The organism is Mycobacterium sp. MOTT36Y, assembly GCF_000262165.1.
GTDB classification, from domain to species: Bacteria; Actinomycetota; Actinomycetes; order Mycobacteriales; family Mycobacteriaceae; genus Mycobacterium; species Mycobacterium intracellulare.
Window position 1 is genome coordinate 114,245 of record NC_017904.1, and the last position, 56,207, is coordinate 170,451.

Below are 56,207 nucleotides of genomic sequence, written 5' to 3' on the forward strand. Positions count from 1 at the left end.
GACCGGGATGGAGGACATCGCCGCCGCGGTGGGCATACCGGTTGCCAGCATCTACCAATACTTTCCGGGGAAGGCCGCCATCTTGGCGGTCTACTACCGGCGCGCCGCCGACCAACTCTCCGGCGACCTGTCCAGCATCCTGGCCACCAGCGACGATCCGGAGCAGGCACTCGCCCGGCTCATCGACGCCTATGTGACCCGGTCCTTCGCCAACCCCGAGCTCGCGTGCGTCTATTACACCGAGCGTCACAACCTGCCCGAGTCAGATGCGGTGCTGCTCTACAACATTCAGCGCTCGACCGTCGAATCCTGGGCCCGGTTGGCCGTCGCGGCAAGACCGGAACTCACCCTGGGACGCGCGCGGTACGCCGTGCACGCCGCGTTCGCGCTCGCGGTGGACATCGGGCGACTCGTGTACCCCGACACCAGTCAGTCCGCCACACTCACGGTTCGTCGCCTGATGGAAGTGACGGTGCTGGGGCGGCCGGCCGCGTCGCCCGACGCGGTCGGCGAGATCCGACAACGTCGCTGAAAGACAATTCACTCCGAAGAACCGCGCTGCACTTGCTGTGATGCGTGCGCAGCGACCGACGAGTCGGTGGTACTGAACGTGCTGTTGCAGCAGCATATCTCCGCGTAAAGTCGCCATGCCGATCACCGCCGGCCGTTCCCCTGCACTACCAAAACGTGCGAATAGGGATTAACATATTCAGCGTCCAGTCCGCGCGCCGGAATGTGGTGGTCCTCATCGCTTGGTGTGGGCCGGCGGCAATTCCGGCGGCGCCCGCGCGAAAGGGACGCTCATGCTCGCCAGACTCCGCAAGCTCCTCGAGTATCAGTTGAGCATCGCCGAACTGCTGGGACTGGGCATCCTGCTGGGTACGCCGTACCTGATCGTCGGCGTGATCTGGTCGAGCACCCACACGGCGCATCTGCACGACATGCACGGCGTCGATTTGGTGGTGTCGTTCCTCGGCTCGATCGTGTCCTGGCCGGTGCTGCTTTTCGCCAACGTGTGCATGACCTAGGGGCTCAGGGGGATGGTCACCCGCGGACCGCTCATTGTCTTCGCGGCGGTGGTGTTCTTGGCCGGCGGACTTTTCGCGCTCCGGTTCCCGGTTTTCATCGAGGCCTACGACCAGTTCGGTTGGCAAGTCAAATGCGGCAGCGGTTTTACCACCGATCTGACCCAGGCCTCCAATGCGGAGAAGAAGCCGCCCGGCCAAAAGGCAAGCGCCGGTGCGCCGCACGCGGCGGGCAACAACTACGTGCGCCAGTGCAATAACGCGCTGATGGCCCGGCGCGCGTGGGCGATCCCCGCGGCCGCCCTCGGGGGCCTGACCCTGACCTGGGTGGCGGCCGCGGCGCTCGCCCACGATCGTCGAGCCCGCATCGAGCACAGCGAAGGCTGATCGACAATAATCGGGATCCGAAAACGCTTGGTAATCAACAGTTGTCGGTGAGCCTATCGCGTGCTCTCGTCGGGGGTGTCATGCCGCGACTGGTGCAAACCCGGCGCGTTGGGGTCTTCGTGCTGGTGCTCGAGCTGTTCCTGCAGTTTGCGTTGTTCCTCGGTTGTCTTCCGCGCGTCCTGGGGCGCAGCGGGCGAGTCGGCGTTGACTTCCTGATCCACCGGGATCTCCTCCGAACGTCTGCGATGGCTCCTGTCAGGGTCGCCCGAATCGCACGCGTCGAAACACTCAATACCGTTTGACCACGGCGCGCGGGGCGGTTCGCCAGGTTCTGCCGCCCCCGTCCCGACCGCGCGGAGGCTCGAGAAGCAGGACGGCCAGTCCGTCGAGCAGCACCGGGCGCACCCAGTCGCCCAGTTCGATTACCTCGCCGGGTGTCGGCTGGCGGTGCAGGTCGTCGCGGGCGAGATCGATCGGTGTCAGGGTGCGGACGGTGTCGAGCGTGGCGTGATGGGGCAGCTTGCGGATGCCGGGCAGGGTGATGAACAGGCCGTCGTTGCCGGACAGGTGCAGTCCGATCGCCGCCAGCGCGCCGGTCATGCCCTCATGGGTGCCGCCGTGTCCCGACAGATGCACCCCGAGCGCCGGGCCGAGTTCGCGGGCTTCGCTGGGATGCAACACCTCTCGTTTGGCGCGGCGACCGAACTCGATGAGTGGCGCTGCGTCGTCGAGATCCCCCGGAATGACGACGGCGAGGCCGGGGTCGGCGTCGGGTGGGCAGACCCGTTCCAGGAATCGCCCGGCGAGTTCGATGATTTCGCCTCGTGCCCCGTGGGGGTCGCCGTCGGCGCTGCGCCAGGCCAGGCAGGCGCTCGAATTGTGGGACGTATAGGGGATCCGGTCGTCGACGAGCAGCTGGTGACGGGTGGCGCCGGCGGGGGCGCCGAGGCCCGCCGCCGCCAACTCGCGAAGCAGCGCGCGGGCGCGCCGACCGGTGCCGGGTGTGTAGGCGTTGTCGGTGTCGTCGATGCCGACGAGCAGGTCCACACCGGCGAGCGCGACAGCTTCGGTCATGGGTTGACCACCAGGGCGGTGACATCGCGAACCCATTGATCGCGGCTGAGCCGCGCGCCCGTCAGCTTGAGCGTGTTGCGTTTGGTGAAGCTGAGGATGGTCTGATCGTCGAGCGCGGCGGCGATCAGCGTCTGGGCCGGGTCACGCCCCTCGACCCGGACCCGGGTGGCGTCGGCCGCGCCCGCCGCGTTGAGAATCGAGCGCACGCTGGGCCCCTTCTGGGCCTGTGCTCCGTGCGATTGCGGCGTGGTGATCTCCACCTGGGGGAGCTGCTGCAGCTGCGCGATGGTGAACTGGTCGAGGACGCGGTGGTTGTCCTGGACGACGAGCCGGTTGTCGGTCCCGGAGGGGCCGCACGCCGCGATCCCAGCGCTGACGGCCAGGACCGCGACTGCCCGAAGCGACGGCGTATAGCTGCGCATTTTCGGATCCTATCCTGTGAATACGCCGCAAATGAGGGTCAGGGTAGCTGCTCGCAATTTATGCTTTCCGGATGACCGTGATGCAACGCCCCGCGGCCGGCTTCATGGCCGCCCGCGAGGCGGTGTTCCCCCTGCTTGCCGCCGCCACGATCGTCGCCTCCACCGATGTCCGGATCCCGCTGGGCCTGCCCGGGCACCGTGGATTGGTCTGGCTGACCCTCTTGGTGGCGGTGGCGCTGGTAACCGTCCGGCGCGAGACGGTACTCGTGGTCGGGGCGGCCTCCACGGTGGCGACGTTGCCGATGCACGGGTGGGGCGACCCGTTGTGGAGTAGTCGCTATGTGGCCGCGGCGGCGTTGCTGTACACCGCCGCCGCGCTGCCGGCGGTGCGGGTGCGGCGATGGTTGTTGGCGCCAGCCGCCGCCCCGATTCATCTTGTCGCACTGGCCAGTTCGGTGTTCGGCCTGCGCGCCGGCGGTCATGTGTCGACCTGGGTGTCGAGCGGGCTGCTCGAAAAGGCCGGCTGGCATCTGGTTTTCGGATTGTCAGCCGGTCTGCTCGCCTGGGTGGCGGCGATGTTCATGGGCAGAAACCGATGTGAGGAGTGGCCGCTATGACGCTACGAGTCCTTCCCGAGGGCCTGGCCGCGACGAGCGCGGCGGTGGAGGCCATCACCGCCCAGCTCGCGGCCGCACACGCGGCCGCCGCCCCGGTGGTCTCGGCGGTGGTTCCACCGGCGGCCGATCCGGTATCGCTCGGAGCCGCCGCGGTTTTCAGCGGCAGGGGCAGCCAGCATACGGCCGCGGCGGCCAAGGGCGTCGAGGTGTTGGGCCGGGCCGGGCTGGGTGTGAGCCTCGCGGGCGTCGGTTACGCCGCCCAGGACGCGGCGGACGCGGCGACGTACCTGGGGGCAGGCGGCTGACGATGACCGCTCCGGTATGGATGGCGCTGCCCCCCGAGGTGCATTCGACGTTGCTGAGCAGTGGTCCCGGGCCGGGCCCGCTGCTCGCCGCGGCGGGCACCTGGGCCGCCCTGAGCTCCCAATACCAGTCGGCGGCAACGGAATTGACGGCGGTACTGACCGGATCGGCCGGGGTGTGGGATGGCCCGACCGCGGAAACGTATGTCGCCGCGCACATGCCGTACCTGGCCTGGCTGGAGCTGGCCGGCACGCTGAGCGCCGAGGCGGCCGCCCAACATCAGGGGGTGGCCACCGCTTACACGGCCGCCCTGGCCGCGATGCCGACGCTGCCCGAGTTGGCCGCCAACCATGCCATGCACGCCGCCTTGGTGGCAACGAATTTCTTTGGGGTCAATACGATTCCGATTGCGCTCAACGAGGCCGACTACGCGCGGATGTGGACCCAGGCGGCCACCACGATGAGCACCTATCAGGTCACGACCGAAGCCGTGCAATTGACCAGCGGCGCCGGGTCGGGCGGTGGCAAGGGGACCGGCACTGGAACCGGGGCCGGCGCGGGGACCGGCACCGGGACCGGAACTGGGGCGGGCGGCGGGACCGGAACTGGGTCAGGCGGCGGCGGCGGGCAGGGGTCGTTCCAATTGCCCACACCCGAAGAGATCTGGGAGATGCTCTTCGGGCCCGACGGCGAAAAGATCCCCGGCCAGGGACAGCCGAACTGGAGCCCGTCGGAGTATCTGCAGAATCTGGGGAACTTCTTCAACGGAAACGCCCAGGCGCTGGCGTGGCTTCAGCAGAACGCGTCAGGTCTGCTCAACCCGTCCACATTCCCGGCGCTGATGAATTATTTCATCGCCTGGCAGACCTTCCGGATCATCAACTGGACGATCAGGACGCTGCGGTTCATCCTCCAGGAGCTGCCGCTGCTGTTGCAGGTCGGCTTGAGCCTGTCCATCACCAGCCTGGGAGGACTCGCCGGACTGGCGGGTCTGGCGGGGCTGGCCGGGGTGGCTGCGCCGGCCCCGGCGCCCGTCGCCGCCCCGCAACCCGCCGTGGTGGGGATGCAGCCGCCGCTGGTGTCGGTTGCGCCGGCGATGGCTCCGATGGCCCCGGCCTCACCGGCGGCGCCGGTCACGTCGGTGGCGTCGGCCCCGGCGACCACGGTCTCCACCGTCGCGCCGCCCGCGGCGCCCCCCACGCCCCCCGCTCCGGTGACCGGCGCCGAGGGCTTCGGCTACATGGTGGGCGGCCTCGGCCTCGGCATGGGTTCGAAAGCGCAGAGCCGCACCAGAACCGGGCTACCGGCGGCGCAGGCCGCCGCGGCGGCGGCGCGCGCGAGCGCGCCGGAACGGGAGCGGGCACGGTCGCGGCGCCGCCCGCGTTCGGTCATCGACCCCGGCTACAGGTACGAATTCATCGAGGCCGACGACGATTCCGGCGCGGTGAGCGCGTCCCAGCCCGACCGGGCCCTGGCGTCGGACTCCCCTGGTGCGATCGAGGGTTTCATCGGGACGCTGCCCAAGCCCGACGTGCGGGCGGGAGGCCTGATCAGGTTGGCCGGCGATCAGCCCGGTGACGGCGCCCGTCTGCCGATGTTGCCGGAGAGCTGGGACGGCCCGTAGGTCGCGCCGCTAGCCGAGATGCGCGGACAGTAACCAGGCCCCTACGGACTTGCGGCCGTTGCCCTCGTCACGGATGTCGGCACCGGCGAAGGCCTGGAAGCCTTCCAGAAAGCTCTCCGGCACGTTGGCGTGGATGCGGGCCGGGCGGATCTCGTCGATCACCCAGTACTTGGAGACCGCGTCGCGCAGTTCGTCTTCGGTGACCGCATTGACCGGGCCATCGGCCGGCATGGCGGCGCGGTCAAAGACCAGCACGAAGTACGACGCTCCGGGCGCGGCGGCCCGCACGATCGACTGCTGATAGCCGTCGCGCAGCTCGACGGGCATCGAGTGGAACAGGGTGCTGTCGACGATGGTTCCGAAGCGGCCGTCGTACCCGGTGAAGGCACTGATGTCCGCGACGTCGAAGCTGGCGCTGGTCAGGCCGCGCCGGGCGGCCTTCTCGCGCGCCAACTCGATGGCGGTGGGCGACTGGTCCAGGCCCACCGTGGTGAAACCGCGTTCGGCCAGGTACAGCGACACCGCCGCCTCACCGCAACCGGCGTCGAGCACGTCGCCGTGGAACTTGCCGGCCTCGATGAGGGCCGCAATCTCGGGCTGCGGCTCACCGATGCTCCATGGCGGCCGGTTGCCCTCGCCCATCTCGGGGGCCTCGCCCCGGTAAGCAGCTTCGAACATCTCTTGCGTTGGCTGAGTCATACCACCATTGATATCAACCACCCTGATATGTGTCAACAAAGTTGATATAGCGGGGATCGGCGCGCGCCGGCGATGCCCGTGGTGGCCGCTACCGAAGTGTCGCGGTCAGGTAGCCCGACGCGTCGCCGAACGAGGCCAGCTCATCGTTGGGCACGCCGAACCCCTGGGCGGCGAAGGCCTGCTCGGTGGTCCGTACGTCGGTCTGCCACCCGCGCGCGGCGAGGTATTCGGCCGCGGTGTTGCGCTCGCCGGTGTAGAAAAGCTCGGCCAGATTGATGCTGGACCCGATGCGCCGTGACCGCTCGGTCAGCTTCTGTGCCCAATCCGACGGAATCTTGCGCAGGTCCAAGTGTTCTGTGGCGATCCGGCTGCCGGTCGCCGACGCGGCGGCGATGTTGTCGAACAGGCGGTCTTGCGCCTCGGGCGGCAAGTAGACGAGCAGGCCCTCGGCGCTCCAGGCGGTCGGTTGCGCGGCGTCGAATCCGGCTTCCGCGAGCGCCGTCGGCCAATCGTCTCGCAGGTCGATCGGAACCGTCCGCCGCTCCGCGGCCGGCGTGGCACCCAGGCCGGCCAGCGTCCGCGTCTTGAACTCGATGACCTCGGGTTGGTCGATCTCGTAGACGATCGTGCCCGTGGGCCAGGCCAGCCGGTAGGCCCTGGTGTCCAGTCCGGACGCCAGGATGACGGCCTGCCGGATGCCCGAGCCCGTCGCCTGCAGGAAGAAGTCGTCGAAAAACCGGGTGCGCACCGTGATCTGTTCCTTGACGGCCTGGCGGTTCAGCAGCGGATCGTCGCTGCGGTCGAGCGGGCTGTCGAGGAGCTTGATGAAGGTCTCGGTGCCGACGGCGCGCACGAGCGGGTCGGCCCAGGGGTCGTTCAGCAGGGCGTCCGGGCCTTGGGAGGCGATCGCGCGCTGTGCGGCGACCGCTGTCGCGGTGGCTCCGACGCTGGACGCCAGATCCCACGTGTCGTTCTCGGTGCGGGCCACGCCAATCTCCTCTCGGCCACGAACGCCTGATTAGTTAGCTTATGTAAGTGACGACTCGACTGTACCCGCTCCGCCGGAGCAGGCGGTGGTGTTCACTGTCGTTATGGGCGACCACATCGAGCTGAGCCCCAGGGGCTGGGTCCGCGAGCAGACCGAACAAATCCTGAGTCGCGGCACCACCGACGGGGTCGAGGTCTTCGACCGGCCCATCGTCCTGCTGACCGTCACGGGGGCGAAGTCCGGCAAACAGCGTTACGTACCGCTGATGCGGGTCGAGAAGGACGGCCGCTACGTCATCGTCGCGTCCCACGGTGGCGCCCCCGAGCATCCCGCGTGGTACGCCAACGTCAAGGCGAACCCGACGGTGACGCTGCAAGACGGCGACAAGGTCGCCACGCTCACGGCTCGCGAACTCGAGGGGCCCGAGCGCGACGAGTGGTGGCAGCGGGCCGTTAAAGCCTTTCCTCCCTACGCGGAATACCAAACCAAGACGGCACGACAGATCCCGGTCTTCGTTCTGGAATGAGAGATTTGCGGCACCGCTGACGGGCCCGCGCAAACATTTGCATTCGATATGCGCCCGGCCCGTCCGGTTGACCGGTCTTGGTTGCCCACCTACTTTCGTACGCAGAGGCCAGGCACGCCCCCGCTGAACAATGATGTTCAGTGAATTTGAATCGCCTGGGCCGCACGGCTTTACGAAGTGTTCCGGTTGCCGTTGTCGGATGGATACCCCAAAAGTCCACCGTCATTGACGAATTCAGGAGAAGCTCTTGCAACACGCTGAATCGTCGGGTCGGCAAGGCGTGGAGCAGGGCGTATCGTCCCGGATTGACCGGTTCCGCGAGATCGCCCAATACGACCTGCCCGCATCGCTGGTGGTTTTCCTGGTGGCGCTCCCGTTGTCCCTCGGGATCGCAATCGCTTCGGATGCGCCCGTGCTCGCCGGCTTGATCGCGGCGATCGTCGGGGGCATCGTCGGAGGATGGATCGGCGGATCGCCCCTGCAGGTCAGTGGGCCCGCCGCCGGACTGACCGTCATCGTCGCCGATGTCGTCCATCAGTTCGGCTGGGGCATCACATGTTTCATCACCGTCGTCGCCGGAATCCTGCAAGTTGTGTTGGGATTCAGCCGAATTGCACGCGCCGCACTGGCGATCTCGCCGGTCGTCGTGCACGCCATGCTGGCCGGCATCGGGATCACGATTGCGCTACAGCAAGTGCACGTGCTGCTGGGTGGCGCCTCGGAAAGCTCGGCATGGAGCAACGTCACCGGGCTGCCCGCGCAGATCGTCGGCGCTCACCGGCCGGGGCTGGTGCTGGGGCTGCTGGTGATCGCCATCCTCGTCGCCTGGCGCTGGGTTCCGGCGCGGGTGGCCAGCATCCCGGGGCCACTGGTCGCCATCGTGGTGGTCACGGCGATCTCGGTGGTGTTCCCCTTCCACGTATCCCGGATCGTGCTGAACGGCTCGGTGCTCGACGCGCTGCAATTACCGACGCTGCCGCACGGGAATTGGGGCGCCGTGGTGATCGCCGTCATCACGGTCACCCTGATCACCAGCGTCCAGAGCCTGCTGACTGCGGTATCGATCGACCGCATGCACAACGGACCGCGAACCGACTTCAACCGCGAGCTGATCGGGCAGGGCGCCGCGAACATCGCGTCGGGGGCGATCGGTGGGCTGCCCATCGCCGGTGTCATCGTGCGCAGCGCGGCCAACGTGAACGCCGGTGCGAGAACGCGCGCCTCGACGATCATGCACGGGTTCTGGATCCTGCTCTTCGCCGTGCCCTTCGCCGGGCTGGTCGAAAAGATCCCGACCGCTGCGCTTGCCGGCCTACTCATCGTCATCGGGATCGAACTGCTCAAACCGGCGCACATCGAAACCGCCCTGCGCAACGGTGATCTCGCCGTCTACCTGGTGACCATCACCAGCGTCGTCTTTCTCAACCTGCTGCACGGCGTCATGATCGGACTCGCCTTGGCGGTCGTCGTGACCGGTTGGCGGGTGGTGCGCGCCCGGATCGAGGCCAAGCCCGTCGGTGATGGATGGCACGTCGTCGTCGAGGGGGCGTGCACGTTCCTGTCGTTGCCGAGGCTGACCGGTGTCCTGGCGTCCATCCCGGAACGCACGTCGGTGACGCTGCACCTGCTCACGACCTATCTCGACCATGCGGCGCATCAGGCGATCAGCGACTGGCAGCGGCGGCATACCGCCACGGGCGGGGAGGTTCATCTCCGCGAAACGCTCGAGACGGAATCCGTTGGGGACGAGGGCAAGCCGTCAAAACCCCACCGCCGCAACGCGCACCTGAGCCTGGTCGCACAGCTCTCCGCGGACGCTCGCGCCTGACGCGGGACGCTAGGTCAGGTCGGCGGCCACTCGTTCCAATGCGGCGAGGTGGTCGTCGACGTGCGCGAAGCCGGCCTTCATGGTGTTCACCGACAGATGGCTGGCCCCGGCGGCTTTCCACGCGGCGATGTCGGCGGCGAGCTTGTCGGGGTCGCCGGTCCAGCTGACCCGGCCTTCCATGCCGATGCTCCGCGGGTCCCGGCCCGCCGCCTCGGCCGCCCGATTGACCTGCGCGAGCGCGTGGTCCAGGTCGGGGCCCGGCGCGGTCATCGGAAACCACCCGTCGCCGAGGCGGCCGGCGCGTTCGTAGGCCCGATCGGAGGCCGCCCCGAACCACACCGGGATCGGCCGCTGGGTGGGCAGCGGGGCCAGGCCCGCGCCGGTCACGGTGTGGTACTTGCCCTTGAAGGTGACCGATCGCTGCGTCCACAGCATGCGCATGAGCTCGACCTGTTCCTCGGAACGTTTTCCGCGGTTGGTGAATGTCTCCCCGAGCGCTTCGTACTCCACGGCGTTCCAGCCCAATCCGACACCGAGCCGCAAGCGCCCGCCGGTGAGCAGGTCGACCTCGGCGGCCTGCTTGGCCACCAGCACCGACTGCCGCTGCGGCAAAATGATGACGCCCGTGACGAGTTCCAGGCTGGTGACCGCGGCCAGGTAGCCCATCATGACGAAGGGCTCGTTAAACGTCGAGTCGATGTCGTAGGGGCCCTCGAAGCCCCGGTGCACGGTCGTGTCGGCGCCGACGACATGGTCGTAGGCCAGGATGTGGGCGAACCCGAGCTCCTCGACGCGCTCGGCGTAGGCGCGTAGGACGGCGGGATCCGGTCCGAGCTCGGTCTGCGGGAAGACGACTCCGATGCGCATTCGCGGTTCAACCGTCCCGCATCGCGATTGCTTCCCACGCGGCCCGTCGCTCGATACCGCGCGGGCTTCACGCATGATGGGGACGTGACGGCCAAGGATCTGAGCGGCGTGCTGAGGGTCGGCGAGCTGGAGCCGACGCTGGCAGAAGAACTGGCGGCGCGCTACGAGATTGCGAAGCTTCCCGACGGCCCGGCGCGGGCCCGATTCCTGGCCGAGCACGGCGCCGACGTGCGCGTGCTGCTGACGTGGGGACCGCCGGGCGTCGACGCCGACACCATCGCCGCGCTGCCCAACCTCGAGGCCATCGTCAACGACGGGGCCGGGGTGGACCTGATCGACCTGGAGGCGGCGAAGCGCCGCGGCATCGGCGTGAGCAACACCCCGGACGTGCTGTCGGACACGGTCGCCGACACGGCGCTGGGCCTGATGCTGATGACCCTGCGCCGCTTCGGCGCCGCCGACCGCTACGTGCGGGCGGGCCGCTGGGCGCGCGAGGGCCGGTTCCCGTACGCCCGAGACGTCAGCGGCCTCCAGGTGGGCATCCTCGGCCTGGGCCGCATCGGTTCGGCGATCGCCACCCGGCTGCTCGGATTCGATTGCGCCATCGCGTATCACAACCGGCATCGCATCGACGGGTCGCCCTACCGCTACGCCGCGTCGGCTGTGGAGCTCGCCGAGTCGGTCGACGTGCTGGTCGTCGCCACCACGGGCGACAACGAGTCCCACAAGCTGGTCGACCGCTCCGTGCTGGCGGCCTTGGGTCCCGAGGGGTATCTGATCAACATCGCCCGGGGGAGCGTCGTCGATCAGGACGCGCTGGTGGAGCTGCTCGTCGGCGGCGAGCTGGCGGGGGCCGGCTTGGACGTCTACGCCGACGAGCCGCATGTGCCGGCCGAACTGTGCGACCTGGACAACGTGGTCCTTCTTCCGCACATCGGCAGCGCCACGGCCCGGACCCGCCGGGCGATGGCGCAGCTGGCGATCCGCAACCTCGACAGCTACCTCGACACCGGCGAACTCGTGACGCCGGTGCTGACGCCGCGCCGTCGGCGCTGACCGCCTCCCGGCGTCGTGACCAGGCGATAAACCTATCTGTGGCCGAAGCGATACCGCGAGAAGGTTATCGCCGCAACCGCATCTGGGTATCCGGCTCTCATGAGTCCGCTACTGCAGGAGACAGCCGCGCCGGTGCGCTTGACGCTCGCCGGCACAGCGCGCCCCGACACGGCGGCGAAGTGGCGCCATGTTTTGCAACACTGGCTGCGGCACGAGGTGCGCGCGTCGGAGGACATTCGTGAGGACGTCGTTCTGGGGGTGAACGAGGCGTTGGCCAATTGCGTCGAGCACGCCTACCGCTCCCGTCGCGAGGCCGGCGCAATGAAATTGCAGGCCAGCTACGATCCCGCCGCCGAGTCAATCCGGGTATGCGTCAGCGATCGCGGAAGTTGGCGCAAGCCCTCGTCGAGGCAGACCACCGATCCCCGCGCCTCGCGCGGCATCACGCTGATGCACCGCCTCGCCGATCACTGCACGATCCACGCCCGCCCCAACGGCACCAGCGTCTATTTAGACTACACGACCGACGCGGATAGCGCTGTCCAGCAATAACTTTCACGCAGGAACCGAGCTCAGCCGCCCGAGGGCGTCGAGGGCGTGAACGTGACCGGCATGCGCTCGAGGCCGCTGACGAAGTTGGCCGGCCGCAGCGGCAGCGGGTCCTGAGACGCCAACTCCATGTCGGGCAGGCGTTTGAGTAGTCGCTCGAGCATCATCGAGAGCTCCAGACGCGCCAGCTGGTTGCCCAGGCAGAAATGGGTTCCGAAGCCGAATGCCAGATGGTTGTTGGGGTAGCGGTCGATCCGGAAGCTCTCGGGATCCCCGAACACGGCCTCGTCGAAGTTCGCCGACTCGAAGAGCAGGATGATCTTCTCGCCCCGCGCGAGCTGGGTGCCGTGGAACTCGAGATCGGCGGTCATGGTGCGGGCCATGTTCTTGACCGGCGCGGTCCACCTCAGCATCTCTTCGATCGCGTTGGGCAGCAGCGCCACGTCGTCGACCAGTTGCCGGTGCTGTTGCGGGTGGCGCAGGATCTGCGCGGTGCCGCCGGACAGCGTGTGCCGGGTGGTCTCGTCGCCGCCGATGAGCAACAACAGCACCTCGGTCACGATCTCGTGGTCGGCGAGCTTCTCGCCGTCCACCTCCGCGTGCACCAGCACGCTGACCAAGTCATCGGTCGGCTCGGCCTTGCGCGCCGCGATCATGCTCGTCATGTATTCGGTGTAGGCGGCGAAGGCGTCGATGGAGACCTGGAAGTCCTCTTGCGCGGTCGTGCTGCTGAGCATGGTGACCATGTCGTCGGACCAGCGCAGAAACATCTGCCGCTCCTCGGGCAGCACCCCGAGCATGTCGCCGATGACCGCCATGGGCAGCGGGGCGGCGAGGTCCCAGACGAAGTCGCACTCGCCGCGTTCGCAGACGTTGTCGATCAGGGCGTCGCACAGCGCGCCGATCGAGGCCTCCCGGTCCTTGACGCGTTTCCGGGTGAAGCCCGCGTTGACGAGTTTGCGCCGCAACAGGTGGGCGGGGTCATCCATCGCGATCATCATGGGCGGCGCGTCCTGGTCCGGCCGGATACCGCCGGCGTTGGAGAACAGCTCGGGCGCCCGCTCGGCGTCGATCACGGCCTGATACGTCGCCGCGGCGGCCAACCCGTTGCGGTCCCGAAAGACCGGCTCGTTCTCGCGCATCCACCGATAGACCGGGCGCGAGTCGCCCGCGTAGAAGGCGCCATCGGTCAGATCGACGTCGGGCCGTGGCTGATGTCGCGTGTCAACAGTGCTTGGCATGGCTCACCCTTCCCCAAAGCGGGCATGCGCAGTCTTACCGTGGACCTTACAGTAGGCGTCGTGGTAGCAATCCCACCCTCACGCCGGCCCCGGTGCGGCGCGCTCACGTAGCGCCGTCAGGAACATCTCGTCCATCCGCGGACTCACCTCGGCCAGGGTCGCGGCGCTGACGTAGCGCGCGGAGCCGAAGACGCGCTCGAGCTCTTCGGCGGCGGTGGCGCTCCCGATCGACAGGCACAAACAGGCCACTCCGTCGCCACGGAGTTCCTCGAGCGCCTTGTTCGCGTCGGCCTCCGCGTAGCGACCGTCGTAGCCGTCGTCGTAGGGGCACCCGTCGGACAGGACAAGCAGCAGCCGGTTGGGTGTGCCGGCTTCGGTGTTGAGTATCTCGCCCGCGCCGCGGATCGCCGCACCCAGGCGCGTATACCCCGACGGCTCAAGCTGATTGAGCCGGGCGCGTTGCGGGGCGCCGAAGCGCTGTCCGAACGTTTTGATCGCCGGCAGGTGCACGGCGTGCCGCCCGTGGGATCGAAACGCGTAGATGGCCACGCGGTCGCCGAGTTCCTCCAGGGTCATCGCCACGGTTGCCGCCGCGCCCCGCTGGTGGTCGTGGACCCTGTTCCCCCGCAGGTCGGCGTCGGTGGCCGATCCGGACGCGTCGAGCAGGATGAGGACGCCGAGGTTCCGAACGACGTTGCGGCGCTGGGTGTAGACGGCCTCCGTGGGTGAACAACCGGAGCGCAGGTCGACGAAGAGATCGACGAGCGCCTCGATGTCGATCTCGTCACCGTCGGGGCGCGCGCGTAAGAGCTTGGGGCCGAGACCGACGCGTGCCAATCGCCGCCGCAGCTCGTCGTCGTGCGAGACGTGCGCGGCCGAGATGTGGGTGGGCTCGGTGAGCGGAAAATCGATGACGCGGCACCAGTCCGCCCGATAGCGGTTGTTGAAGACGTCCCATTCCGGATGCAGTGCACCGCCGATTCCCAGAGCAGCGCCGGGCCGGTCGCCGACGAAATTGATGCGCGTCGGAAGTGGACGGGCTGACGCGCCGACCGCTCGTGCCGGCCGGATCGAGCGCGCCTCAAACTCCCCGCCCGACGAGTCGTCGCCGCGCGACGGCGCCTCGCCCAACAGTTTTCGCAGAAAGTCCATCAGTGCCCGCGAACGCAGCAGCGGATTCTCGAACAGCTTGAGGACCTTGCTTTCCTCGGAGGCGGCGTCGTCCTCGTCGGCGGGCTCCCGCTCGGCGACGAGCTCGATCGCCGTCCGCAGGTCCGTATCCGTGGCGGGCGCGGCCCGGCTGTCGGACGACGCCAGTAGTTGTGCCGGACGGATGACACCGAACCACGCCGGAGGGTCCGCGATTCGGCTTGTGCCCCTGGCCATTTCGAGGGACCCGTCCGCGGTCGCGGTGCGGGGATCACCGTTGGGGCGAAGTGCCGCCGCCAGCGCAACGGTGGGGGCGAGTTCGGCGAGCACCCGGTGGCCTTCCAGCGCGAGGTAGCGGCGCGCGATCGCCGGCCGGCCTCGCAGCCGCTTCACCAGCCGCCGATCCAGGCTGCCCGCGCCGAGCAGGGCGGCCTGGACCAGCACCTGCCGGCGCTGCTGCCCGGCGGGGTCGGCGGCCGGGACGAAGATGACGGCGCCGTTCGTGTAGGCGTCCTGGCCGGGCGCCGCCCGGGCGACGTCGACGGCCCGGCCGGCCAGGTAGGTGGCGAGGAACCGATACCGTTGCGGGCCAACGGGTTCCATCACCTTGGCGGCAGCAGGGAATCGACGAGCTCGCCGAGTGCCGTGACGACCTCCCGGTCATCGGAGAGGATCCGCACGATCGCCGCCTGGACGGCGCTGCGCAGGCTGAGTCCTTCGGCGACCAGGCTGCCGGCCAGGATCAGTGTGCGGGTGGACGACACTTCGCGCAGCGGTGAGCCATCGAGCTTTCGGATCGCGTTGCCCACGGTGACCAGGGCGCGTGCCGTCGCATCGTCGATCCCCGCTTCGTGGGCAACGACTTCCGTCTCGGCCTCGACGGGCGGGAAGTCGAGTTCGATGGCCACGAATCGCTGCCGGGTCGACTCTTTGATGTTCTTCAGCACGCTCTGGTAGCCGGGATTGTAGGAAATGACCAGTTGAAATCCCGGTGCCGCGGGCACGGTCGTTCCCAGGCGGTCGACCAGAAGCTCGCGGCGATGATCGGCGAGCGGATGGATGACCACCGTGGTGTCCTGGCGCGCCTCGACGATCTCGTCCAGGTAGCAGATCGCGCCCTCGCGAACGGCCCGCGTCAACGGCCCATCCACCCAGACCGTTTCCCCCCCTTTGAGAAGGAAACGCCCGACCAAGTCGGCCGACGTCATGTCTTCGTGCGCCGCGACGGTGATCAGGTTGCGACCGAGCGCGTGGGCCATCGCCTCCACGAACCGGGTCTTGCCACATCCCGTCGGGCCCTTCAGCAGCACCGGCAGGCCGCGGCGCGCGGCGGCGCGGAACACCTGCACCTCATCGCCGGCGGGCCGATAGAACGGCGCCTCCGACGCCGGGCGCACGGTGGGCTGGGAATCCGTCAGCACCTAGCGCCCTCGCGCGCGCTCGAAGGGGACGACCTCCGGCAGCTGGCCGCCCGGCGGGAGGACGAGGTGGCCGTGCACGTCGACGTACCCCGAACGCTTGGTGGGTATGGGCAGGGCGGGATTCGGGCATGGCGTGTCCGTGCCGTCGCCGCAGATGCCGCCGTTGAAGTACGAACGCTTCTGGTGGTCTTGGGGCCACGGGTCGGAGTGCATTCCGATCCATTGCGCGGGCACGTTGTAGAAGAAAAAGAAGCACGAGCTGACGCCGGCGAAGATCGCCAGGAAGCGCGTGAACTGCTGTCTGGCGAATCCGCCTCGCACGTGGTCCAATCCGCGCTCGACGACGGTGCGGCCGCGATCGTCGGTGAAGAAGCGCAGACAGCACAGCGCGGCCTGCACACCACCCCACATCAGGCCTTCGTAGACCGGCCATTGGTAGTAGGTGTCGGCATTGAGCGACACGGACCTGATGGCGCCGGGGTAGGTGTAGAAGCCGATCGGTAGCAGGACCAGACCCTCCATGACGAAATCGAAGACAAACGCGAGCGCGTAGGTGACGAGGACCAACCGAAGATTGCTGATGTTCGGCCAGCGCGTCTTGATTTTGCGCATGATCCAACACCCGACGATCGTGATCAGCAGGACGCCGTAGGCGTAACCCGGAGCGTTGGTCAACAGCGGCTCGGACACCTGACGGCCCGGCTCCTCCGGGGAAACCCAACCCGGAATGTTCGACGACCAGGAGCCGCGGTTGAACAGCCAGGTGTTGTAGGTGCACCACGTGTTGAAGTAGTTCAGCAGCGGATCCTGGAAGAACATCAGGCCCATCGACAGCACGAGCATGCCGTCCAGCGTGATCCGCCGCTCGCGCCGCCACGGCCGGATGAAGAACCACCACACGACGACCGGCAGCGCGATCCATAGCACCACCGCGTTCGCCATCAGCGGCACCTTCATGTACATCGGCGGCTCGCTCGGTCCCGACGGCACCCGCTCGAAATACGGGCCGGTGATCCACCGGATCCACACGTAGAGCTGGAGCACCAGCAGCGCGCCACCGGCGGCGGCCCAAATCTTGATCGGTCGCACCGGCGACGCGGCCTGCGCGCCGAGTTCGCCCGCGCCGGGCAGTGGCTCGGTGACGGACGACGGCTGGTTCCTGTTCGCGAGATCGCTCATGACGCTGGTGTCCTCCGGGGTCGGCATTCCACGCTCCGAGCAATATACTCACGAGTATCTGAGAAACGGAATAGCTTCTCGCAAGCTCTGGCAGAATCTGGCGCATGGTTGAGCGTTGGACGCGAGAGCGCCGCCTCGAGCACACTCGCTCGCTATTGGTCGATGCCGCCGAGGAAGTCTTCGGCGAAAAAGGGTTCGTCGCCGCGACGCTCGACGACATCGCCCACGCCGCCGGGTACACGAAAGGCGCGATCTACAAACACTTCTCGACGAAGGAAGACCTGTTTCTGGCGGTCAGCGACCGCTACTGGCGCCGGTACTTCGTCAACTTCACCGAGGTGATGGCGCCGGCGACGCAGGTCGGTGCGCGCGAACTCGACGAGATCGCCAAGCGCTGGAGCCAGCTCAGCCGCGATCGCGGGGCGGAGCACGCCGCGCTGGGTCACGAGTTCATGCTGTACCTGCTGCGGAACCCCGAGGCGCGGGAACGCGTGGCCGCCAAGCGATCAGAGGCCGTCGAGGCGCTGGCCAAGTTCATCGTGGCGGGCATCGACCGGCTCGGCGGGACGTTGCTGATTCCCGCGTCGACGTTCGCCCAGGTCCTCGTCGCCACCAGCGACTCGGTGGTGTTGGGCAGTCAACTCGATGACGTGGACCTCTTCCGCCCGATCGTCGAGATGTACGTGTCGGTGATCAAGCTGCCCTGACCGCCGATCCGAAAAGGACTGTGGCGCACGGCGTCTCAGGCACCAGTGGCGATCTCCAGGTCCTTCAACGACTCCTCTAGATGACCGAGCATCCGCTGCAGGTGCGGGACGCTGCGCCGGCAGCCGACCAGGCCGAAGTCGAGGTTGTCGGCGTTGTTGGTCACGGTGATGTTGACCGCCTGGCCGTCGAGGGGGATGGACAGCGGATAGTTTCCGTCCAGGCGGGCCCCGCGCCAGTACAGCTGCTCCGAGCGACCCGTCGACACGTTCGAGATGACGATGTTGAACGGCGGCGAGGCCGCGGAAAGGTAGCCGGGGACCAACCCGAGGAACAGGCCCCCGATGTTGAAGGCGGACAGGGCCAACTGCTGAACCGGCGGCAGCTGCCAGAACACCTCTTTGGTGTCGCGAATGGATGCGCTGATGATCTCGAGCCGTCTCGCCGGATCGTCGAGATCGGTGGCGAGGTTGCACAGGAAGGTGCCGACCATGTTCCCGCCGCGGTCGTCGTCGTCCTTGCGCAGATTCACCGGAACCATCGCGGTCAGTGGGGCGTCCGGCAGCGCGTTCTGATCCAGCAGGTAGGCGCGCAGGGCGCCGGCCGACATGGCGAGAATGACGTCGTTGACCGTGACGCCGGCGGCCGCCTTGACCGCGTTGATGCGCTCCAACGCCCAGGACTGGGCCGCCACCCGCCGCGCACCGCCGATCCGGACGTTGAACATCGACCGCGGCGCCTGGAACGGGAGCGTGAGTTGTTGTTCGAGCAGCGCGGCCCGCGCGAGCTTCAGCGTGGACGGCGCCAACGCCAGCGCCGACCCCGCGGTGCGGCCCACCCGCCCGAACAGCGACGGACTTCTGCGTCCGCCGCGCTTGCGCGGCGCAATGCTCCACGGGACCCGCACCTCGTCGTCGTCGGGATCGGAGGTGAAGGCCCGCTGCATCAGGCGAAGCGCCGAGACGCCGTCCATCAGGGAGTGGTGGTACTTGGTGTACACGGCGTACCGCCCGTCCTGCAGGCCCTCGACCAGGTGCGCCTCCCACATCGGGCGGTGCCGGTCCAGCAGGCTGCCGTGCAGCCGGGAAACCAGCTCCAGGAGGTCTCGCACCCGTCCCGGTTCCGGAAGCGCGGAACGGCGAAGGTGGTAGTCGAGTTCGACTTCCTTGTCGAAGGACCACGCGACGTTGGTGACCCCGCCGAAGAACGCCGGACGCTTGCTGAAGGCCGGTTGCACGTCGGTGCATTCGAGCATCGCCTGATAGGACTCGCGGACGAAATGCGGGCCGGCATCCTCGGGCGGCTCGAAGAGCTGCAGCGCGCCCACGTGCATCGGATGTTCGCGTGATTCGCCGATGAGGAACAGCGCATCCGTCGGTGATATCGGTTCCATGCGTGTCGCCCCCAACTGTTGCCGTCGCGCCGCCCACCGCAGGGACGGCCTACCTCCTAATAGCCACAGCGGGTGGCGGCCCAAACGGCCATCCGCCCCGGGACGGTCGCTAGCGGACGTCGTCGGCGAGCGCGCGAGCCTCCCGCTCGGTTTCGACCGCGGGCCCGGAGCCCGGCAAAGGCTTGCCGGCGACTTCGGGGGTGAACAGCAGCGTGATCGCGCCCACCACGCCCCCGAAGATCAGCATGTAGGCCGGCACCATCACGTTGCCGGTGCCCGAAACGAGAGCCTGGGCGATCAGCGGCGTGATGCCGCCGACTAGCGAAATCGAGATGTTGTAGGAGATGGCCAGCGCGCCGTAGCGCACGTTGGTGGGGAACAGCGCCGGCAGCATGGCCGGCCCGGTGCTGTCGAAGCACAGCTCCATCAAACCGATCAGCAGCACCCCGATGAAGATCACCGGGTAGATGCCGCCGAAGCGGATGAGCAGGAACGCCGGTATGGAGGCGACGATCAGCAGGCCGCACCCCGTCCACATGATCGGTTTGACGCCGATGCGATCGGACAAGGCCGCGACGAGCACCACCGTGCCCATCAGGATCGCCAACGTGGTCACGATCATGACGAGTCCGGCGGTGCGGCCCACACGCACGAACAGCCGCAGGTACGTCGGCAGGTATCCGGTGAGCATGAAGTCGGCGACCTGGGAAGTCAGCACCAGCGCCGCGCAGATCAGCATGGGTCGCCACTGCTCGACGATGGTGCGGTGAATCTGTTGCCGGCCCTGGTCGCCCGCGTGCGCATCGTCGTGGGCGCTCTGGTACGCCGAGGACTCCTCGAGCCGCAGCCGCAGGAACAGCGCGACCAGCCCGAAAGGCAAGCCCAACAGCAGCGGAATCCGCCAGCCGTAGGTCAGCATGGCGTCCTCGGGCAGCCAGGTCTGCAGCCCGGTCACCAGCAAGCCCGCCAGGACGAACCCCACCAGATTGCCCATCGGCAGGAACCCGACCATCATGCCGCGTTTGTGATCGGGGGCCTGCTCGACGAGATAGGTCATGGCGCCGACGTATTCACCACCGGTCGACAGGCCCTGGAATATTCGCGCGAGGACGAGCAGGATCGGCGCCCAGATGCCGATGGTGCTGTAGGTGGGCAGCAGGCCGGTCACGGTCGTGCTCACCGTCATCATCAGGATGGTGACCACCAGGACGCGGTGGCGCCCGATCCGGTCGCCCAGCGGACCGAAGATGAACCCGCCGAGCGGACGCACGACGAACGCCGCCGCGAGCGTTCCGAAGGTCGCGATGAGGTGGACTCCGCTGACGTTCTTGCCGGGATAGAACACCTGGGCGATCGTGGTCGCGATGTACCCGTAGACCCCGAAGTCGTACCACTCCATGAAGTTCCCGATCGCGGTGCCCATGATGGTTCGGCGCATCGCGGGGTCGGCGACCCGGATTTCTCTACGTGCCCATTTCCTCCGGCGGCGTCGAATAACCATCGAATCAAGACTTACCCACAACTTTCTCAGGGACAACCGGCGGGGTGGGCTTCACGGCCCTGACGTGGGACGACCGGCGGCGATCGCCGCGATCCCGCTCGGCCACGATCGCGTGCGACAAACGCCAGCTAGAACGGGTCGCCGGCATTCACGTCGGCGGCACCGCCGCGCCGCCGGAGGTGACGCGGGGTTATCCCCGTCACGTTCGCCCGGTCACGGGCGCGCGTCACTGGCCTTTCAGGCTGCCGATGCGCAACGAGAAGTCCCCGGGGCCGGGGCGGGGGGCCTCCACCTGCTCGACATAGCGACGCGGATCGCGATCCGTGATGGGCAGCCCCTCGGTGGTCGGGTGCTCGGCCATGAACTCGCTGTATTGGCGCCCGAGCGCTTCGCGAAGGCCGATCGGGGCGTTGCGGCGGAAGTCCGAGAGCCCTTCGCGTTCCTCCTCGCCCATGTGATCGTCGTTGGCCTCGCGGGTGCGCCCGACCGCCGCCCACCATTGCTCGCTGCCGAGTTCGGCCGCGTCGGCGTCGCGCACCCCGTCGCGGATGTCGTTGTGGTCGCCGATGGCGTCGAGGGTTTCGCCCTCGGCGTCCTCGCCACCCCGTTTGAGCAGTTGGGGGTAGAAGATCTTTTCCTCGATGTAGGCGTGCACGTCGAGCTTGTCGGCGAGCGGTCGCCACACCCGTTCGAGCCCGGTGCGGTCGGCCGGCTGCTGTGCCTGGAGGTAATCCAGCCGGGCGAACTGTTCGCGGAACCAATCGTGGTCGGCGAGAATCAACATGGTGATGTCGGCCATCGGTGAGCCTCCGCCCCTGTGACGCCGGTCAGCCGGCTGGGTTAGCGCGTTCGACACCATTGAAGAACGCCAGCCTCGTCTTACCCGCTCGCGGGGTCGATGTAACGACCCCGGTAGGCACCGCATCGATGTGCTCGCCCGAGTTGCTCTGCGCCGCAGGGGATTAGCAAATTTGCGCCGACGTAAGTGTTCTGGCAGGCTGAGAGCCATTTCGGCGACACTAAGCTGGTCGGGAACTCGGCGGAGGGGCACGGTGTGCCGGCCGGATACACTGGGGCGTCCGTGCGGCGATCGATTCGATCGCGCCGTTGAACCCGATATGAATAAGTCAGAGGTTGTGCCTTGTCCGAAAATCCCGGCGATGCCGTCAGCTTGGAACCGCATTTCGAGGACGTACAAGCGCACTACGACCTGTCCGACGAGTTCTTCGCGCTCTTCCTGGATCCGACGCGGACCTACAGCTGCGCGTATTTCGAGCGCGAGGACATGACGCTGGAAGAGGCGCAGATCGCCAAGGTCGACCTCTCGCTGGGCAAGCTGGGATTGCAGCCGGGCATGACGTTGCTCGACGTCGGGTGCGGCTGGGGCACCACGATCGTCCGCGCGCTCGAGCGCTATGACGTCAACGTCGTCGGGCTCACGCTGAGCCGCAATCAGCAGGCGCACGTGCAGCGCCGCCTCGACGCGCATCCGTCCGCGCGGTCCAAGCGGGTGCTGCTGCAGGGCTGGGAGCAGTTCGACGACAAGGTCGACCGCATCGTGTCGATCGGCGCCTTCGAGCACTTCGGGCGTGACCGCTACGACGATTTCTTCAAGACCGCCTATGAGGCTCTTCCGGCGGACGGCGTGATGATGCTGCACACGATCATCAAGCCCAGCGACGAGGAGTTCGCCGAGCGCGGGCTGCCCATCACCATGACCAAGCTGCGCTTCATGAAATTCATCATGGACGAGATCTTCCCGGGCGGGGATCTACCCCAGGCCAAGGGCGTCGTGGAGCATGCCCAGCGTGCTGGTTTCGGGGTGAAGCTGGTGCAGCCGCTGCGCCTGCACTACGCGCGCACCCTCGACACATGGGCGGCCGCACTCGAGGCGCGCCGCGACGAGGCCATCGAGATTCAGTCCGAAGAGGTCTACGACAGGTACATGAAGTACCTGACCGGCTGCGCGGACCTGTTCCGTGAGGGCTACACCGACGTCGCGCAGTTCACCCTGACCAAGGGCTGACGCCCGTCCTGTGCCCCCATCCGGGGGGGGCGCCCGGTTTACCGGCATAGCACGGCGGGTAATTCCACGGCAACAACCTGATTCGGTGGGTGTCGATGTCCTTCGGCGCAAGCCGCAGGAAGGACGGATCGTGGCTGCCAAACACCGCATGCCGGAGTCGCTGGAGCAAACCCAGACGCCGACCGATCGAGGTCAGCGTATGTCCGGTGCGGCGAAGGTGTGCGAGATCGTCTGCGCTGCCCTGATATGCGCGGCGTGCCTGACGGTGTTGGTGCTCAACGGGGTCCGCGCCGGCAAACGAACCGTGACCGCCGAGGTCAGTCCGCCTTCCGTTTCGCAGCCGGTGAAGCAGGAGGGCACCGTGATCGCCGTGACGGTGGACTCGGTCACCATGCGCAGCCCCGACGGGTACACCCAGACCTATCGCTTCACCCCGGATACCACCGTCATCACCCATCGCGGTAGCCAACCCGCCGTCGCGGCACCGCAATTCACCGTCAACGACCGGGTGGTTGTGGTGGGCACCATCGAAGGTGGCTCGGCGCTGGCAACCGCGGTGGCCTACCGCGGCGCGGGACATGGGGAGGCGCCGCCGATGGATTACCTTGAGGGGCAACCGGTTCCGACCGACGCCGCCTGAGCCGCTCCCCGGGATGCCCGTCCGCCTAGGCTGATAGCGATCCAGCCACACGGAGGCGCCATGACCGAGCACGAAGCAAAGATGATCATCCTGTCCACCGACGACCTGGACGAGTCGATCCGGTTCTACAGCGAGACCCTGGGCATGCCGTTGAAGTTTCGCGACGGGGCGCACTTCGCGGCCCTGGATGCGGGCCCGGTCACGTTGGCGCTGGCAACCGCCGTGGACCATCCCATCCCCGGCCAGGTCGTCGTCGGCATCAAGACCGCGGACGTCGACGCCGCGGCGAAGGCTGTCGAGGCCAGCGGTGGTGGCATCGTCAAGGGCCCCTACGACGACGCCCACGAACGACGCGCCGTGGTCTATGACAACAAGGGCAACGGCCTGGTCTTCTACAAACCGCTGGGACGCTAGGGCGCCTACCTTCCGGTGCGTTCGCGGTGTTTGCAGCCCGGCCAGCAGCACGGCCTGCGTTTGCCTTCCTCCAGCTCCTCCTCGGTGCGGCGGATGCGGCGCGCCCGGGTGGCCTCCTGCTTGGCATCCTCGACCCAGCAGATGAACTCGTTTCGGGCCAGCGGCGTGATGTCGTTCCAGGCGGCCAGGGCCGTGGGGTTGGCGAGCAACGACTCGCGCAGGTCGGCGGGCAGCTTGTGCACCACCCCGCCGGGCACTCGCCGGGCGCTCATCGGTCCACCAAATGTGCGTTGTCATCCTGCAATTCGTCGCGGCGTAACGCCATCGGGGTCGCGGCGGGGATATCGCCGGCGGCGACCACGGCGCGCGTGATGGGGGACAGCGCCCGAAACAGCGTTTCGACCTCGTCGTCGCTGAGCACGTCGAGCACCGACAGGCAAAGGGCGTCGGTGCTCGACTCGATGTGGTCCTTCAGTTCGCGCCCCGCGGCGGTCAGCGTCCCGTCATCGCGTAGCAACCCGCGCTCGGCGAGGCGCTGTTCGTGATGGCGCCATGCCGCCTCGTCGTAATCGCGGGTGCGGGCGATGTAGTCGCGCGCGACGTTGCCCGCCGCGGCGTGTAAGACGTTGGATTCACGTCCGGAGATGCCCGCCGCCGCCAGCACCGCCACGTGCCCGTCACCGCGCTGTTCGCGCAGCAGCGTCGTGGCGTGCCACAGCGCGGCCAGGGGATCGTCGGGCCAGGGCAGGGCCAGATTAGCGGCGAACAGCGGGCGGGCATCGAGCGGCGCGTGGCGCGCCGCCTTCCCGGCGAGTTCGGCTGCCACGCGGACGTTTTCGTCCGACCCGAGGCCGTAGCGGCGCAGCGCCGCCACCGCGGACTCCTGGCGCGCCCGCAATGCGGCCTCCGGACCCGCGATCTCCCACGCCGCCGGCAACGCCTTGGCAACCCGTTCGGGCGCGAAGTTGTAGAAGACCGAGGTCACGACCTCCCGCGGCACCATGCCCAGCGGCGCGGAGCGGGCCGCGAAATAGCCCATCCAGAAACCCCGGTAACCCAACGCGTCCAACGCCGCCCGGGCCTCGGGCGCGAAATACGTCACCGCGTGCACCGGCTCGTAGCGATCGAAGAAGCGTCGGGCCAACTCGGGTTGTCGTCGCATGCTGGCAGTTAACCACCGGTGACGGGTGGGGACCAAGCACGCGGCCCGAACGACCCCGCCTAGGCTCGAGCGGTGACCATCCCCTATGACCAGGTACTACACGAGCGGATCCGGAGCAATCTCGCCGGCCACGAGCGTCGAAGCGTGGCCGATCCGGCCAAGCGGCACGCCGCCGTGGCGGTGGTGCTCGTCGACTCCGATGTCGGGGAGGACCGGGTGGATCCGGCGCCGGTGGACGACTGGAACGTCGATCGAGGGCTGCCCGCGGCCGGCCTCGACGGGCGCATGGTCGACGTGTCGGGCGGGGCGGCTTTCCTGCTGTGCCGCAGGGCTTCTCGACTCACTTCGCACGCCGCGCAGTGGGCGTTACCCGGTGGCCGCCTCGACCCGGGCGAGACCGCCGTCGAGGCCGCGCTGCGGGAATTGCGCGAGGAGGTCGGCATCGAACTCCCCGAGGCGACCGTGCTGGGACTGCTCGACGATTACCCGACCCGGTCCGGATATGTCATTACGCCGGTGGTGATTTGGGGAGGCGGCCGCCTGGATCCGCGCCCATCGCCCGACGAGGTCGTCGCGGTGTACCGGGTGGGCCTGCACCAACTGCAACGTGACGATTCGCCGCGATTCATCGCCATCCCGGAGAGCCCGCGACCGGTTGTCCAGATTCCGTTGGGGGGCGACCTGATCCACGCGCCCACCGGGGCGGTGCTCCTGCAGCTGCGGTGGCTGGGACTGGAAGGCCGCCACGACCCGGTCGACGGGCTGGAACAACCCGTTTTCGCCTGGAAGTAGCTTTCGCGCAACCTCTTCGAAAGTCGGGGCACTCAAGGTCGGCCCTGCGCACCGAACAGTGAGCCCGCCAGTTCGACCAGTGAGGTGCCTGAGACGTCCCAGGGGCCCGGGGGCGCGGGGGCGGGCACCGGGTCCGGCCCGTACTCCTGCGGGCGCGCGACGAAACCGGTCGCCAGGCCGCTATCGCGGGCCGCCTCGAGGTCGGCGGTGTGCGCCGCCACCAGCATCACCTCACCGGGCTCCAGGCCCAGCAATCGCGCGGGAGTCTGGTAGGCCCGCGGGTCGGGCTTGTAGGCCTGACTGACGTCGGAACCCAGGACCACATCCCAGGGCAGGCCCGCGTACTTCGCCATCTCGACCAGCAGCCCGGTGTTGCCGTTGGACAAGGGCCCGACGATGACGTGCCGCTTCATGACCGCGATGCCGTCGACGCTGTCCGGCCACGGTGGCAGCCAGCGCCACGACCGGGCGAGTGCCTGCACCTCGTCGCAGGGCAGCGCGTCGGCACTGACGCCGAACTTCGCGAGCGATGCGACGAGGTTCTCTCGATGCAGAACGTCCAGCGACACGAATTCCCGTCGGCCCGAGCGAATCTCGGACATGGAGGGCAGGTATCGACTGCGCCACTCCAGCGCGAACGCGTCGGGGTCGACGTCGATGTGTTGGCGCTGCGCGAAACGCCGTACCGAGGCGGCGATCCCCGAACGCCAGTCGACGACCGTTCCGAACGTATCGAACAGAACTGCACGCACTACCCGACCGGTCGACGGTGAGCGGTAGTCGGTCATGCCTCAGGCTAACGCTGCGCTCGTCACCTGCGATGCGCCCGGCGGTGCACGGCGTACGCTATCGTTAGCTGTGCGAACGAATCTTTGACTTCCCGATTGATGACCGAAGGGAGGCCGTTGTGGCCCGAAGCGCCGGCGATACCTGGGATATCGTGACGAGCGTCGGCTTCACCGCCTTGGCGGTGTGTGCGGCGCGGGCCCTCGACGCGGGTCTGCAGCCGCCGTTGGCGAACGACGACTTCGCCGCCGGCTTCGTCGCCGCCGCCGGTGAACCGAATCTGATTGCGGCCGTGGACAACGCCGACATGAGCAGTGCCGCGGCCTTCAACGCGCAGTGGGTAGGGGTGCGGACGCGATTCTTCGACGAGTTTTTCGCTGATGCCACCCGATCGGGGACGCGCCAGGCGGTCATCTTGGCGGCCGGATTGGATTCGCGGGCGTACCGGCTGGACTGGCCCGCGGGCCACACGGTTTACGAAGTGGATCAGCCTCGGGTGCTCGCGTTCAAGCAACAGGTCCTCGACCGGCAGGGCGCCGTGCCCTCGACGAGGCGCATCACCGTCGCCACGGATTTACGGGATGACTGGGCCGGCGCGCTGATCGCGGCCGGCTTCGACCCCGACCGGCCGACGGCGTGGGCGCTCGAGGGCCTGCTGCCGTATTTGCCCGGGCCGGCCCAGGATGCGCTGTTCGAAAGGCTGCACGAGTTGTCGGCGACCGGTAGCCATATTGCCGCCGAACTCGGTCCCGCCCCGGGCGAAGTGCGCGAATTCGCCGACAATGTCCCCACGATCAGCCAAGACACCGGTCAGCCTCCGGTGGCCGAGCTGTGGTACGACGATGCGCGCATCGACACCAAAGAGTTTCTGGCCCAGCGGCATTGGCGTGTCACGGCCGTGAACCTGGTCGACAAGGCGGCCACCGAGTATGGTCGGCCCTTCCACGAATTGCCGGCGGTCTTCGACCGGTTGATGCGCACCAAGTTCTTCACCGCGGTCCGCGAATCGCCGACAGGCGTCGTTCGATGACAGCCAGGGCTTGCTCGGCCCATCGAATGTTCTCCTCCTCGAACGAGATTCCGCGGACCAACGTCAGGTAGGGGCCGACCCGGTCGGTGTGGGCCAGGTACTCCTTCTCGGTGCGACCGTCCATCATGCGCGCCCGCAACCGTTCGTAGCGTTGCAGTTTGGCCCGCGCCCATTGCATCCGCTCGAGGATGGACTCGCGCACAGCCGGCATGTCGCCGGCGTCGGCGGCCTGGACCTTGACCAACAGCTCGTCGCGGATCACCGAGGGTTTCGGCGCCTTCGCGGTGAACTGCCGGATCGCCTCGCGCCCGGCCTCGGTCAGCGAGAACATCCGCTTGTTTGGCCGCCGTTCTTGACGCACGACCCGTGCCCGGATGAGGCCCTGCTCGGCCAGTCGATCCAGTTCGCGATACAGCTGCTGCGGGGTGGCCGGCCAGAAGTTCGCGACCGAGGCGTCGAAACCCTTGGCCAGGTCGTATCCCGACGACTCGCCCTCGAGGAGGGCCGCCAACACCGCGTCACGCAGCGACACCGGCCGATCGTACAGCGATGCGACTAGTCAACAAAGTGACCAACCGCACCCTGGACAATTCCCGACGGCGGCCTTAGCGTCGACCTCATTACTCAACAAGTTGACTATGCGAGGTCGCTGATGCACCCGTTCCGCACGGCCGTCGAAGAGCGCGATGAACAGGCCATCCAGGCGATGCTGGCCGACACGGTGGTGTTCACCAGCCCGGTGGCGTTCAAGCCGTATGTCGGCAAGCCGATCACCGCGGCCATCCTGCGCGGTGTGTTGCGCGTCTTCGAGGACTTCCGCTACATCCGGGAGATTCACGACGCAGGCGGCCGCGACCACGCCTTCGTTTTCGAGACCGGGATCGTCGGGGCGCCCGGGTTGAAGATCACCGGCTGCGACTTCTTGCATTTCGACGACGACGGGCTGATCGACGACTTCGTGGTGATGGTGCGGCCGCTGTCGGGCGCGACGGCATTGTCGGAGGCGATGGGCGCCCAGTTCGACCGCATCCAGCGGGAGGCGCTGGAGTTGGCCAATCAATCCGGCACCGCGTAGAAGTAGGGACCATGCGGATTGGTTTGAGCGTCAATTATGCGGGCGGTTTCAAGGACGTGGCCGCCGAAGTGGCCGACCTGGAACGCGCCGGGTTGGATATTGTTTTTGTCCCCGAGGCGTATTCGTTCGACGCGGTGAGCGCGCTCGGCTACCTGGCGGCAAGCACACAGCGGGTCGGGCTGGCGTCGGGCATCCTGCAGCTCTACACCCGCACGCCCACCCTGACCGCGATGACCGCGGCGGGCCTGGATTACGTCTCCGACGGCCGGTTCACCCTCGGCCTGGGCGCGTCCGGCCCGCAGGTCATCGAGGGCTTCCACGGTGTGCCCTACGACGCCCCGATCGGCCGGACGCGTGAAGTCATCGACATCTGCCGCCAGGTGTGGCGGCGCGAGACCGTGCGCCACCAGGGCAAGCACTACACGATCCCGCTGCCGCCCGACCGGGGGACCGGGCTGGGTAAGCCCCTCAAGCTCATCAATTCCCCAGTGCGTGAACGCATCCCGATACTGGTAGCCGCGCTGGGGCCGAAGAACGTCGAACTGGCGGCCGAGATCGCCGAGGGTTGGCAACCGATCTTCTACCTGCCCGAAAAGGCGCAGGACGTCTGGGGGGAGGCGCTGGCCACCGGGCGGGCCAAGCGGGACCCCGCGCTGGGCGAGCTCGACGTCTACGCCGGACCCGTCCTGGCCATCGGCGAAAACGTCGAGCCGCTAAGGGAATTCGTCAAACCGCACCTGGCGCTCTACATCGGCGGGATGGGCGCCAAGGGCAAGAACTTCTACCACACCCTGGCCACCAAGTACGGGTACGGCCCGCAGGCCGACCGGATCCAGGAGCTCTACCTTGCCGGCGACAAGGACGGCGCCGCCAAGGTGGTGCCCGACGATCTGGTGCGCGACGTCAACCTGATCGGCTCCCGAGCGTTCGTCAAGGAACGTCTGGCGGCCTACCGCGAGGCGGGGGTAACCACGCTGAACGTGGCGCCCATCGCGTCGACCACGGCCGAGCGGATCAAGCTCATCGAAACGCTGCGCGAACTGGTGTGACGGCCGCTGTGGAGCCAAATCAGTTCTGGCGGTGACTATCTCGTCGTAGCCGCATCGCCCTGCCGACCGCGCTCACCGACGCCAGCGCCGCCATGGCCGACAGGATCGCCGCCGAGACGCCAGGCTCGGCGGTCGCCAACAACAGTGGCAGCGCGAAGCCGATGTACGTGACGACGTAGAACACCCCGGTCAGAGCGCCCCGCAGGTGTTGCGGCGCCGCGGCCTCCAGATCGATCAAGCCCTCCCGCAGGCACAGGCCCGAAGCGCAGCCCAGGATCAACAACAGCGGTATCCCGACCGCGGGCGTCAGGGCCGGTGGCGTCGTCGCGGCCACCACGTAGCCGACCGCGGCCAAAGCCGCGCCGGCGGTCCCGGTCTGTGGCCCCCACCGGCGCGTGCGGGCCAGGACCTGAACGACACCGCTGACCCCGTTGACGATCAGGGTGGCCGTGCCCGCCGCGATCGGGGCCGCCAGCGCGGTGTGCAACCGCGTGGGGATGGTGACGAAACCCAGTGTCGCCGAGGCGTATACCCACGGTGCGAGCGGCATGGCCCAACTCAGGGCCCGCGACACTCCCTGTGCCGCCGGTCCCGTCGGGCCCGCGTCGGGGGGCGGCGCCGGCCGGGCCACGTGTGCGCCGGGTGTGGCCGCGACGGCGACGGCAAGCGATGCCAGCACGACGATCGCGGCGGCGACGGCGAACGACACCTGGATGCCGGACTGCCCGGCCCACGCGAATCCCCCGCCGGCGAACGGCCCGATGGCGAAGCCGGCGGTGAGTACCGCGCCGGCGGTCGCGGCGCCGGCCGGGCCCCTCAGGTCGGACGCCCACGCGGTGCCGGAGCTGATGGCAAGGCCCACACCGACCCCGACGACGAGGCGGCCCACCAGCAGCGCGCCGGTGTGCTGGGACAGCAGCATCGCCACCGTCCCCGCCACGGTGGCGGCCGCGCCCGCCAGCGCCATTGGCCGCCGGCCCAACGCGTCCGACGCGCGGCCGCCGATCAGCAACCCGGGGAGCAGCCCGAGCGCGTAGATGCCGAAGATGCCATCGAGGGTCGCGGTGCTGAGGTGTTCGCGGCCGCTGATCACCGGCATCAACGCGACGAAGTGGTTGGCGACCCATCCCGTCGCCAGCAGCAACGCCAGCACGCTGACGAACAGGGCCCGGGTGGCGGCCCGGCCGTTACGCGCTCGGCGGTTGCGGCCGCTGCGCACGCTCGACGAGATCACTGGTCTTCTCCCCCTCCAACGCGCGGCCGACGATCGTAGAACGCGACGCCACCCGGGTGGTTATTCCCGTGGACGTGATCGCGCCGCCGCTGCGGGCGCGGACTTCGCGGTGTGAAGGGGTTTGAAATCAGCGGATTTGGTGTACTGATACCACTACTCGCACCCAGGAAGGCACACGATGAAGTACATTGCGGCAGCCACGATCGCGATCTCCGTCTTGTTGTCCAGCGCGTGTTCGGCCTCACAGGTCATCAACACCGGCGGCGACACAAAGTGCAAAGACTTCACCACGCAGGACGAGAAGAAGCAGAACGACGAAGTCAGCAAGATGCTCAGGGACAAGAGCGGCGCAGACCCGAGCAACGTCGAGATCTCGGCGACGCGGCTCTCGGTGACGACGTACTGCCAGACGCTCGGAAAGCCGGACACGAAGATCTCCGAGGCGCCGCACGGCTGACGCACTCGGTCGGTGACGTGGGTTACGTTGCCGCCCTTGCGGTTTAGCGCCTAGTCCAGGAGCAACTGCGCGGGCACCTCGTCGTCCAGCACGGCCCGCGCCAGCAGTTCACCGAGCAGCGGCCCGAATTTCATGAGATTGCTACCGACGAACGCCAGCACGCGCCCACGCTGCGCCACCGTCCAGCCGTCGCCGCCCGGATCGAGCCACGGGGCGCGGACACTGACGCAGTCCACCTGGTCCACCGGCGACAGTGACGGGAACAGCGCGCGCACGGTCGCGGGGTCCGCCACCTCCTGGCCGAACGCCCACCTGCCGGTACTGCCGAGCGGCAATCCGTAGCCCTCGGGCGCGGACAGGCACGCCGCGCCGACCGCGTCCGCGCCGCGGTAGGTGAACCGGGTGTGCGGAACGAAGCCAACTGAGAGCGGACCGAACAGGTCTGGAGTGTGCGCACCCGCACAGATCAGCACCCGGTCGCCGCGCAGCACGGTGCCGTCGGCGAGCGTCGTCGCGCCGTCGTCGGCCACCGACAGCACGTGTGCGTTGCGGATGGCGACGCGGCGCGCCAACGAGCTCAGGGCGCGGCGGATGCGCAGGCTGCCGCCGAGGGGATCGAAAACTCCTGTCTCCCAAGGCACGACCGCGAACGGAATCCGTGCCGCGATTTCGGAACGCCCGAGCCGGGAGAACTGCGCGCCGGCGGAGCTCATGGCCGCCGCGACGTCGTCGCAGGCGCCGGCGGCGATGAAGCCCTCGGAGCCCAGCAGTCGCCCCGCGCCGAACTCGGATTCCCACCGTTGCCAGCCCGTTCGCGCCGTCAGCGCCAACCGGCAGAGCGCCGGGCGCCGATGCGCGACCCGGAATATCCGCGCCAGCCCGGCGGATTGCTCCCCGAATGGCCGCCCGCGCTCCAGCACGACGACGTCGTGGCCGCGCCGCGAAAGCTCGTAGGCTGCCGCGAGGCCACATATTCCCGCGCCGATGACGACGATCATCCGCATCACCCCCGCCGTCAGAAGTAGAACCCGGCGTGGGGCGCCTCGGGCACGGCAAACAATCGATCGGCCGCCGTCAGCGCTTCGGGATCGTCGGCACGGGCCAGCCCGGCCACGGCGAGATCGCGCCACGTGGTGCCGCCCAACAGGACGGCGCCCAGCCCCTCGACGTCGACGGTGACGTCGGGTTGCCGGTCGGTGACCGTGACGCCGTCGGCCGCGATGGCGAACCGCGCCGAATTGGCCGGCATCGCAGGGTCATTGACCGCGATGGTGACGGCACCGTCGCCACCGTAGCTGCGGGCGGACAGCGCCGCCGCCACATCGATGATGCGCAGCCAGGTTTCGTCGTGCACGGCGGTGACCCGCACGGCGCGCCGGTCGGCAACCAGCCAGGGCAGCGGATCGTCGAGCGGCAGCATCCAAAACAGCACGCGGTCAACAAGATCCAGTCCGAGCAGAAAGCGCAGCAACCCCAGATAGGCCTCGGCGGTGGGCGCGAAGAAATCCTCGACCACGATGGTGCGCTGGTCGCTGACGAACCACCGCTCGGTGTCGATCGGGCGGTATCGGACGAAGCCGGATTCGGATCCCGGCTCGCCGTGCACGGCGACATAGGCTGCCCCCGGGTCGGATTCGGCGCGCAGCCGCACGCCCTGCCACCACGACTGTGGGCGGTCGATGGTGCCCGGGCGGGCGGGACGGTTCTCGGCATAGATGCGCGGCAGCAACTCCCACGCCTGCGCGGTGTCGAGCAGGCGCACCCGGCCGCCGGTCCCGACGCCGCGCCGCAGCCCCGCCCGCGCGGTGTGGACCTCGACGGATTGCGACGAGCTCGCGACGCCGTAGCCGTAGCGCCCGTAGATCGTCGCCTCCGAGGCCCGCAGCGTCGCCACCACCTCACCGCGTGCGGCGAAGTCGCGCAGCTGGTGACGGATCAGCGCGGTGGCGATGCCTCGCCGGGTGAACGACGGCAGCACCCCGATGTGGGTGACGGCGGCGTGACCCACGATCGCGGGGCCGGGCAGCGTCAACCGGCTCGTCAAGGCGTCGGCGGTGCCGACGAGTCGACCGTCGGCGAATGCCCCCACGGTCCGGCCCGGCTCGAGCAGCGTCGTGATCTGGCCGGGGGCGAGCCCCGTAAGCGGCGGAAACCCCACCATGGCCGTGCGAAACACGTTCGCGGCGGCGATCAGGTCGTCCTCGCTGTCGAGCACCCGGATCTCGGTAGCCATGCCGCCATCATGTCGCGTTCCCCGGCCGGCGCGGGCCGCGGGCCGCGCGACGCGTCAAGCGGCGATCGTCACCGGATGGGCAAACCCGTCAGCGCCCGGGAGACCACCAGCCGCTGGATCTCGCTGGTGCCCTCGAAGATCGTGAAGATCTTCGCGTCGCGGTGCATCCTCTCGACGGGGTAGTCGCGGGTGTACCCGTTGCCGCCCAGGATCTGGATCGCCTCGTCGGTGACATAGACCGCGGTTTCGCTGGCCACCAGCTTGGCCATCGACCCCTCCGCGGAGTCGAAGTATTGGTTGTTGCGGGCCATCCATCCCGCGCGCCACACCAGCAGGCGGGCGGCGTCGATGCGGCACTTCATGTCCGCCAGTTTGAAGGCCACCGCCTGAAATTCGCCGATCTTGCGGCCGAATTGCTCACGCTGGCAGGCATAGTCGAGCGCGTACTCGTAGGCGGCCCGCGCCACGCCGACGGCCATCGCGCCGACGGCGGGCCGGGTGCGCTCGAAGGTCTTCATCGCCGCCTGCCCGCGCGCGGAGGCCCCGGACTTGACGCGGGCGATGCGCGCCTCGAACTTCTCCCGGCCCCCGAGGATGTGGTCCTCGGGCAGCCGGACGTCGTCGAGCACCACCTCGGCGGTGTGGGAGGCGCGGATCCCGTGCTTCTTGAATTTCTGGCCCTGCGCCAGGCCCTTGACGCCCGCCGGGATGACGAACGTCGCCTGGCCGCGCGTGCCGAGCTCGGGGTAGACCGACGCCACCACGATGTGCACGTTGGCGATGCCGCCGTTGGTCGCCCACGTCTTGGTGCCGTTGAGGACCCACTCGGATGTCGCCTCGTCGTAGCGCGCGCGGGTGCGGATGGCGCCGACGTCGGAACCCGCGTCGGGCTCCGACGAGCAGAACGCGCCCAGCTTGGGTTCGTCGGCGGTGCCGAACATCTCGGGCAGCCAGCGGCCCAGCTGTTCGGGGGTTCCGTTGCCCGCCAGCGCCGCCGCGGCGAGTCCCGTCCCCATGATGGACAGGGCGATACCCGCGTCGCCCCAGAACAATTCCTCGAACACCGTCAGCATGCCCAGGCCCGTCGGCTCGGCCGCCTGCTGGGCGAAGAGGTCGGGCGAGTACAGCCCCACCTTCGCGGCTTCCTGAATCACCGGCCACGGTGTTTCCTCGCGCTCGTCCCATTCCGCGGCGGCGGGCCGCACGACGTCGGCCGCGAATTTGTGCACCCAGTCGCGGACTTCGATCACGTCGTCGGACAGTTGTAGTGAGAACGTCACTGCTGGTCTCCTGAATCGTTGGTGTTCAAAGGGTTTCGGGGATTCGCGTACTGGGCCAGGACGCTGACGGTCTGGTTGACCCACGCCTCGAAATACCGTTCTTCGTCGGTGTTGCCGGGCAGGCGGCCGGTGAGCGCTTGCAGGGTCGCGGCGTAGGACAGCGAGCCGATCGCGACCGCCGCGGCCGCTTCGGGGTCGGGAATGCTGGTGCGCCCGGAGCGATTCGACGCGGCCAGTTCGTCGGCGAAGCGTTGGTAGGCGTTGTCGGTGATGACCTGCCACGTCTTCTCGTCGAGATCGCCGAGCTCGTCGGGCTCGCGCAGCATGACCTTGAGCAGATCCTCGCTGTGTTTGAGGTTGCTCCAGATCAGCTGCCCGGCGGTGCGCACCGCGTGCTCGACGCTGCCCGGTTGTCCCGCGTCGTACTGCTCGCGGGCCGCCACGATGCTGTCGATCCGGTGCGCGACCGCGGCCTCGAGCAACTCGCGTTTGGAACCGAAGTGCTTGTAGAGCGCGCCCGAGCCGGGCGCCAGGCCCGATTCGCGCTGGATGTCGGCCACCGACGTGGCCGCGTACCCCTTCGCGGCGAACAGCCGTAACGCCGCGGAAAGCAGGCGGTCGCGACCGCGGCCGGGTCCGGTGAGCATGGTGAGAGAGTACTCACTCACCATGCGGGCGAGCAAAACGGCGTCCGGTTCCCAGCCGGCGGCGGGCACGGGTGCGGCGCGGTTGACGGTAAATTCTTGCGAAACGCCATCGCGCTTGAACGTGCCGAACCCCCGCGGCTGTGAGGGTTGTACTCAGGCTGGTCGTCACGAACCCACTCGAACCCACAAAGGAGCCCGACATCCGCGTCTTCCCGCGTGTACAGCTGCCGATGCGGGTGCTGTCGCTGCGCACGATCCTCATCGTCGCCGCCATCTCGGTGATGACGCTGGTCGTCCTGCTGGGCACCTGGGTGTGGGTGGGCGTCACGAACGACCAGTACAGCCAGCTCGATCGCCGGCTCGATTCGGTCAGCAGCCTGGGCGACATCAGCAGCCTGCTCAACACCGCGCCGCCCGCCACCCCCGACCGGCACATGCCGGACGGCAACCTGGTGCGCACCGCGCGCATCGGCGGGGTGACCGTGTCGGCGCCCAGCAGCATCGTGTTGCCCCAACTCCCGGACGGCTACGCCAACACGACCATCAACGGGGTGCAGTACCGCGTTCGCACCTTCACCGCGGGTCCCGCCTCGATAGCGTTGGCCGCGCCGCTGGCCGAGGCCCAGCATCGGATCAACGAACTGCACCTGCGAGTGTTGCTGATCTGCGCCAGCGTCATCGGCGGCACGGTCGTGGTGGGCTGGGTGATCTCGTTGATCATGGTCAATCCCTTCCTGCTGCTGGCCCAGCAGGCCCGCGCGATCAACGCCCAGTCCAGCCCGGACGAGGTCCAGGTGCGCGGCGTGCGCGAGGCGGTGGAGATCGCCGAGGCGGTGGAGGGGATGCTGGCCCGCATCGGCAAGGAACAGCAGCGCACCAAGGCGGCGCTCGAGTCGGCGCGCGACTTCGCGGCGGTCGCCTCCCACGAGCTGCGCACGCCGTTGACGGCCATGCGCACCAATCTCGAGGTGCTGTCCACCCTGGACCTGCCGCCCGAGCAGCGGCACGAGGTCATCGGCGACGTCATCCGCACCCAGAGCCGCATCGAAGGGACGCTGACGGCGCTGGAGCGGCTGGCGCAGGGCGAACTGACCACCGTCGACGATTTCGTCCCCTTCGACATCACCGAGCTGCTGGACCGCGCCGCGCACGACGCGCTGCGCAGCTACCCCGCCGTCGAGGTCTCCCTGGTGCCCTCGCCGACGGTGCTGATGGTCGGGCTGCCCACCGGCCTGCGGCTGGTGATCGACAACGCGATCGCCAACGCCGTCAAGCACGGCAACGCCGGCAAGATCCAGCTGACCGTCAGCAGTTCCGGCGAGGGCGTGGAGATCGCGATCGACGACGACGGCACCGGCGTCCCGGAATCCGAACGTGCCACGGTGTTCGAGCGCTTCGCCCGCGGATCGACGGCCTCACGTTCGGGATCGGGGCTGGGCCTGGCGCTGGTCGCCCAGCAGGCCGAATTGCACGGCGGCACAGCGGCATTGCAGACCAGCCCACTCGGTGGCACCCGACTTCTGTTGCGGCTCGCCGGCGACGGGCGTGGCCCGGCCTAGCCGCCTGCCTGGACCGACGGAGCCGTTCTTAACGCGCCGCGAAATGTTTACTCCGATAACCTCGACAGCCGGCGCGCACTCACCCGCCCGCCATTTCCCGCAAATATCCCCGACACCATTACGCCGCCGTTCGGAACCTGCCATTCGGCATCAAACTCGACGCCCCGGCGAGAAAAGACGGGGATTTTGTGACTGCCGAGTCTCGAGTGGCGATTGAGGTTTATTAACGACTCTTTGTGGGAAATCACCAGTTTCGCGCTTGGGACCAGCCTGAATTACCGAAATCAGGGGCCACGCATCCGGCCGATTGGCAGTGAATACAAGATCAACCAATCCGCACTACACTAAGGCCCCAAGAAGGCCCCGAGCACGTGGCTTTGGCGTTGAGGGTTCGGAGGGAATCATGGTTGTTTCGGTGCAGTCGGAGGCGGTGCTGGCGTCTGCAGCCGCCGAGTCGGCGATCAGCGCGGAGACCGAGGCCGCGGCCTCGGCGGCGTCGCCGGTCCTGCTGGGAGTGCTGCCGATGGGCGGCGACCCCGACTCGGCGATGTTCGCGGCGGCGCTGAACGCGTGCGGCGCGAGCTACCTGGGCGTGGTTTCCGAGCACGCCGCCCAACGCGGCTTGTTCTCCGGCACGCAGACCCTCGCCTCGGGGACCTATGTGGTCACCGAGCTCATGCGCAGCCTGACGCTGGCTATTGGCGCTTAGTCGCTAGCAACGTTTAAAGGGGGAGGTGCGCATGGCCGATCCTGGGTGGGCTGCGCGTACACCTGAGGAAAACGACCTGCTGCTCAAGGCCGGCGCGGGCGTCGTCACTCATCTGGCCAACCAGGCAGCCTGGACCGCGCTGGCGGCCACCCATCACGGCTCCAGCATCGCCTCGACGATCAACACCGTCGCGACGTCGGCCAGCTGGACCGGCGCCGGTTCGTTGGCCTCGGCGGCCAACGCCACCGCGCTCAACGCGTCGCTGCACGGGCTCGCCGGCTGGGTCGACGTGAAGCCGGCGGTGGTTTCGACGGCGGTCTCGGCGTATCAGATGGCGTACGGCTCGATGCGGCCCGCGCCCGAATGCATCGAAAACCGCACCGAGACCGCCACCGACTACGGCATCAACCCGCTGGTGCTCGGCGCCCTCACCCCACGGATCACGTCGCTGGAGCTCGAGTACTTCGGGTCGATGTGGCCGAACAACTCCGCGGTCGGGGCCAGCTACGGATCGATCCTCACGGCCTTGTCCTCGAGCCTGACCATTCCGCCGCCGATCGCGACCATGGGCGCCTCGCCGGCGGCGCCGGCGCAGGCCGCGGCGGCGGTGGGGGAGTCCGCGGCGCAAATGGGCGCGGGCGACGGCATGCGCGCCGCCATGCAGGGCGCCCAGACCGGTACGCAGGGCGCGGGGCAGGCGACCTCGGGCGCCCAGGACTTCATGGGTCAGGCCGGCACGTTCATGCAGCCCGTGCAGCAGATGATGGGGGCGGCCCCGCAGATGATGCAGGCTCCCATGCAGGCGATGCAGGCCCCGATGCAGATGATGCAGCCGCTGATGGGCATGTTCGCCAATCCCGGCGCCATGGGCATGGGCGGGGCGACGCCCGCGGTTTCCGCGGTCTCGGCCACCGGGCTTTCGGCGGCGGAGGCCGGCGGGGGCGCGTCCCTGGGCAGTGCGGGCGTCCCCGCGAGCACTTTCACCCGTCCGGTCAGCGCATTCGAGCCCGCCACCAGTGGCCGGCCGGTGGGGTTGCGCCCGGCCGGTGCGTTGGGCGCCGAGGCCATGCGACCGCAGACCACGACGACGGGCGGCGCCCCGATGGGCGGCATGCCCGTGGGGCATGCGGCGGGAGGCGACCGCGGATCCCGTGACAAAGCCGAACAGCCGGCGACCGTGCGGGTTGTCGACGCCAGAGTCTGAAGCACACCCCCTGGTGAAAGGTGAATCGACAGGTCCGAATAGCCGCCATACACTTCGCTTCATGCCCTTACGGGGGGCGGCCAACCGCAGAAGGAGAATTCCGTGACAATCAAGGTGACCCCGCAAATGCTTCGCGATACTTCAAACGCGATTCAGGCAAACATGGAACATGCGATCGGGATCGGTCAGGGATACGTCGCAAATCAGGAAAATGTGATGAACCCGGCCACCTGGTCCGGTGACGCGGTCGCCGCGTCGCACGCGACGGCCATCGAGGTTCAAAACGACTTGAACAAAGTGTTGACCGGCGGCACCCGCCTGGCCGAGGGCCTCACGAAGGCGGCGGCACTGATGGAAGGCCACGAGGCGGATTCCTCGCACGCCTTTACCGCCCTATTCGGCGGCCACGGCTCCTGACCCGCCCACCCATTCGTCAATTCATAAAGGTCTTTTGAAAGGAAATTCACCATGTCCGACCCGATCACTTACAACCCGGGTGCCGTAGCCGACTTCGCCACCGACGTCGCCTCCCGCGCCGGCCAGTTGCAGTCCATTTTCGACGACACCTCCAACCGGACGCACGCGCTGCAGGAATTCTTCGCCGGCCACGGCGCGTCGGGCTTCTTCGAGGCGCAGGCGCAGATGCTGTCGGGGTTGCAGGGCCTCATCGACACCATCCGCCAGCACGGCCAGACGACCTCGCACGTGCTCGACAGCGCGCTCAGCACCGACCAGCACATCGCCGGCCTGTTCTGAGCCCGCTCGACCACCGGGACCAGCGAAGGTGGGGCAGAGCGCCGAGCGTATGTGCCCCACCTTCGGTCTCTGCTACGCCGATTCGAGGGAGTCGCTGATTAGGGGCGGGGCGACATGCTGACGACGACGGTCGATGGCCTATGGGTGTTGCAGGCGATCACCGGTGTCGAGCAAACATGCCCTGAGCTGGGGTTGCGGCCGATGCTGCCGCGGCTGGACACCCCCGAACGCGCGCTGGGCCACCCCGCGGCCGCCGACCTGATAGCCGCCGGCGCACTCGATGAGGCCGGCAACGTCGACCCGATGATCCGCGAATGGCTCACCGTCCTGCTGCGGCGCGACCTGGGTCTGGTCGTGATGATGGGCGTGCCGGGTCGCGAGCCCACGCGCGCGTCGATCAACCGCTTCGCGACCTGGTGGGTGGTCTTGGAGCGGCACGGTGAGATGGTGCGTCTGTACCCGGCCGGCACGGCCAGCAACGAATCCTCGGCCAGCGAGCTCGTGGTGGGTCAGATCGAGCGGCTGTGCGGCGTGGCCGAGGCGGCGCCGCTGCGGCCGATCACCCTGGACACCGAGCAATTGCTGAACTCGGTGCGCGACACCGCCAGCCTGCGCGCATTCCTGCTCGAACAGCGCCTCGACGCCGACCAGCTGCAGGTGGTTCTCACCGCCGCCGATCCCGCGCGCTCGGCGCACGCGAACATCGTCGCGCTGCAGGCGGGCGTCGGGCCCGACGAACTGGCGCGCGTGGCCGTCGGCGATGCGACGGTGTCGATCGTCGACACCCCCGGGGGCCGCGTGTGCATCGAAAGCGTCATCTCGGGGCAGCGCCGGTACCAGATTCTTTCGCCCGGCTCGCGCAGCGACATCGGCGGAGCGGTGCAACGGCTCATCCGCCGGCTGCCCGCCGGCGACGAGTGGCACTCGTATCGGCGGGTGGTGTGACGGTGTTATCGGATGCCGAAGTAACTTAGTTAACCAAAGTCTTGTAATAACAACGCCTGTCGCGCTTGATGGGTGGTTTCTCAACGGGTAAACGCGGTATCGCGAACCGTGTTAGCATCTCGTCGTGACGAGCCCTTGGAATGACCCGAATATGTCGGACGAAGGAGCGCTCAGACGGGGGGATCCGTCAGGGGGCAGCAACTTCCCGGATTCGGTATCCGACACGATGCGAATTACCGATCTGGCCGCACCACGAAAGATTCCACCGGGGTCAGGATGGCGTAAATTCATTTACGCCATCTCATTTCGACAAATAAATCTCGGTGAATCGCCCCGAGAACGGCACTACCGTGACTTACAAAACCGCATCCGCCGGCATATTCGACGGCAGTATGTGATCACCGTGGTCTCCGGCAAGGGTGGCGTCGGGGTCACGACGCTCACGGCCTGCCTCGGTGGCGTGTTCCGGGAATGCCGCCCGCAGAACGTGATTGCGATCGACGCCGTCCCCGGATTCGGCACCCTGGCCGACCGCATCGACGACTCCCCGCCGGGCGACTACACCGCGATCATCAACGACACCGATGTCCAGGGCTACGCTGATATCCGAGAACATCTGGGGCAGAACGCAATCGGGCTCGACGTGCTGGCCGGCAACCGGACCTCGGACCAACCCAGGCCGCTGGTGCCGGCGATGTTCTCCGGGGTGCTGTCGCGGCTGCGGCGCACCCACACGGTGATGATCGTCGACACCTCCCCCGATCTCGAACACGAAGTGATGAAGCCGGTATTGGAGAACACCGACACCCTCGTGTTCGTTTCGGGGATCACCGCGGACCGCTCGCGTCCGGTGCTGCGGGCGGTGGATTACCTGCGGTCGCAGGGCTACCACGAGTTGGTCTCGCGCAGCACCGTGATCGTGAACCACACCGACCAGATCACCGACAAGGACGCGCTGGCGTACCTGACCGAGCGGTTCACCAAGGTCGGCGCGACCGTCGAGGCGCTGCCGTTTGATCCGCATCTTGCCAAAGGCGGCATCATCGATACGGTTCACGAGTTGAAGAAAAAGACGCGGTTGCGCCTCTTTGAAATCACCGCGGGGCTGGCCGACAAATACATTCCAGACGCTGAGCGGGCGGTACCGTGACCTCGCCGCATAAGGTCGCTTTTCCGGCGCGTTGTGCGGTCAACATTTCTTACGAGAAGCATCTGTGTTCCCAAGTCTTCCCCGCCGGAATTCCGATGGAGGGATTCTTCGAGGGAATGGTCGAGCTGTTCGACGCGGACCTGAAGCGCAAAGGTTTTGACGGCATTTCGTTGCCGGCCGGCAGCTACGAACTCCACAAGATCAATGGGGTCCGGCTCGATATCAATAAGAGCCTCGACGAGCTCGGCGTCCAGGACGGCGACACCCTGGTGCTGGTGCCCAGGGTCGACGGGGAGTCGTTCGAACCGCAGTACGAGTCCCTGTCGACGGGCCTGGCCGCGATGGGCAAGTGGCTGGGCCGCGACGGCGGGGATCGGATGTTCGCGCCGGTGACGCCGCTGACGGCCGCGCACACGGCGGTCGCGGTCATCGCGATGGCGGTCTCGGTGGTGGTGGCCCTGACGCTGCGGGCACGGACCTTCACCGACGGCCCGATCCCGGCGGCGGTGGCCGGCGGGGTCGGCGTCCTGTTGGTCATCGCGACCCTGGTGGTGCGAACCGGATGGCGGGAGCGGCGCGATCTGTTCAGCGGGTTCGCCTGGCTCGCGGTGGTCTCGCTGGCCACCGCCGGCGCCTGCGCGCCGCCGGGTGTGCTGGGCGCGGCGCACGGGCTGATCGGCGCCGTGGTGGTGATCCTGGGTGCCGTCGCCATCGGGGTGACGGCACGCAACCGGTGGCAGACCGCGGTGGTCACCGCCGTCGTGACGGTGTGCGGCGTCCTGGCCGTCGTTGCCGCCGTCCGGATGTTCCGCCCCGCCTCGGCGCAGGTGCTGGCGGTGTGCGTGTTGGTCGGATTGCTGGTCCTCGTCCGGATGACCCCGCTGATCGCGTTGTGGGTGGCCCGGGTCAGGCCGCCGCACTTCGGGTCGATCACCGGACGGGACCTGTTCGCGCGGCGCGAGGGGATGCCGGTCGACACCGTGTCCCCGGTCAGCGAGGACGAATCCGAGGACGAGGACAACGAACTCACCGACATCACCGCGCGCGGCGCCGCGATCGCCGCCTCGGCGCGCTTGGTCAACGCGGTCCAGGTGGGACTGTGCGTCGGGGTCTCGATCGTGCTGCCCGCCGCGGTCTGGGGGGTGTTGACGCCGGGCCGCCCGTGGGCGTGGTTGGCGCTGGTGGTCGCCGGCCTGGTGGTGGGGATCTTCATCACCCAGGGCCGCGGATTCGCCGCCAAATACCAGGCCGTCGCGCTGGTGTGCGGGGCGTCGGCCGCGGTGTGCGCGGGGGTGGTCAAATACGCCGTCGCCGGGGCCCACGACGCCATGGCGGGATTGCTGTGGCCGGTGGTGGCGGTGGCGACATTCGCCGGATTGGGTTTGGCCGCAGCGCTTTTGGTTCCGGCCATGCGGTTCAGACCGTTCATCCGGTTGACCGTGGAATGGGTGGAAGTGCTCGCATTCATCGTTCTGCTGCCGGCGGCGGCGGCCCTGGGAGGGCTCTTCACGTGGATTCGCCACTGAGAACCGTTGCGGCGCTGACCGCCGCCCTGACCCTGGTCGCGTTATCCGCCAATATCCCTGCCGCCCAAGCGATCACACCGCCCTCGGTGGATCCGGGGATGGTGCCTCCCGACGGACCGCCGCGGCCCGAACAGCCGATGCGCCGGGCCAACAGCTGTTCGTCGCCGATCGTCGTGCGAAACCCCGACGTGGCGCAGCTGGCTCCGGGGTTCAACCTGCTCAACATCGCCAAGGCGTGGCAATACAGCACCGGCAACGGGGTGCCCGTCGCGGTGATCGATACCGGGGTGACGCCGAACCCGCGGCTGCCGGTGGTACCCGGTGGCGACTACATCATGGGCGAGGACGGCCTGATGGACTGCGACGCCCATGGCACCATTGTCAGCTCGATCATCGGCGCTGCGCCGCAAGGGATTTTGCCGATGCCGCGACCCATGCCGGCCACTTCCGCGTTCCCGCCGCCGGCCGGGCCGCCACCGGTCGCCGGGGCGCCTCCGCCACCGGTTGAGGTGCCGCCCCCGATGGCGCCGCCGCCCCCGCCGCCGCCGGTGACGATCACCCAGGTTCTTCCGCCGCCGCCACCGCCGCCCCCGCCGCCGGAGGGCGGCGGCGCCACCGCCGCATCGAACGGGCCACCCGATCCGCAGACCGAGGAAGAACCCGCGGTGCCGCCGCTTCCCCCGGGGGCACCCGACGGGGTGGTGGGTGTGGCCCCGCACGCGACGATCATCTCGATCCGGCAGTCCTCGCGGGCCTTCGAACCGGTCAACCCGCCGCCGGGGGATCCCAACTCCGACGAGAAGGTCAAGGCCGGCACGCTGAATTCGGTTGCGCGCGCGGTGGTTCATGCCGCCAACATGGGTGCGAAGGTGATCAACATCTCGGTCACTGCGTGCCTGCCCGCGGCGGCCCCGGCCGATCAACGGGCCCTGGGCGCGGCGCTGTGGTACGCGGCCACAGCGAAGGACGCGGTGATCGTGGCGGCGGCCGGCAACGACGGGGAAGCCGGTTGCAACAACAACCCGATGTACGACCCGCTGGACCCGTCGGATCCGCGGGACTGGCATCAGGTCAAGGTCGTCTCGGCGCCGTCGTGGTTCTCCGATTACGTCCTGTCGGTGGGCGCCGTCGATGCCAGCGGCGCCGCCCTGGACAAGAGCATGTCGGGGCCGTGGGTCGGCGTCGCCGCCCCGGGGACGCACATCATGGGTCTCTCGCCCCAGGGCGGCGGGCCGGTCAACGCCTACCCGCCGTCGAGGCCGGGCGAGAAGAACATGCCGTTCTGGGGAACCAGCTTCTCGGCGGCCTACGTCAGCGGCGTCGCGGCGCTGGTGCGCGCGAAGTACCCCGACCTGTCCGCGCACCAGGTGATCAACCGGATCGTGCAGTCGGCCCACAATCCGCCCGCCGGGGTCGACAACAAGGTCGGCTACGGGCTGGTGGACCCGGTCGCCGCGTTGACCTTCAACATCCCGCCCGGTGACCGGATGCCGCCGGGCGCGCAGAGCCGGGTCATCACCCCGGCGGCGCCGCCCCCACCGCCGGACCACCGGGCGCGCAACATCGCCATCGGATTTCTGGGGGTGGTGGCCGCCGGCGTGCTCGTGTTCGCGATCGCCGCGCGGTTGCGGAGGGCGCGATGAGGCCCAACCTCACCGGGTTCAGCCGCGGCAGCAATCGCCGGGTCGTCGGGGTGTGGGTGGTGTTCGTGCTCGCGCTCGCGAGTTGGCTGCTGGCCGGCTACATCGGCGCCGCGGTCGCCGTGGTGGTGGGCATCGCGCTGGTGTTCGTGCGCTGGTGGGGCCAGCCGGCGTGGTCGTGGGCCGTGCTGTGGCGGCGCGGTCGGCGCCCGATCGACTGGTCGGCCCCAATCACCGTGGCCAACAACCGATCCGGTGGCGGCGTGCGCGTGCAGGACGGCGTCGCCGTGGTCGCGGTGCAGCTGCTGGGCAGAGCGCATCGGGCCACCATGGTGACCGGGTCGGTGACCGTCGAGACCGAAAACGTGCTCGACGTCGTCGAACTGGTGCCGATGCTGCGCCAGGCCCTCGGCCTGCAGCTCGACTCGATCAGCGTCGTCAGCATCGGTTCCCGGCACGGCACCGTCGGCGACTATCCGCGGGTGTACGACTCCGAGATCGGCACCCCGCCGTACGCGGGCCGGCGCGAAACGTGGCTGATCATGCGGCTGGCGGTGCTCGACAACGCGCACGCGTTGGTGTGGCGCACGACCGTTGGCGCGGCGGCGATTTCGGTTGCGCAGCGCATCGCGGGCCTGCTGCGCTGTGAAGGCCTGCGGGCCAAGGTGGCCAACGCCACCGATTTGATCGAACTCGATCGCCGGCTCGGCTGGGACGCGGTGTCGGGACCGGCGCAGCGATGGAAAGCCATCCGCGGGGAAGCGGGCTGGCTGACCACCTATGCGTATCCGCCCGAGGCGATCACGTCGCGCCACCTGTCGCAGGCGTGGACGCTGCGCGCCGACGAGGTCATCCAGAACATCACGGTGTATCCCGACGGGCAGTGCACCGCGACCATCACGGTGCGCACGCCGACACCCGCGCCCACCCCGCCCAGCGTGATCCTGCGCCGGCTCAACGGCGAGCAGGCCGCGGCGGCGTCGGCCAACATGTGCGGACCCCGGCCGCACCTGCGCGGAATCCGGCGCAGCCCGCTGCCCGCCGAGCTGGTCACCGAGATCGGGCCCTCGGGCGTGCTGATCGGGAAACTCAGCAACGGCGACCGGCTGCTGGTGCCGGTCACCGACGCCGGTGAACTGTCGCGCGTATTCGTCGCCGCCGATGACCCGATCGCCAAGCGGATCGTGATCCGCACCGCGGCCGCCGGGGAACGAGTCTGCGTGCACACCCGTGACATGGCGCGCTGGGTCAGCGTGCGGATGCCGGAGATCAGCGTCGTCAACGGCTCGCGCCCGGCACCGCGCACCACCGTCAGTGTGGTGGAATACGCCGCGCGGCGGGGCAGGGACGGCAACGGTGCTTCCGACGGCGGGGGCACCGACATTCGGGACGCCGCGATCTCGCCCACCCCCCGGCCGGCGACGGTGATCACCATCGCGCCCGCGGGCGTCAGGCTCTCCGAGGGGCAGCGCCACGGGTTCGAGGTGATCATCGAGCAAGTAGGGCCCTCGGTGGTGAATGTCAGTGCCGCGGGGAAGAATTGGCTTGCCGAGATGGACATGTTCCGCGCCGAGCACCGCTACGTCAGCCTGGATCCGGTCACCATGTCGGTCGGCACGTAGAAGTTCGGCAACGCGAGTTTGAGGCATAGTTTGATGAGCGCACGCGGCGGCAGCTCGCTCCGGCCAAGGGCGGCTACCCGCAACCCCGATGACCACGGTCGCGGCGCTCGCGATGGGGGATGTGATGGGTGATTTACAAACGGCCCGAAGGCATTTCGACCGGGCCATGGGGATCATGGGCCGCCAGGGCCGGGCGGCGGCCCTGCCGGAGTTCGTCGCCGCGACCGACGCCGACGCGTCGATGGCCGATGCGTGGCTGGGGCGCATCGCCTGCGGCGACAGCGACCTGGACTCGTTGCGGCGTCTCTATGCCACCAGCGAATGGCTGCACCGGGAGACCACGCGGATCGGGCAGACGCTGGCCGCGGAGATTCAGCTGGGCCCCTACATCGGCATCACCGTCACCGACGCATCGCAGGTCGGGCTGGCGCTCTCGTCCGCGTTGACGATCGCCGGGGAGTACGCCGAGGCCGACCGGCTGCTGGCCAACCGCGACCTGCTGGACTCCTGGACCAACTACCAGTGGCACCAGCTGGCCCGCACCTTCCTGATGTACCGGACACAACGCTGGCCCGACGTCCTGCTCGCGGCCGCCGAGGAGTTGCCCCCGCAGGCGATCGTGATGTCGGCGGTGACGGCGTCGATCTGCGCGCTGGCCGCGCACGCCGCCGCCCACCTCGGGCAGGGCCGGGTCGCCCTCGACTGGCTGGACCGCGTCGACGTGATCGGGCACACCCAGTCGTCGTCCCGTTTCGACGCCGACGTGCTGACCGCGTCCATCGGCCCGGCCGACATTCCGCTGCTCGTGGCGGATCTGGCGTACGTGCGCGGGATGGTGCACCGCCAGCTGCGTGAGGAGGACAAGGCCCAGATCTGGCTGTCCAAGGCCACCATCAACGGGGTCCTGACCGCGGCGGCCAAAGAAGCGCTGGCCGACCCGAACCTGCACCTGGTGGTCACGGACGAAGAGACCATCGACAGCCGCACCGACCGTTGGGACGCCTCGACGGCCAAGAGCCGCGACGAACTCGACGACGACGCCACCGCCGACCGGCGGGCCGAGCTGCTGGCCGAGGGGCGCAAGCTGCTGGCCAAGCAGGTGGGGCTGGCCGCCGTCAAGCAGGCCGTCGCGGCGCTGGAAGACCAGCTCGAGGTGCGGATGATGCGCCTCGAGCACGGCCTGCCGGTGGAAGGGCAGACCAACCACATGCTGCTGGTCGGCCCGCCGGGTACCGGTAAGACGACCACCGCCGAGGCGCTGGGCAAGATCTACGCGGGCATGGGGATCGTGCGCCACCCCGAGATCCGGGAGGTGCGCCGTTCGGATTTCTGCGGTCACTTCATCGGGGAGTCGGGACCCAAGACCAACGAACTGATCGAAAAGTCGCTCGGCCGAATCATTTTCATGGACGAGTTCTACTCCCTGATCGAGCGCCACCAGGACGGCACGCCCGACATGATCGGCATGGAGGCCGTCAACCAGCTCCTCGTCGCGCTGGAAACGCACCGCTTCGATTTCTGTTTCATCGGCGCGGGCTACGAAGACCAGGTGGACCAATTCCTCACCGTGAACCCGGGTTTGGCCGGCCGGTTCAACCGCAAGCTGCGCTTCGAGTCCTACTCACCGGCGGAGATCGTCGAGATCGCGCACCGTTATGCGACGCCGCGCGCCAGCCTGCTCGACGACGCCGCGCGCGAGAAGTTCCTGGACGCGGCCACGACCATCCGCAACTACACCACTCCCGGTGGGCGCCACGGCATCGACGCCATGCAGAACGGCCGGTTCGCCCGCAATGTCGTCGAACGTGCCGAGGGCTTCCGCGACACCCGGGTGGTCGCGCAAAAGCGGGCGGGCCAACCGGTGACGGTCGAGGACCTGCAGATCATCTCCGCCGACGATATCGAGGCGGCGGTGCGCAGCGTGTGTTCGGACAACCGCGACATGGCCGCCATCGTCTGGTGACCCGGCGCGTCACGCCGGTTCGAAGCGGAAGACGGCGAGTCGGCCCGCCAGGGCTTCGAATTCGTCCGCGGTCCCGTCGCGCACCATCCCGGAACGTTTCGCGAACGCCACGCCGACCGGCACTTTGGCGGGGAACTCCCGCAGCACCGGCCGGGCCTCGCCGGCGGACAGTTCGACGATCCGGACCCGGCGTGAGCGACGGCCGCGGCGCAACGTGCCGGTGCCCGCCGCCCGGGCGTTTGCCGCCCAGTCGGCCCCGGGATAGCCGGCCACCACATAGAGGCCGCCCTGGAAGTCGAACGGCGTCATCGGCGTGCTGCGCGGTTGACCCGTCTTGCGCCCGGGCACGGTGAGCACCATGGCCGGCCCGGTCGGGATGCCCAGACGTTGCACCGCCATCATGAACTTGTTCATGGGCTTGAGGTAGCGCGGGGGACGCGGTTCGGTCATGTCAGGCTCCGTGGTTCTCGTTGGTGAAGACGTCGCGGTGCTCGGCGACCCAGTGGCCGAACGGAAGTGCCGGGCGGCCGAGGATCTTCTCGACGTCGTGGGTGACCAGCGCGGGCTTGTCGAGCGATTCGGCGAGCATGGCGATGTAGGCGTCGGCGAATCCGGCGCTGAATCCCAAGCCCAGGAAGCGTTGCCGCACAGCGTCTGTGGGAACCTCCAGGTATTGGAGCGGCCGGCCCAGCACGGCGCCGATGACCTGCACCAGCTCCGAGTTGGTGAAAGCCTGTGGGCCCGTCAACGGAATGCGCTGTCCGGCAAGCTCGTCGGTGAGCAACGCGCGCGCCCCTACCGCCGCGATGTCCGTCTCGACGATCGGCGCCGTCGACGCCGCGGCGTACGGCCCCGCGACCACGTCGCCGGCGCGGAGCTGCGCGGACCACATGCCGGCGAAGTTCGACGCGAACACGCTGGGCCGCAGGCTCACCCAGGCCAGCCCGGAGTCGACGGCGAGCCGTTCGACCTCCTTGTTGCGGTCGCCGCGAAATCGGGACGGCTGGCGGGACAAGTCGTCGTCGGCGTTGATCGCCGACAGGGCGACCAGTTTCCCGACGCCGGCGCGCCCGCATTCGGCCACCACTTCTTCGAGCTGCCCGCGCAGCGCGCGGGAGTTCAAAAAGACCGCCGACGCGCCCGGCAGCGCCTCGGTGGCCGAAGCGAACACCTCGACCTCGGGGGGAAATCCGGCCGGCCCCGGCTGTCGGGTGATCGCGCGCACGCGCGCGCCTGCGGCAAGCAGGTCCGCGACGAGCGGGCGCCCGACGTTACCGGTCGCACCGGTGACGACGATTGTCATGGGACGGTTCCTTTCGTGGATTTGTGCACTGCTGCAAGGACGGGGCAAAAGGTGGGAAAGTTACACGACAGAACCTGTAACTTTTCGGGGCGGCGGATCGTCGAAGAGTCATGAACCAGTCGCAGTCAACGGGCGACCAGGTCGCCGAGGCCTGGCGCCATCACCGCCCGTATCTGGTCAACCTGGCCTACCAGATGCTGGGCGACATCGGCGACGCGGAAGACGTTGCGCAGGAGGCATTCCTGCGGCTCTCACGCGCCGAGGTCGGCGACATCGAGGATGTCCGGGGCTGGCTGACCGTAGTCGCGAGCCGGCTCTGCCTCGACCAGGTGCGCTCCGCGCGCGCCCGTTACGAACGCCCCGGCGACGTCGAGGAGCGGCCGGCACCACGCCGGTCCGACCCGGCCGACCGGATCACCCTCGACGACGAGGTCCGCAGCGCGCTGTTGGAGGTCCTGCGGAGGCTCAGCCCCGGTGAGCGGGTGAGCTTCGTGCTGCACGACGTGTTCGGCGTTCCCTTCGACTCGATCGCGGAAACCGTGGGCCGTCCCGTCGGCACCTGCCGCCAGCTGGCGCGTCGGGCGCGGGCCAAATTCGTTGCCGCGCAACCGAATATGAATGACGTGGCCGTGGCCGAGCATCAGCTCGTCACGGAGAAGTTCATCACCGCGTGCGCCAACGGCGATCTCGCCGCGCTGGCCGCCGTCCTGGATCCGACGGTCTGGGGTGTGGGCACGATTCTCGCCGACCCGGCGCCGCCACCACAGGTCAACCACGGGCCCGACGCGGTGGCGACCAACCTGCTGCGCTACCTGTGGCCGGACGTGACGCTGGTCGGCGGTCCGGTCGGGGCGCCGGTGTTGCTGGCCTTCAGCGATCGTCGATTGTTCGCCGTTATCGTGCTGACGATCCGCGGCGCGCGCGTGACCAAAATCGAGGCGATCGCCGACCCGTCGGCGCGGGCGGGCAACGCTGCCGAGAACGCCTAGGCCTATTGGTCTTTCGGCCCGCGCTCGCCCGGGCGGTGGGGGCGCGCCGCGAAATAGCCGGCGATGGTCGCGGTGATCTCGAGGAACTTGCGCCGCGTGGCCGGGGCCATTTCCCGGGCCACGTCGATGACCCCGCCCGGTCGCAGGTGCGGGTCGAACGGCACCTCGATGACCGGCCGCCCGTGATCGGTGAACTCGCGGGCCAGCAACGCCCGGGTGCGTTTGTCCGCGTGGCCGTCCGAATCGTTGAGCACCACGATGCTGTGCTGCAGCAGCGTCGTCAGGCCCTGATCCGCGAGCCATTCCATGGTCCGCGCGGCGGCGGACGCGCCGTCGGCCCAGGGCGAGGACACCACGATCAGCGCGTCCAGATCGCGCAGCACCTCCTGGGTCAGCGGCGCGTCCATCGTCGAACCGCAGTCGATGACCGAGATCGTGAAATGGCGATCCAGCCGCAGCGCGGCCTCCCGGTAGATCGCGGGATCGAGCACGCGGCGCGGTCCGGACGCCGGTTCGCCGCCGAGCACGTGCAGGCCCGCGGAATTGCGGCCCAGGCGCGCCACCACATCGTCGAAGGACCGCAGGTTCTTGTCGGCGGTGAGCTCCCAGAACGAGCGCGTCGATCCCGGATCGATGCGGCTGCTGAGGCGCCCGAAGGCGGTGTCGGCGTCGATCGCCACGACGTGGTCTTGCCGGCGGAGTTGGGCGAACAGCGAGCCGACACTGGCGGCCACCGAGGTCTTGCCCACGCCGCCCTTGCCCAGCACACCGACCTTGTAGTTGCCGTGCAGGCGGGTCTGGATGGTCGCCTCGAACTGAGCCTCCTGCCGCTGGGCCGGGGAAGGGCCCAGGGTGATCAGGCCGAAGGTGGCGATCCGCAGGACGCGTCGCCAACCGCGGTCGGGGAGGTCCTGCGAGGGCGGCGGCGCAGGGGCGGGTTGCTGCGGCGCCACGGCGGGTGGTGGCCGCAAGGACGGGGCGGCGGCGGGAGACGGGGGCGCCGGTGCCCAGCCCTGCGGCGGAGCGGACGGCCGGGGCGGGGCGGGGGCCGGGGCCGGGGCCGGTGGCCGCGGGGCGGCGTGGGGCCCGTGCGCAGGGGGGCCAGGCGGGCGGGCCGCCGCAGTTTTCTGCGCGGGCTGCAGACGGTCCCGCAGGAATTCGTCGCGCTCGTTCATGGGCTCCTCAGGTGCCGGGCGGTCGGTCGTCGCGCCGTGTTACGTGATAAGCGCCACGGTCCGGCGTGCGACGCCGGACGTGACCAATACCGGTCCAGTATCTCCTCACGCGGGCGGCGTGGGAACCCGCAAACCCGGCCCGGTTCGCTGCGGGATCGGCGCGCCGCCGCGATCGCGGCACTGAGCACGTCGATCCCCGGCGTAGGCGCCGTTACCACCGGGACCGCAAAGCGCCAGCAGCAAACTTATCGCGGCCCGTCGATCGAGGCCGCGAGCGCGCGGTGGAAGGCCGGCCGTGGTGGAAATCACCGGCCCGCACCCCGGCACCGCACGAGTGCCGATCAGCGGCAACCGCGAAATTTACGAGGGTGCCCGCCGACGGTTTAGACTTGACGAAGTTGGCATGTCAGGCGGGTATTGTCATATCGTTTTACGACTTGTCGAGACCGGTTCCAGGCCACCGTTCAGAGCTGCACGGACATCCCGAACAGGATCATCTCCGCCTGGGGCACAGCCTATCGAGACAAGACCGAAGGGATATTCGCCCGCAACGTCCGGGGTGCGATCTCATCGGGGCCGCTGGTAACGGCCGCGCAGAACGTTCAGGTGAAGGGTCAGGTGCATATGACGCCCAAGCGCGTCGGGTTATACAACCCCGCGTTCGAGCACGACGCGTGCGGGGTAGCCATGGTCGTCGATATGCACGGCCGCCGCAGCCGCGACATCGTCGATAAGGCAATCACCGCGCTGCTCAACCTCGAACACCGGGGTGCCCAGGGCGCCGAGCCGCGCAGCGGCGACGGTGCCGGCATCATGCTTCAGGTTCCCGATGCCTTCCTGCGCGAAGTCGTGGACTTCGAGTTGCCGCCGGCGGGCAGCTACGCCACCGGCATCGCCTTCCTGCCGCAATCGTCCAAGGACGCCGCGACCGCGTGCGCCGCGGTGGAGAAGATCGCCGAAGCCGAGGGCCTGACCGTGCTGGGCTGGCGCAACGTCCCCACCGACGACTCGTCGCTGGGCGCGCTGTCGCGCGACGCGATGCCCACCTTCCGGCAGGTGTTCATGGCGGGGGCGTCCGGTATGACGCTGGAGCGCCGGGCCTACGTGGTGCGCAAGCGCGCCGAGCACGAACTGGGCACCAAGGGCCCGGGCCAAGACGGCCCCGGCCGCGAAACCGTTTACTTCCCGAGCCTTTCGGGTCAGACCCTGGTCTACAAGGGCATGCTGACCACCCCGCAGCTCAAGGCGTTTTACCTTGACCTGCAAGACAATCGGTTGACCAGCGCCCTGGGAATCGTGCACTCGCGGTTCTCCACCAACACTTTTCCGTCGTGGCCGCTGGCGCATCCGTTCCGCCGCGTCGCCCACAACGGTGAGATCAACACCGTCACCGGCAACGAGAACTGGATGCGGGCCCGCGAGGCGTTGATCAAGACCGACGTGTTCGGCTCGGAAGCCGACGTCGAGAAGTTGTTCCCGATCTGCACGCCCGGCGCGTCCGACACCGCGCGCTTCGACGAGGCGCTCGAGCTGCTGCACCTCGGCGGGCGCAGCCTGGCCCACGCCGTGCTGATGATGATTCCCGAGGCGTGGGAGCGCAACGAGTCGATGGACCCCGCGCGCCGCGCGTTCTACCGCTACCACGCCTCGCTGATGGAGCCGTGGGACGGGCCGGCGTCGATCACCTTCACCGACGGCACGATCATCGGCGCGGTGCTCGACCGTAATGGCTTGCGCCCCTCGCGGATCTGGGTCACCGAAGACGGTTTGGTGGTGATGGCGTCCGAGGCCGGCGTGCTGGACCTGGACCCGGCCAAGGTGGTGCGTCGGATGCGGCTGCAGCCCGGCCGCATGTTCCTGGTGGACACCGCGCAGGGCCGCATCGTCTCCGACGAGGAGATCAAAGCGGAGCTGGCCGCCGAGCACCCCTACCAGGAGTGGCTGGACAAGAACCTGGTCCCCCTCGACGACCTGCCGCAGGGCCACTACAAGCGGATGCCGCATGACCGACTGGTCAAGCGCCAGCAGACATTTGGCTACACCTACGAGGAACTCAACCTGTTGGTGGCGCCGATGGTGCGCAGCGGCGCCGAGCCGATCGGGTCGATGGGCACCGACACCCCGGTCGCGGTGCTCTCCCAGCGGCCCCGGATGCTCTACGACTACTTCCAGCAGCTGTTCGCGCAGGTGACCAACCCGCCGCTGGACGCCATCCGTGAGGAGGTGGTGACCAGCCTGCAGGGCACCACCGGCGGCGAGCGTGACCTGCTCACCCCGACCGAGCTCTCGTGTCACCAGATCGCGCTGCCGCAGCCGATCCTGCGCAACCGGGAGCTGGCGAAGCTGATCAACCTCAACCCGGACGACGAGGTCAACGGACGCCCGCATGGCATGCGTTCCAAGGTGATTCGCTGCCTTTACCCGGTGGCCGAAGGTGGCGCCGGGCTGGCCGCCGCCCTCGAGGACGTGCGCGCGCAGGCATCGGCGGCGATCGCCGACGGCGCGCGGGTGATCATCCTGTCCGACCGCGAATCCGACGAACGGATGGCGCCCATTCCGTCGCTGCTCGCGGTGGCGGGGGTGCACCACCACCTGGTGCGAGACCGGACACGCACCCACGTGGGTCTGGTGGTGGAGACCGGTGACGCCCGCGAGGTGCACCACATGGCGGCGCTGGTCAGCTTCGGCGCCGCGGCGATCAACCCGTACCTGGCGTTCGAGTCGATCGAGGACATGCTCGACCGGGGCGTGATCGAGGGCATCGACCGCAAGACGGCGCTGAACAACTACATCAAGGCGGCCGGCAAGGGTGTGCTGAAAGTGATGTCCAAGATGGGCATTTCGACGCTCGCCTCCTACACCGGTGCGCAGTTGTTCCAGGCGGTCGGCATCTCCGAGGATGTGCTCAACGAATACTTCACCGGGTTGAGCTGTCCCATCGGCGGGATCACCCTGGACGACATCGCCGCCGACGTCGCCGCCCGCCACGCCCTGGCCTACCTGGACCGGCCGGGCGAACGCGCCCACCGCGAGCTCGAGGTGGGCGGGGAATACCAGTGGCGCCGCGAGGGCGAGTACCACCTGTTCAACCCCGAGACCGTCTTCAAGCTGCAGCACGCCACGCGCACCGGCCAGTACAAGGTGTTCAAGGACTACACCCGCCTGGTCGACGACCAGAGCGAGCGCATGGCGTCCCTGCGCGGCCTGCTCAAGTTCCGCGCCGGTGTGCGGGAACCGATCCCGCTCGAAGAGGTCGAGCCCGCAAGCGAAATCGTCAAACGCTTCTCCACCGGGGCGATGAGCTACGGCTCGATCTCGGCGGAGGCCCACGAGACGCTGGCCATCGCGATGAACCGGCTGGGCGGCCGGTCCAACAGCGGCGAGGGCGGCGAGGACGTCAAGCGCTTCGACCGCGACCCCGACGGGGCCTGGCGGCGCAGCGCGATCAAACAGGTCGCCTCGGGCCGGTTCGGTGTCACCTCGCACTACCTGACGAACTGCACCGACATCCAGATCAAGATGGCCCAGGGCGCGAAACCCGGTGAGGGAGGCCAGCTTCCGGGGCACAAGGTGTACCCGTGGGTGGCCGAAGTCCGCCACTCCACCCCCGGCGTCGGCCTGATCTCACCGCCGCCGCACCACGACATCTACTCCATCGAGGACCTGGCACAGCTGATCCACGACCTGAAGAACGCCAACCCGGCGGCGCGCGTGCACGTCAAGCTGGTCTCCGAGAACGGCGTCGGCACGGTGGCGGCGGGCGTGTCCAAGGCCCACGCCGACGTGGTCCTGATCTCCGGGCACGACGGCGGCACCGGCGCGACGCCGATGACCTCGATGAAGCACGCCGGGGCGCCGTGGGAGCTGGGGCTGGCCGAGACGCAGCAGACGTTGCTGCTCAACGGGTTACGCGACCGGATCGTGGTCCAGGTCGACGGCCAGCTCAAGACGGGTCGCGACGTGATGATCGCGGCGCTGCTCGGCGCCGAGGAATTTGGCTTCGCCACCGCGCCGCTGGTGGTGTCCGGCTGCATCATGATGCGGGTCTGCCACCTCGACACCTGCCCCGTCGGGGTGGCCACCCAGAACCCGGTGCTGCGCGAACGTTTCACCGGCAAGCCCGAGTTCGTCGAGAACTTCTTCATGTTCATCGCCGAAGAGGTCCGCGAATACATGGCGCAGTTGGGATTCCGCACCCTCAACGAGGCGATCGGGCAGGTCAAGGCGCTCGACACCACGTTGGCGCGCGCCCACTGGAAGGCGCACCGGCTCGACCTGGACCCGGTC

General features: G+C 68.5%; 57 protein-coding genes (2 of these 57 running past the window's edge). 32 read left to right on the plus strand and 25 right to left on the minus strand.

Features of this window, described 5'->3' with window-relative positions; all coding sequences use genetic code 11:
• From W7S_RS00565 to W7S_RS00575, 3 genes are all read left to right on the plus strand, one after another.
• A protein-coding gene (locus tag W7S_RS00565; RefSeq protein ID WP_009955629.1) for a TetR/AcrR family transcriptional regulator crosses the window boundary here: on the plus strand, positions 1-532 show its 3' end. It extends 728 nt beyond the left edge of the window; only the last 532 of its 1,260 coding nucleotides appear in the window; the start codon falls outside the window, past its left edge; the stop codon is at positions 530-532.
• A 271-nt stretch (positions 533-803) separates the two neighbouring features.
• Positions 804-1,028 carry a hypothetical protein gene (locus W7S_RS00570; protein ID WP_014710781.1) on the plus strand — a complete coding sequence of 75 codons (225 nt, stop codon included), beginning with the start codon at positions 804-806 and terminating at the stop codon, positions 1,026-1,028.
• A gap of 12 nt (positions 1,029-1,040) precedes the next feature.
• Positions 1,041-1,412 carry a hypothetical protein gene (locus W7S_RS00575; RefSeq protein WP_009955627.1) on the plus strand — a complete coding sequence of 124 codons (372 nt, stop codon included), beginning with the start codon at positions 1,041-1,043 and terminating at the stop codon, positions 1,410-1,412.
• A gap of 53 nt (positions 1,413-1,465) precedes the next feature.
• Here the strand turns inward: W7S_RS00575 and W7S_RS27080 are convergent, their stop codons facing one another.
• From W7S_RS27080 to W7S_RS00585, 3 genes are all read right to left on the minus strand, one after another.
• Positions 1,466-1,633 (minus strand): hypothetical protein, encoded by a 168-nt coding sequence (locus tag W7S_RS27080; protein ID WP_009955626.1) that lies wholly within the window; start codon positions 1,631-1,633, stop codon positions 1,466-1,468.
• Between the two features lie 67 nt (positions 1,634-1,700).
• A complete protein-coding gene (locus tag W7S_RS00580) occupies positions 1,701-2,486 on the minus strand; it encodes a hypothetical protein (protein WP_009955625.1) in 786 nt (261 codons plus the stop codon).
• Positions 2,483-2,908 carry a hypothetical protein gene (locus W7S_RS00585; protein ID WP_009955624.1) on the minus strand — a complete coding sequence of 142 codons (426 nt, stop codon included), beginning with the start codon at positions 2,906-2,908 and terminating at the stop codon, positions 2,483-2,485. The genes W7S_RS00580 and W7S_RS00585 overlap by 4 nt, the downstream gene beginning before the upstream one ends.
• A gap of 71 nt (positions 2,909-2,979) precedes the next feature.
• Between W7S_RS00585 and W7S_RS00590 the strand changes: the two genes are divergently transcribed.
• From W7S_RS00590 to W7S_RS00600, 3 genes are read left to right on the plus strand one after another with little or no spacing between them, the layout of a single operon-like run.
• The gene (locus tag W7S_RS00590) at positions 2,980-3,525 is read left to right on the plus strand and encodes a hypothetical protein (RefSeq protein WP_009955622.1); all 546 of its coding nucleotides are present in this window, start codon (positions 2,980-2,982) and stop codon (positions 3,523-3,525) included.
• On the plus strand, positions 3,522-3,830 hold the full coding sequence (locus W7S_RS00595) for a PE family protein (protein WP_009955621.1): 309 nt from the start codon (positions 3,522-3,524) through the stop codon (positions 3,828-3,830). Before W7S_RS00590 ends, W7S_RS00595 begins: the two co-directional genes overlap by 4 nt.
• A gap of 2 nt (positions 3,831-3,832) precedes the next feature.
• Positions 3,833-5,452, plus strand: a complete 1,620-nt coding sequence (locus W7S_RS00600; RefSeq protein ID WP_202947907.1) for a PPE domain-containing protein — start codon at positions 3,833-3,835, stop codon at positions 5,450-5,452.
• A gap of 9 nt (positions 5,453-5,461) precedes the next feature.
• Here the strand turns inward: W7S_RS00600 and W7S_RS00605 are convergent, their stop codons facing one another.
• On the minus strand, positions 5,462-6,151 hold the full coding sequence (locus W7S_RS00605; RefSeq protein WP_014378803.1) for a class I SAM-dependent methyltransferase: 690 nt from the start codon (positions 6,149-6,151) through the stop codon (positions 5,462-5,464).
• An 88-nt stretch (positions 6,152-6,239) separates the two neighbouring features.
• Entirely contained in the window at positions 6,240-7,139 is a 900-nt protein-coding gene (locus tag W7S_RS00610; RefSeq protein ID WP_014710783.1) for a class I SAM-dependent methyltransferase, read from the minus strand.
• 103 nt (positions 7,140-7,242) lie between these two features.
• Between W7S_RS00610 and W7S_RS00615 the strand changes: the two genes are divergently transcribed.
• Complete coding sequence (locus tag W7S_RS00615) at positions 7,243-7,665, plus strand: nitroreductase family deazaflavin-dependent oxidoreductase (protein WP_014710784.1); 423 nt, start codon at positions 7,243-7,245, stop codon at positions 7,663-7,665.
• A gap of 280 nt (positions 7,666-7,945) precedes the next feature.
• Complete coding sequence (locus tag W7S_RS00620) at positions 7,946-9,493, plus strand: SulP family inorganic anion transporter (RefSeq protein WP_014710785.1); 1,548 nt, start codon at positions 7,946-7,948, stop codon at positions 9,491-9,493.
• 9 nt (positions 9,494-9,502) lie between these two features.
• Here W7S_RS00620 and W7S_RS00625 read toward each other — a convergent pair whose 3' ends face one another.
• Positions 9,503-10,360, minus strand: a complete 858-nt coding sequence (locus W7S_RS00625) for an LLM class F420-dependent oxidoreductase (RefSeq protein ID WP_014710786.1) — start codon at positions 10,358-10,360, stop codon at positions 9,503-9,505.
• Positions 10,361-10,444: 84 nt separating this feature from the next.
• Here W7S_RS00625 and W7S_RS00630 point away from each other — a divergent pair, with 84 nt between their 5' ends.
• Complete coding sequence (locus W7S_RS00630) at positions 10,445-11,416, plus strand: 2-hydroxyacid dehydrogenase (RefSeq protein ID WP_014710787.1); 972 nt, start codon at positions 10,445-10,447, stop codon at positions 11,414-11,416.
• A gap of 132 nt (positions 11,417-11,548) precedes the next feature.
• Positions 11,549-11,968, plus strand: a complete 420-nt coding sequence (locus tag W7S_RS00635; RefSeq protein WP_008262834.1) for an ATP-binding protein — start codon at positions 11,549-11,551, stop codon at positions 11,966-11,968.
• Between the two features lie 20 nt (positions 11,969-11,988).
• Here W7S_RS00635 and W7S_RS00640 read toward each other — a convergent pair whose 3' ends face one another.
• The 4 genes from W7S_RS00640 to W7S_RS00655 all read right to left on the minus strand — a co-directional run bounded on the left by W7S_RS00640 (position 11,989) and on the right by W7S_RS00655 (position 16,955).
• The gene (locus W7S_RS00640) at positions 11,989-13,206 is read right to left on the minus strand and encodes a cytochrome P450 (RefSeq protein ID WP_014710788.1); all 1,218 of its coding nucleotides are present in this window, start codon (positions 13,204-13,206) and stop codon (positions 11,989-11,991) included.
• A 78-nt stretch (positions 13,207-13,284) separates the two neighbouring features.
• A complete protein-coding gene (locus W7S_RS00645; RefSeq protein WP_014710789.1) occupies positions 13,285-14,958 on the minus strand; it encodes a nitric oxide reductase activation protein NorD in 1,674 nt (557 codons plus the stop codon).
• A complete protein-coding gene (locus W7S_RS00650; RefSeq protein ID WP_014710790.1) occupies positions 14,958-15,776 on the minus strand; it encodes a CbbQ/NirQ/NorQ/GpvN family protein in 819 nt (272 codons plus the stop codon). The genes W7S_RS00645 and W7S_RS00650 overlap by 1 nt, the downstream gene beginning before the upstream one ends.
• A complete protein-coding gene (locus tag W7S_RS00655) occupies positions 15,777-16,955 on the minus strand; it encodes a spirocyclase AveC family protein (RefSeq protein ID WP_014710791.1) in 1,179 nt (392 codons plus the stop codon). It abuts the gene before it with no gap.
• 104 nt (positions 16,956-17,059) lie between these two features.
• Here W7S_RS00655 and W7S_RS00660 point away from each other — a divergent pair, with 104 nt between their 5' ends.
• Complete coding sequence (locus W7S_RS00660; protein WP_008262849.1) at positions 17,060-17,662, plus strand: TetR/AcrR family transcriptional regulator; 603 nt, start codon at positions 17,060-17,062, stop codon at positions 17,660-17,662.
• Between the two features lie 35 nt (positions 17,663-17,697).
• Here the strand turns inward: W7S_RS00660 and W7S_RS00665 are convergent, their stop codons facing one another.
• From W7S_RS00665 to W7S_RS00675, 3 genes are all read right to left on the minus strand, one after another.
• Positions 17,698-19,053: a wax ester/triacylglycerol synthase family O-acyltransferase gene (locus tag W7S_RS00665; RefSeq protein ID WP_014710792.1), complete on the minus strand. Its 1,356-nt coding sequence runs from the start codon at positions 19,051-19,053 to the stop codon at positions 17,698-17,700.
• Between the two features lie 109 nt (positions 19,054-19,162).
• Entirely contained in the window at positions 19,163-20,491 is a 1,329-nt protein-coding gene (locus tag W7S_RS00670; RefSeq protein WP_008262852.1) for an MFS transporter, read from the minus strand.
• 289 nt (positions 20,492-20,780) lie between these two features.
• Complete coding sequence (locus W7S_RS00675; protein WP_008262854.1) at positions 20,781-21,353, minus strand: hemerythrin domain-containing protein; 573 nt, start codon at positions 21,351-21,353, stop codon at positions 20,781-20,783.
• A gap of 342 nt (positions 21,354-21,695) precedes the next feature.
• Between W7S_RS00675 and W7S_RS00680 the strand changes: the two genes are divergently transcribed.
• From W7S_RS00680 to W7S_RS00690, 3 genes are all read left to right on the plus strand, one after another.
• Entirely contained in the window at positions 21,696-22,580 is an 885-nt protein-coding gene (locus tag W7S_RS00680) for a cyclopropane mycolic acid synthase family methyltransferase (RefSeq protein WP_009956872.1), read from the plus strand.
• A gap of 130 nt (positions 22,581-22,710) precedes the next feature.
• Positions 22,711-23,220: a hypothetical protein gene (locus W7S_RS00685; RefSeq protein ID WP_238535819.1), complete on the plus strand. Its 510-nt coding sequence runs from the start codon at positions 22,711-22,713 to the stop codon at positions 23,218-23,220.
• Positions 23,221-23,280: 60 nt separating this feature from the next.
• On the plus strand, positions 23,281-23,634 hold the full coding sequence (locus W7S_RS00690; RefSeq protein WP_009956869.1) for a VOC family protein: 354 nt from the start codon (positions 23,281-23,283) through the stop codon (positions 23,632-23,634).
• Positions 23,635-23,639: 5 nt separating this feature from the next.
• On the opposite strand, the gene W7S_RS00695 is transcribed toward W7S_RS00690, so the two are convergent.
• Positions 23,640-23,906, minus strand: a complete 267-nt coding sequence (locus W7S_RS00695) for a YdeI/OmpD-associated family protein (RefSeq protein WP_014710794.1) — start codon at positions 23,904-23,906, stop codon at positions 23,640-23,642.
• Positions 23,903-24,796 carry a hypothetical protein gene (locus W7S_RS00700; protein WP_014383617.1) on the minus strand — a complete coding sequence of 298 codons (894 nt, stop codon included), beginning with the start codon at positions 24,794-24,796 and terminating at the stop codon, positions 23,903-23,905. The genes W7S_RS00695 and W7S_RS00700 overlap by 4 nt, the downstream gene beginning before the upstream one ends.
• A 72-nt stretch (positions 24,797-24,868) precedes the next feature.
• Between W7S_RS00700 and W7S_RS00705 the strand changes: the two genes are divergently transcribed.
• Positions 24,869-25,588: a CoA pyrophosphatase gene (locus W7S_RS00705; RefSeq protein ID WP_014378818.1), complete on the plus strand. Its 720-nt coding sequence runs from the start codon at positions 24,869-24,871 to the stop codon at positions 25,586-25,588.
• A gap of 32 nt (positions 25,589-25,620) precedes the next feature.
• On the opposite strand, the gene W7S_RS00710 is transcribed toward W7S_RS00705, so the two are convergent.
• Complete coding sequence (locus W7S_RS00710; protein WP_014378819.1) at positions 25,621-26,376, minus strand: haloacid dehalogenase type II; 756 nt, start codon at positions 26,374-26,376, stop codon at positions 25,621-25,623.
• Between the two features lie 119 nt (positions 26,377-26,495).
• Between W7S_RS00710 and W7S_RS00715 the strand changes: the two genes are divergently transcribed.
• Positions 26,496-27,404 (plus strand): SAM-dependent methyltransferase, encoded by a 909-nt coding sequence (locus W7S_RS00715; RefSeq protein ID WP_014381601.1) that lies wholly within the window; start codon positions 26,496-26,498, stop codon positions 27,402-27,404.
• Here the strand turns inward: W7S_RS00715 and W7S_RS00720 are convergent.
• Positions 27,364-27,936: a PadR family transcriptional regulator gene (locus W7S_RS00720; RefSeq protein ID WP_009956861.1), complete on the minus strand. Its 573-nt coding sequence runs from the start codon at positions 27,934-27,936 to the stop codon at positions 27,364-27,366. The genes W7S_RS00715 and W7S_RS00720 overlap by 41 nt on opposite strands.
• Before the next feature lie 120 nt (positions 27,937-28,056).
• On the opposite strand from W7S_RS00720, the gene W7S_RS00725 reads away from it, so the two are divergent.
• Together W7S_RS00725 and W7S_RS00730 are read left to right on the plus strand one after the other, a co-directional pair.
• The gene (locus W7S_RS00725; protein ID WP_014378821.1) at positions 28,057-28,479 is read left to right on the plus strand and encodes a nuclear transport factor 2 family protein; all 423 of its coding nucleotides are present in this window, start codon (positions 28,057-28,059) and stop codon (positions 28,477-28,479) included.
• 11 nt (positions 28,480-28,490) lie between these two features.
• Complete coding sequence (locus tag W7S_RS00730; protein ID WP_014378822.1) at positions 28,491-29,528, plus strand: LLM class F420-dependent oxidoreductase; 1,038 nt, start codon at positions 28,491-28,493, stop codon at positions 29,526-29,528.
• 19 nt (positions 29,529-29,547) lie between these two features.
• Here the strand turns inward: W7S_RS00730 and W7S_RS00735 are convergent, their stop codons facing one another.
• Positions 29,548-30,762 carry an MFS transporter gene (locus tag W7S_RS00735; protein WP_014378823.1) on the minus strand — a complete coding sequence of 405 codons (1,215 nt, stop codon included), beginning with the start codon at positions 30,760-30,762 and terminating at the stop codon, positions 29,548-29,550.
• 178 nt (positions 30,763-30,940) lie between these two features.
• On the opposite strand from W7S_RS00735, the gene W7S_RS00740 reads away from it, so the two are divergent.
• Entirely contained in the window at positions 30,941-31,219 is a 279-nt protein-coding gene (locus W7S_RS00740) for a hypothetical protein (protein WP_014710795.1), read from the plus strand.
• Between the two features lie 50 nt (positions 31,220-31,269).
• Here the strand turns inward: W7S_RS00740 and W7S_RS00745 are convergent, their stop codons facing one another.
• The 4 genes from W7S_RS00745 to W7S_RS00760 all read right to left on the minus strand — a co-directional run bounded on the left by W7S_RS00745 (position 31,270) and on the right by W7S_RS00760 (position 35,379).
• Positions 31,270-32,217, minus strand: a complete 948-nt coding sequence (locus W7S_RS00745) for an FAD-binding oxidoreductase (RefSeq protein ID WP_014710796.1) — start codon at positions 32,215-32,217, stop codon at positions 31,270-31,272.
• A 17-nt stretch (positions 32,218-32,234) separates the two neighbouring features.
• Positions 32,235-33,452 carry a GNAT family N-acetyltransferase gene (locus W7S_RS00750; protein WP_014710797.1) on the minus strand — a complete coding sequence of 406 codons (1,218 nt, stop codon included), beginning with the start codon at positions 33,450-33,452 and terminating at the stop codon, positions 32,235-32,237.
• 68 nt (positions 33,453-33,520) lie between these two features.
• On the minus strand, positions 33,521-34,732 hold the full coding sequence (locus tag W7S_RS00755) for an acyl-CoA dehydrogenase family protein (protein ID WP_014710798.1): 1,212 nt from the start codon (positions 34,730-34,732) through the stop codon (positions 33,521-33,523).
• Positions 34,729-35,379: a TetR/AcrR family transcriptional regulator gene (locus tag W7S_RS00760; RefSeq protein WP_038534760.1), complete on the minus strand. Its 651-nt coding sequence runs from the start codon at positions 35,377-35,379 to the stop codon at positions 34,729-34,731. Before W7S_RS00760 ends, W7S_RS00755 begins: the two co-directional genes overlap by 4 nt.
• Positions 35,380-35,609: 230 nt before the next feature.
• On the opposite strand from W7S_RS00760, the gene W7S_RS00765 reads away from it, so the two are divergent.
• The 11 genes from W7S_RS00765 to eccA2 all read left to right on the plus strand — a co-directional run bounded on the left by W7S_RS00765 (position 35,610) and on the right by eccA2 (position 48,453).
• Positions 35,610-36,938 (plus strand): HAMP domain-containing sensor histidine kinase, encoded by a 1,329-nt coding sequence (locus W7S_RS00765; RefSeq protein ID WP_009956853.1) that lies wholly within the window; start codon positions 35,610-35,612, stop codon positions 36,936-36,938.
• A 403-nt stretch (positions 36,939-37,341) separates the two neighbouring features.
• The gene (locus W7S_RS00770) at positions 37,342-37,647 is read left to right on the plus strand and encodes a PE domain-containing protein (protein WP_008262885.1); all 306 of its coding nucleotides are present in this window, start codon (positions 37,342-37,344) and stop codon (positions 37,645-37,647) included.
• A 31-nt stretch (positions 37,648-37,678) separates the two neighbouring features.
• Positions 37,679-38,851 carry a PPE family protein gene (locus tag W7S_RS00775; protein WP_014381602.1) on the plus strand — a complete coding sequence of 391 codons (1,173 nt, stop codon included), beginning with the start codon at positions 37,679-37,681 and terminating at the stop codon, positions 38,849-38,851.
• A 102-nt stretch (positions 38,852-38,953) separates the two neighbouring features.
• Complete coding sequence (locus tag W7S_RS00780; RefSeq protein ID WP_008262887.1) at positions 38,954-39,268, plus strand: WXG100 family type VII secretion target; 315 nt, start codon at positions 38,954-38,956, stop codon at positions 39,266-39,268.
• A gap of 51 nt (positions 39,269-39,319) precedes the next feature.
• Positions 39,320-39,607 carry a WXG100 family type VII secretion target gene (locus W7S_RS00785; RefSeq protein WP_008262888.1) on the plus strand — a complete coding sequence of 96 codons (288 nt, stop codon included), beginning with the start codon at positions 39,320-39,322 and terminating at the stop codon, positions 39,605-39,607.
• 114 nt (positions 39,608-39,721) lie between these two features.
• Positions 39,722-40,552 carry an ESX secretion-associated protein EspG gene (locus tag W7S_RS00790; protein ID WP_009955255.1) on the plus strand — a complete coding sequence of 277 codons (831 nt, stop codon included), beginning with the start codon at positions 39,722-39,724 and terminating at the stop codon, positions 40,550-40,552.
• Between the two features lie 124 nt (positions 40,553-40,676).
• The gene (locus W7S_RS00795; RefSeq protein WP_008262890.1) at positions 40,677-41,702 is read left to right on the plus strand and encodes a MinD/ParA family protein; all 1,026 of its coding nucleotides are present in this window, start codon (positions 40,677-40,679) and stop codon (positions 41,700-41,702) included.
• Positions 41,699-43,228 carry a type VII secretion integral membrane protein EccD gene (eccD, locus tag W7S_RS00800; protein ID WP_014710800.1) on the plus strand — a complete coding sequence of 510 codons (1,530 nt, stop codon included), beginning with the start codon at positions 41,699-41,701 and terminating at the stop codon, positions 43,226-43,228. Before W7S_RS00795 ends, eccD begins: the two co-directional genes overlap by 4 nt.
• Complete coding sequence (mycP2, locus tag W7S_RS00805; protein ID WP_014710801.1) at positions 43,213-44,871, plus strand: type VII secretion system ESX-2 serine protease mycosin MycP2; 1,659 nt, start codon at positions 43,213-43,215, stop codon at positions 44,869-44,871. The genes eccD and mycP2 overlap by 16 nt, the downstream gene beginning before the upstream one ends.
• Positions 44,868-46,490 carry a type VII secretion protein EccE gene (eccE, locus tag W7S_RS00810; protein WP_008262896.1) on the plus strand — a complete coding sequence of 541 codons (1,623 nt, stop codon included), beginning with the start codon at positions 44,868-44,870 and terminating at the stop codon, positions 46,488-46,490. The genes mycP2 and eccE overlap by 4 nt, the downstream gene beginning before the upstream one ends.
• A gap of 112 nt (positions 46,491-46,602) precedes the next feature.
• Complete coding sequence (gene eccA2, locus W7S_RS00815; protein ID WP_170320649.1) at positions 46,603-48,453, plus strand: type VII secretion system ESX-2 AAA family ATPase EccA2; 1,851 nt, start codon at positions 46,603-46,605, stop codon at positions 48,451-48,453.
• A 9-nt stretch (positions 48,454-48,462) separates the two neighbouring features.
• On the opposite strand, the gene W7S_RS00820 is transcribed toward eccA2, so the two are convergent.
• Together W7S_RS00820 and W7S_RS00825 are read right to left on the minus strand one after the other, a co-directional pair.
• Positions 48,463-48,903 (minus strand): nitroreductase family deazaflavin-dependent oxidoreductase, encoded by a 441-nt coding sequence (locus W7S_RS00820; RefSeq protein WP_008262900.1) that lies wholly within the window; start codon positions 48,901-48,903, stop codon positions 48,463-48,465.
• A gap of 1 nt (position 48,904) precedes the next feature.
• Positions 48,905-49,756, minus strand: coding sequence for an NAD(P)H-binding protein (locus W7S_RS00825; RefSeq protein ID WP_008262901.1), 852 nt, complete (start codon positions 49,754-49,756; stop codon positions 48,905-48,907).
• 110 nt (positions 49,757-49,866) lie between these two features.
• Here W7S_RS00825 and sigI point away from each other — a divergent pair, with 110 nt between their 5' ends.
• The gene (gene sigI / locus W7S_RS00830) at positions 49,867-50,745 is read left to right on the plus strand and encodes an RNA polymerase sigma factor SigI (protein ID WP_008262902.1); all 879 of its coding nucleotides are present in this window, start codon (positions 49,867-49,869) and stop codon (positions 50,743-50,745) included.
• Between the two features lie 2 nt (positions 50,746-50,747).
• Here sigI and W7S_RS00835 read toward each other — a convergent pair whose 3' ends face one another.
• Positions 50,748-51,920 (minus strand): MinD/ParA family protein, encoded by a 1,173-nt coding sequence (locus W7S_RS00835; protein ID WP_231504820.1) that lies wholly within the window; start codon positions 51,918-51,920, stop codon positions 50,748-50,750.
• 624 nt (positions 51,921-52,544) lie between these two features.
• Here W7S_RS00835 and gltB point away from each other — a divergent pair.
• Positions 52,545-56,207: the 5' portion of a glutamate synthase large subunit gene (gene gltB, locus W7S_RS00840; protein ID WP_008262912.1), read on the plus strand. It continues 921 nt past the right edge of the window; the window shows 3,663 of its 4,584 coding nt (coding positions 1-3,663); it begins with the start codon at positions 52,545-52,547; its stop codon lies beyond the right edge, outside the window.

Coding starts and splice junctions, on each gene's coding strand:
- W7S_RS00740 (WP_014710795.1), top strand. CDS start 30,941: ATGAAGTACATTGCGGCAGCCACGATCGCGATCTCCGTCTTGTTGTCC.
- W7S_RS00725 (WP_014378821.1), top strand. CDS start 28,057: ATGCACCCGTTCCGCACGGCCGTCGAAGAGCGCGATGAACAGGCCATC.
- W7S_RS00665 (WP_014710792.1), bottom strand. CDS start 19,053: ATGGAACCGATATCACCGACGGATGCGCTGTTCCTCATCGGCGAATCA.
- W7S_RS00820 (WP_008262900.1), bottom strand. CDS start 48,903: ATGACCGAACCGCGTCCCCCGCGCTACCTCAAGCCCATGAACAAGTTC.
- W7S_RS00760 (WP_038534760.1), bottom strand. CDS start 35,379: ATGCTCACCGGACCCGGCCGCGGTCGCGACCGCCTGCTTTCCGCGGCG.
- W7S_RS00575 (WP_009955627.1), top strand. CDS start 1,041: ATGGTCACCCGCGGACCGCTCATTGTCTTCGCGGCGGTGGTGTTCTTG.
- W7S_RS00700 (WP_014383617.1), bottom strand. CDS start 24,796: ATGCGACGACAACCCGAGTTGGCCCGACGCTTCTTCGATCGCTACGAG.
- W7S_RS00835 (WP_231504820.1), bottom strand. CDS start 51,920: ATGAACGAGCGCGACGAATTCCTGCGGGACCGTCTGCAGCCCGCGCAG.
- W7S_RS00730 (WP_014378822.1), top strand. CDS start 28,491: ATGCGGATTGGTTTGAGCGTCAATTATGCGGGCGGTTTCAAGGACGTG.
- W7S_RS00790 (WP_009955255.1), top strand. CDS start 39,722: ATGCTGACGACGACGGTCGATGGCCTATGGGTGTTGCAGGCGATCACC.
- W7S_RS00595 (WP_009955621.1), top strand. CDS start 3,522: ATGACGCTACGAGTCCTTCCCGAGGGCCTGGCCGCGACGAGCGCGGCG.
- W7S_RS00655 (WP_014710791.1), bottom strand. CDS start 16,955: ATGAGCGATCTCGCGAACAGGAACCAGCCGTCGTCCGTCACCGAGCCA.
- W7S_RS00600 (WP_202947907.1), top strand. CDS start 3,833: ATGACCGCTCCGGTATGGATGGCGCTGCCCCCCGAGGTGCATTCGACG.
- W7S_RS00825 (WP_008262901.1), bottom strand. CDS start 49,756: ATGACAATCGTCGTCACCGGTGCGACCGGTAACGTCGGGCGCCCGCTC.
- eccE (WP_008262896.1), top strand. CDS start 44,868: ATGAGGCCCAACCTCACCGGGTTCAGCCGCGGCAGCAATCGCCGGGTC.
- W7S_RS00695 (WP_014710794.1), bottom strand. CDS start 23,906: ATGAGCGCCCGGCGAGTGCCCGGCGGGGTGGTGCACAAGCTGCCCGCC.
- W7S_RS00775 (WP_014381602.1), top strand. CDS start 37,679: ATGGCCGATCCTGGGTGGGCTGCGCGTACACCTGAGGAAAACGACCTG.
- W7S_RS00585 (WP_009955624.1), bottom strand. CDS start 2,908: ATGCGCAGCTATACGCCGTCGCTTCGGGCAGTCGCGGTCCTGGCCGTC.
- W7S_RS00625 (WP_014710786.1), bottom strand. CDS start 10,360: ATGCGCATCGGAGTCGTCTTCCCGCAGACCGAGCTCGGACCGGATCCC.
- W7S_RS00670 (WP_008262852.1), bottom strand. CDS start 20,491: ATGCGCCGAACCATCATGGGCACCGCGATCGGGAACTTCATGGAGTGG.
- eccA2 (WP_170320649.1), top strand. CDS start 46,603: ATGGGGGATGTGATGGGTGATTTACAAACGGCCCGAAGGCATTTCGAC.
- W7S_RS00590 (WP_009955622.1), top strand. CDS start 2,980: ATGACCGTGATGCAACGCCCCGCGGCCGGCTTCATGGCCGCCCGCGAG.
- sigI (WP_008262902.1), top strand. CDS start 49,867: ATGAACCAGTCGCAGTCAACGGGCGACCAGGTCGCCGAGGCCTGGCGC.
- W7S_RS00745 (WP_014710796.1), bottom strand. CDS start 32,217: ATGATCGTCGTCATCGGCGCGGGAATATGTGGCCTCGCGGCAGCCTAC.
- W7S_RS00580 (WP_009955625.1), bottom strand. CDS start 2,486: ATGACCGAAGCTGTCGCGCTCGCCGGTGTGGACCTGCTCGTCGGCATC.
- W7S_RS00640 (WP_014710788.1), bottom strand. CDS start 13,206: ATGCCAAGCACTGTTGACACGCGACATCAGCCACGGCCCGACGTCGAT.
- W7S_RS00615 (WP_014710784.1), top strand. CDS start 7,243: ATGGGCGACCACATCGAGCTGAGCCCCAGGGGCTGGGTCCGCGAGCAG.
- W7S_RS00765 (WP_009956853.1), top strand. CDS start 35,610: ATGCGGGTGCTGTCGCTGCGCACGATCCTCATCGTCGCCGCCATCTCG.
- W7S_RS00710 (WP_014378819.1), bottom strand. CDS start 26,376: ATGACCGACTACCGCTCACCGTCGACCGGTCGGGTAGTGCGTGCAGTT.
- W7S_RS00675 (WP_008262854.1), bottom strand. CDS start 21,353: ATGGCCGACATCACCATGTTGATTCTCGCCGACCACGATTGGTTCCGC.
- W7S_RS00570 (WP_014710781.1), top strand. CDS start 804: ATGCTCGCCAGACTCCGCAAGCTCCTCGAGTATCAGTTGAGCATCGCC.
- W7S_RS00645 (WP_014710789.1), bottom strand. CDS start 14,958: ATGGAACCCGTTGGCCCGCAACGGTATCGGTTCCTCGCCACCTACCTG.
- W7S_RS00605 (WP_014378803.1), bottom strand. CDS start 6,151: ATGACTCAGCCAACGCAAGAGATGTTCGAAGCTGCTTACCGGGGCGAG.
- W7S_RS00750 (WP_014710797.1), bottom strand. CDS start 33,452: ATGGCTACCGAGATCCGGGTGCTCGACAGCGAGGACGACCTGATCGCC.
- W7S_RS00660 (WP_008262849.1), top strand. CDS start 17,060: ATGGTTGAGCGTTGGACGCGAGAGCGCCGCCTCGAGCACACTCGCTCG.
- W7S_RS00770 (WP_008262885.1), top strand. CDS start 37,342: ATGGTTGTTTCGGTGCAGTCGGAGGCGGTGCTGGCGTCTGCAGCCGCC.
- W7S_RS00690 (WP_009956869.1), top strand. CDS start 23,281: ATGACCGAGCACGAAGCAAAGATGATCATCCTGTCCACCGACGACCTG.
- W7S_RS00785 (WP_008262888.1), top strand. CDS start 39,320: ATGTCCGACCCGATCACTTACAACCCGGGTGCCGTAGCCGACTTCGCC.